Source organism: Fibrobacter sp. UWB12 (assembly GCF_900142485.1).
GTDB lineage: Bacteria > Fibrobacterota > Fibrobacteria > Fibrobacterales > Fibrobacteraceae > Fibrobacter.
The window spans coordinates 173,014-230,684 of sequence record NZ_FRAZ01000003.1; the positions used below are offsets into that span (position 1 = coordinate 173,014).

Consider the following 57,671-nt stretch of genomic DNA (forward strand, 5'->3'; position numbering starts at 1 on the left):
GTGTGATTTTACGCATTATGTCAATCCTTTTACAAAAGAAGGGTTGATTTTTTATATAGTATCAAACTATCTTTTAGGTTGGATGGGTGAAATCTTTTTTTTAAAAGGAATTCATATGAAGACTTTGGTTAAAGCTATGTTTGGCCTTGCTGCATTCGCTGCAGTAACGGCTACTGCTGGACAGTTCCCGTTCCCGCAGAACATGAAGTATCCGCACGGCAAGATTATTGAATATGCCGATACGGATATGATCAAGACTCACTACCAGACTTGGAAGAAGGCCTGGTACGATGCTTCCCAGGGCTGGGTTTTTGCTCCGGAAGGAACTTGCTCTACCGTTTCTGAAGCTATTGCATACGGTATGTTGATTTCCGTCTACATGGACGATCAGGATGTTTTCAAGAAACTTTACAACACATGGACAAGCAATAGCGCTGGTGGCGGCGGCATGAACTGGCGTATCGGCTGCAATGGCGGTTCCGGTACTGCATCTGACGCTGACTTTGACGCTGCTCTCGCTCTCGTGATGGCTTCCAAGCAGTGGAATGATGCTTCTTACCTCTCTGCAGGCAAGTCCCTCATTTCTTGGATTGCTTCCAACGACATCAATGGCGGCAAGATTAAGCCGGGTAACCAGTGGAATGACGGTTTCAACCCGAGCTATGCAACGACTGCCAACTTCCAGCTTTTCCAGGACGTTGCTGGCGGTTCTTGGTCTAGTGTTATCTCTCAGGCTTATACTGACTTGAACGCTTGCCAGGATTCCAAGACTGGTCTTGTGCCGGACTGGTGCGACTGGAACTCCCACAAGCCGATTTTGACATCTGCAGCCGTTTCTAACGATATCGGTTTCTACGATGACGCTGCTCGTACGCCGTGGCGTATGGCTTGGGCTTATTACTGGTACGGCGATACCAAGGCTCAGGCTTTCAACAAGAAGGTTGTTAGCTGGCTTATCCCGGAAACCCGCACTGCTAGTGGCGTGAACTCCGGTTATAAGTACGAAGGTGGTGCTTATCATATCGATAACAGCGATATCCGTCGCTTCGTTTCTTCTACCTTCTCCGGTGGTCTCGGCCTTGCAACGTCTTCTATCGACAGCAAGGAAGCTGAAACCTACCTCGGTACGGTTTACAAGGTTCTCAAGGAAAAGACAAGCTGCGCTACCGCTCAGGGTTGCGGTGAAGGCTCTGTCGCTGGTGAAAAGTACTATCCGGCTACTTTGAACATGCTCTACCTCCTCCTCGTGACGGGTAACATGCCGAACCTCTACAATACGACTGGTTTTACTCCGTTCACTCCGGATCCGTCTAAGGCTCCGTCCATCAGCGAAGGCGAAGGTGAACACTTGACATTCGGTGATACGACTGTTGCTGTCTCTGGTCTCTGGAACTGGGGTGCATACCACGACAAGCTCGGTATCGGCACCAAGATGGTCCCGGATTCTGGCGCATCTCCGCTCTACAGACTTGATGATGGTTCTATCGTTGCTCGCGCTTCTATGGAAATCGGTCCGGAACCGGAATGGACTGAAGCAGCTGCTAAGGCTGGCACGCTCAAGTATCCGTCTGCTGGTATTGCAGTTTCCTTCAAGAAGGACGAATGCAAGAACGATGGTTCCTGCGGTGTCAACTTCAAGACTCTCGGCATCCAGTACATCCGCGTGACGGCTAAGACTTCTGGTCCGATCCGCATGGCTATCCTCAACACCATCACCGACGAAAACGAAAAGAAGAAAGTTGAAAACGCAGGTGCAGGTTCTGAACCGGGTATCTATGTTGACAACTCCGAAGAATTCAAGGCTGTGACCTATGACATGACTCCGTATGAATACGGCTTCAAGGGCTTGGGTGATGGCAAGGAAATCAATATCCTTGACTGGGTTAGCAAGAACAACGCTCCGGAAGGCGGCGAAATCCTCACCTGCATCAAGGGCCTCAAGTGGGAAGTCAAGGATGCTAAGGGCGGCCTCGGTGAACTCACCATCAGTGCTGTCGAATTCCTCGACGCAAGCAAGACCGCTGTTGATCCGGTCAAGCTCACTGGCATCGAAATCAAGCCTGTTAGCCTCTACAAGGTTTCCTTTGCTCCGAGCTTCAGCGTTCGTGCAAATGGCATGAAACTTGAAATCAACGGTGCTAAGGCTGGTAACGTGTTCATGGTCTACAACATGCAGGGCAAGGCAATTGCTGGTGGCATGCTCATGAACAGCAACCTCACGGTTAACGTTCCGAGCGCTGGTTCCTACATCGTTCGCGTTGGTTCTGAAATGAACCGCGTCAACGTGAAGTAATTCACGAACGAAGTTCGAAAACGAAATTGCAAAAAGCCGAGGCGTTCGCCTCGGCTTTTTGTTTTTGTCGCTTTGTCTCTAGAAGTCTGTGTGCTTTGCGCAAATGTCGATTGCTTTATCTAGCAACTTTCCTCGTGATTGTCGGCATTCCGTTTGCTTCTGCTCGAATAAAATAAACACCTTTCGGATATCTTTCTGGAACTGCAAAATCGTTTATCTTCTCAAGTTTATGTCCTTTTATATCAAATAGCGTATACTTGTATGCTTGCTTGTTTTGCGTTGCCTTTATTGCCTTAGGTATTGAAACTTCTCCTGTATTTTTCAATATGAGGCTTTTGGACATGAACTCGATAATGTAGGAACCATCGCTTTCGGGGGTGAGAACTTTTCCGTCTTGCTCGATGATTGTTTTGCTACTGACTCGCGTCGTATCTATCCGTACGCGGAGCGGTACGCTTTTGGGCATGCGTTCGTTTGGAATTTTCCATTTTACGCTGTAGCCGTCATCTGTTTTTGTCATCAAAGCGTTATCAAAAACAAAGTGTGCGCGCTGGTAGGCGCCTACAGTTCCGATTGGTGCTACCCAAAGTTTATTCCTGACGGCACGCTCAAAAAGAGCCTTGATGTCATCAGGGTTGATGGCGTAATTGTCGATTAACCTTTCAGAAACGTCGTGCTGTAAAACAATGAGCCATGTGCCTTCGGTTATCTGGGGTTCTAGCGGGTTGGCGTTTGCGTAGTTGCCAATGAATGCCGCTGTATCCAGCGCGTTTAACATTTCGTTCACGGTGGCGCCTGAACGGGACCATATCTTGGCCGGCATGCTCATCCAGTCAGGTTCTTCGTTCCATTTTGTTCGGGCACCGTCATAGGTGCAATCGCGGTTAATTAAATGCCGCTTTTCGATAATGGTTTTGACATGGTCGTCGTTTTCGCAAAACGGGGTAGCAAACGATATGACTTGAACATCGGCACCGTGTTTTGCAAGCGTCGCTTCGATAGTGTCTGCGAATTTCACGACATCTTCTTCAAGTTCTTCGTCTGTTTCTTGGGGTAAATGCCAGTGCGATATGGTGTGGTTTCCAATTTCATGGCCTGCGATAGCAAGGGCCGCAAACCCGGCTGCATTTTCGTTTAGGCGGTCCTGGAATGCTGTTAAAAAGAATGTCACATGGACATCCGGCATTGCGTCTAGCAAAGGTTTCAAGTTAAGAACTTGGGTTTCGAGAGCGTCGTCGAAAGTAAAACTTACGGCACCAACGTGGCCGTTCCAGGGTACAGTTTTGACAGGGGCTGCAGTACAATAACCTATGAGCCCAAAGGCGAAAACGCATGCTAAAGCGATTTTCGAGGACTTGTTTTTTGTTTTGCAATACATGATATTACCCCACCTAAAAAAAAATTACCTTTTTTCTCAAAAAAAGGTCTGCTTGGCAATACTACAAGTTGTATGGCTTTTCCCCTTAAATTCACAAATTTTGACGATTTCAAGTAAAAAAGCCCCGGAAATTTCCGGGACCTTTGATATAAATCAATATTTGATATTACATCGCTTCGAGCTTTTTGCCCTTGGTTTCGTTCACCAGCTTGGCGACTAACACAAAGCTTATTGCTGCGAAGGTTGTGTAAATCAAGTAGGTCGGGCCGATGCCGATGCCGTCCTTGCCGACGAGAACCGGGAAAGACCAGCTGACCAGGAAGTTTGCACCCCATTGGGCAAGCCCGCATATTGCGATTGCCACGGCACGAATGCGGTTGTTGAACATTTCGCCGAGCATCACCCACATCACCGGACCCCATGTTGCGGCAAAGAATGCCACGTAGAAGTTTGCGGCGAGGAGGGCGAAAATACCACTATTGCCTGTGAGGTTACCGCTAGCGTCGGAACCGAAGAGGAAGCAGCACGCGAGAATGCCAAGCGTAACGGTCATGCCAGCAGAACCGATGAGCAAAAGCGGCTTACGACCAATCTTATCGATAAGGAGAATAGCGGCGATAGTCATGGTCAAGTTGATGGCACTGGAAATCACGCTCGTAAGGAATGCATCGCTTTCACCGAAACCGACACTCTGCCAAAGCATGGAACCATAGTAGAAGATCACGTTAATACCCACGAGCTGCTGGAGAATGGCGATACTGAGACCAGCCCAGACAATCGGAGCGACGCGCTTTTTGCCAGCGACCGTTTCGAGGAGGTCAGAAAGTTTGGCTGGCTTGTGAGTCTTGAAGGAGTCTTCAATTTCCTGAGCCTTTTCCTTGATGCCGACGGATGCAATCATCGAAAGCACTTTCTGAGCTTCTTCCATGCGGCCCTTGCTCACGAGGAAACGCGGGGATTCCGGGAGCTGCCAGGCGGCGACACCGTAAAGGAATGCCGGGATGGCTTCGACCCAGAACATCACCTTCCAGGATTCAATGCCCATAATCAAGTTGCTTGCTGAACCCGAAATGCGGACAATGATGTAGTTCGAAAGCAGCGCCACGAAGATACCGATAACGATGGCGAACTGCTGCATGGAACCTAGACGCCCACGCAAATGCGCCGGTGAAGTTTCGGCAATGTAAATCGGGGCGATAATAGATGCCACACCGATACCGATACCGCCAATCACGCGCCAGGCGATGAAGTCGTAGATGGTGAACGGGAGACCTGAACCGATTGCACTGATAAAGAAAAGGACGGCGGCTGCAAGCATGCAACGCACACGTCCAAATTTATCGGCCAGTCGGCCTGCGAAGTAAGCACCTGCAGCTGCACCTATTAGAGCGAGAGAAACCGCAAGACCAAGCTGCATGTCGTTACAATTGAAATAGCCCTTAAGCGCTACGTTTGCACCGTTAATCACGGACGAGTCAAAACCGAATAGGAACCCTCCGATGGCGGCGGAAAGGGTTATCATGATGACGTGTCCAACGTTGTAGTTGTCTTCTACTGCCATTTTCGTACCTCTGTTTTTGATTTTGTCAAATGGATTAGCCGCTAATATAGATATCAAGGAATTGTAAATTCAAGGTTTACAATAAATCTTGATAGTCCAAAAAGGACTAACGTTTTTCTTACATAAGTCGAAAGTCGAGTGTTGTTGCTCCCGTCCTATCTATAAATAGATATATATAATTTTGTTACAGTGTGCGCGCTTTTTGCAGATTTTGTGAATTTATTTAGGAATATGGGGAGGGGGACGGAGATGGTTTTTGGCTGCTTTGGCGGGGAGGGCGCATTGCCGTGACTTTAGCCATTTTCTATCTTTACGCGCGAAAATTTAATGCCCGCAGCGCTGTGTTGCGGGGCTTGAGGTAAACCATGTTTCGTGAAGTAAAGAAAGAAGAGTCGTTTCCACAAATAGAAGAGCGCGTGCTCGGCTTGTGGGATAAGGATGAATCGTTCAAGAAGTCGCTGGACTCCCGTCCGGAAACCGAACCGTACACATTCTATGATGGCCCTCCGTTTGCAACGGGCCTTCCGCACTACGGTCACTTGCTTGCCGGTACCATCAAGGATATCGTTCCGCGTTACTGGACCATGAAGGGCAAGAAGGTTCCGCGCGGTTTCGGTTGGGACTGCCACGGCCTTCCGATTGAATCCTTGGTGCAGAACGAACTCGGTCTCGCGGGCGTTGCCGAAATCCAGAAGCTCGGTGTCGACAAGTTCAACGAAACCTGCCGCGGCAAGGTGCTCAAGTACACGAGCGAATGGAAGAAGACCGTTCGCCGCATGGGCCGCTGGGTCGACTTCGACAAGGGCTACAAGACCATGGACAAGAACTTCATGGAATCTGTGTGGTGGGTGTTCAAGCAGTGCTTCGACAAGGGCCTTATCTACCAGGGCTACCGCATCCAGCCGTACAGCCCGGCTCTTGCCACTCCGCTTTCGAACTTCGAAACCAACCAGGGCTATAAGGACCGTCAGGATCCGTCCCTCACGTTGATTTTCCCGATTAATTCTAACGAAGCCAAGTTCAAGGACACGAGCATCCTCGTGTGGACGACGACTCCGTGGACTTTGTACTCCAACTTCTGCATCGTTGTCGGTCCGGACATGGACTACAACCTCGTGGAACAGGATGGCAAGAAGTACTGGATTGCCGCAAGCCGTACCGCCGCTTACTTCAAGAACCCGAACATCGTTGATACCTGCAAGGGCTCTGAACTCGTGGGCAAGGACTACGAACCGCTTTCCCGTATCTCCGATGCATTCGTGACGCCGGACCAGCTGTCCCGCCACTACAAGATTTACCCCGCCGACTACGTGAGTACCGAAGACGGTACCGGTGCCGTGCATACCGCTCCTTCCTTCGGTGAAGAAGACTTCCAGAAGGGCGCAGAACTCGACCTCGGCCTTTTCGACCCGCTCGATACCGAAGGCAAGTTCACCGACAAGGTCCCGATGTGGAAGGGCCTGGGCGCAAAGGAAGCCGACAAGGAAATTATCCGCTACTTCAAGGAACAGGGCCGTGTGTTCAAGCAGGACACGATTGTGCATAGCTACCCGCACTGCTGGCGTACCGGCGTTCCTCTGATTTACCGCGCCCTCAAGACGTGGTTCCTCAAGATTGATGCGCCTGTGACGAGCAAGGACGGCGTGACCAAGACCCTGAAGGAATGGATGGTCGAAAACAACCAGACCGTGAACTGGGTGCCGGACCACATCAAGAACGGACGCTTCGGCAAGTGGCTTGAAGGCGCCCGCGACTGGAACCTTTCCCGTAACCGTTTCTGGGGTACGCCGATTCCGGTGTGGCTCTCTGATGACGGCGACATGATTGCCGTGGGTTCTATCGAAGAACTTGAACAGCTCACTGGCGTGAAGCTCGATGACTTGCACAAGCACTTTGTGGACAAGCTTACCATCGAAAAGAATGGCAAGGTTTATCGCCGTACGCCGGAAGTTTTCGACTGCTGGTTTGAATCCGGCTCCATGCCGTATGCCAGCCGCCATTATCCGTTCGAAAACAAGGAACTCGTGGAACGCAGCTTCCCGGCAGACTTCATCGCCGAAGGCCTCGACCAGACTCGTGGTTGGTTCTACACGCTGACCGTGCTTTCTAACGCTTTGTTCCAGAAGCCGGCATTTAAGAACGTTATTGTGAACGGTATTATCTTGGCCGAAGATGGTTCCAAGATGAGTAAGTCCAAGCGCAACTACCCGGACCCGAACGACCTCATCGAACGCACGGGTGCTGACGCTATTCGCTTGTTCATGATCAACTCCGCTGCTTTGAAGGCTGAAGACCTCCGCTTTAGCGAAGAAGGCGTGAAGGGCATCGTGAAGCAGGTGATGTTGCCGCTCTGGAACGCTGTTGCATTCTTTGTCTCGAACCACAACGCCGACGCCGCTAAGGGTCAGCTCACGTGGAAGCCGGGTCAGGAAGTCAAGAGCGACAATGAACTTGACCGCTGGATGCTTGCAACATTGCAGGATCTCGCTGCCAAGGTCGAAGTGGAAATGAAGGCTTACCGCCTGTACAACGTGGTGCCCGCCGTGATTGCCGCGGTCGATGACCTCACGAACTGGTACGTGCGCCGCAGCCGTCGCCGTTTCTGGAAGTCTGAAAACGATGGCGACAAGAACGCCGCCTACGCTACCATGTACAAGGTGCTCGTAGACTTCTCCAAGATTCTCGCTCCGTTCCTCCCGCTCCTCGCCGAAGAAATCTACCAGATTCTCGTTCGCGAAGTCGATGCTAACGCTCCGGTGAGCGTGCACCTCTGCGAATTCCCGAGCGCTGACAAGTCCCTCATGGACGAAAAGCTCGTGGAACGCATCGCCATGGTGCGTGGCATGGTTGAAATGGGCCGCGTGATTCGTGCTACGAACAACGTAAAGAACCGTATGCCGATTGCCAGCATGACGGTGGTTGCTCACGGCACCGAAGAAAAGAATGTTGCTGAAACGATGAAGGACTTGATTCTCGAAGAACTCAACGTTCGCGAAATGAAGTTCCTCGAAGACGAAACCAAGCTCGTGCAGCTCTCCGCCAAACCGAACTTCCTCGCTATCAAGGCGAAGGGCCCGGATTACGCGAAGAACATGAAGGTGATTTCTGCCAAGCTGAATTCGCTGAGCGTCGATGAAATCAAGGCTCTGCAGAATGGAGAGACGATTAAGTTCGACTTCGGTGAAGTCGGTGCCGACTGCTTGATGCTCAACCGCATCGTGGCCGACGGCATGGCCGTGGAAGCCAACCAGCACTTCACCGTGGCTCTGGACCTGAAGATTACGGACGAACTCCGCCGCGCCTGCGTGGCCCGCGAACTCGTGAACCGCATCCAGAACCGCCGTAAGGACCAGAACTTTGCAATCTCTGACCGTATCAGCATTGAACTTTATTCTGAAAGCGAAGTGCTGAAGCAGGCTGTGAAGGAAAACGAATCTTACATCAAGGGCGAGACGCAGGCTGACGCTATCGTGTGGAAGGATTCTGCTGCTGGCTTGCAGGAATCTGATGCAGATGGCGAAAAGGTCTTCGTTGAAGCTGTGAGATAAGTACATCGCAGGTGACAACCTCGCAAGGCGAGAGCAGCGGCCACGCTTGCGTGGACATTGCCGAGCCGAAGAGGCTGGGCACGAAGTGCCAAACGCAAGCAGTCGCCATCAAGTGGGCTGCCGCTGCCGATGGCTTCGAAGCTAATGATGCTGACGGCGAAGCGTTTAGCTTCACGACGGTAAAAGCCTAGCAAGGCGAGAGTCGCGACCGTGCTTGCACGGGCATGACCGAGCCGTTGGGGCTTGGATGCGAAGCATCAACGCGTAATTGACAGGATTGTCATTCCCGACTTGATCGGGAATCTCCCTGCAAACCCAAAATACTTTATCCCCGGAAAAAATTCCGGGGATTATTTTTTAGAAGATGTTATACATGATTATTTCTTTAGACAGAAATCCTTGCCACATCTTTCTACAGAAAAATACTCTTCTTTGGATCCATAAGAAATTATACAGGCCCCTTCCTCCGTCAATCTTAGATTGGCCTTTTCTATTTTGCATTTACCAGAAATTTTCGGTTCAAAAGAAATAAAAACATCTTTAAACGCTATCGATGAATCAGTACCACATACATAAGTATCAATCCTGTGCTGCACCATTTTGTACGGACATAAAGAATTTTCACACCTTCCGGCAGAAAAAGATGTGTCTATAATGTTTTTTTGTTAGCTTTTTATTAGGACAATCAAATTCTTTCCAAAAACCATTTTCTGCGCAAGCTATAGATGAAATAAGCAAAACAAGCGCTATAAACCTATTCATATGCAGCATCCTCTGTAACTTCAATCATAGAAAATATTTTATATATTCACAATCATGAAATTTGTTAGGAATCTGGTTTTCGTTTTTGTTTTGCTCTTGCCGGGTGTATCCATGGCAGAAGATGGTGCTGTGCCTCCACCTGAGAAAAAAGTGGACTATTTACCGAGACCTCTTGGCTTTGAAATTGGTGGTGGAAGCATGGTCGTGGCTGGGGTGGAATGGTGGTCTATGGCAAGCTTCATCTATGTACAGAAACGCCCTGAGAATGTAAAGGGTATGTGGGCGCCGGATGATGCGCTAGTGTGGTTTGTTCGTACTAGATATGTATATGATTTCAAGGACCATGAACATGGTGTTTTGCTGTATCCAAATATTGAGTATTTGCACTCCCTGTTCGGCATTGCTGTTGGCCCGCAGGTGGGGTGGTTTTCTTCGTCGGGATTCGACTATGGTGCAGCCGTTCGTTTGGACTTGATGCTTATATTGAATATTGAAGTTGGTTATTTTTTCGAAAAAAAGAATCCTTATGTGAGTTTCCTGTTTTCGTGTTCCATTCCGAAAATTGGAATATTTGACCCTTAGTGTATAATTTGGGAATTGTTCCTAAGATCCTATTCGTTTTTGTATTACACTTTCTTGTTTATGTATTTTACATAAAATGTAAATAGTCTTATGCTATTTTACAGATTTTGTAAATAATGCTGTCTCTGTAAAATCGTTGAAATTCCTTAAAAATGCCGATTTTAGCGTAAAATCGCCATTTTTAACAATTTCTGTAAAATTGGCACGGTCTTTGCATATTGGGGGCGATAAATTAACCGCCTTCAATGGATTGTGCTTATGAATTTTTCAAAATGGACCGGGTTAGGTAACGATTTCGTTCTCCTGGAACCGGGTGAGTCGCTGGATTTTGGCAGCGGATTTGAACAGCGTATCATTAAACTTTGCGACCGCCGTTTTGGCATTGGTGCTGATGGTGTGGTCCTTGTGACTCCTATGGATGGCGAGGGTTGCCTCGTGCTTAATGGTGTCGGTGGTGCGGGTCCTGCGTCAAAGGCTGTTGCAAACGGTGTCGATTTTGAAATGCGTATTTTCAATGCCGATGGCTCGGAAGCGGCGATGTGCGGGAACGCCACGCGTTGTGTTGCGAAGTTTATCCGTAGTCGCGGTCTTGCAAAGTCCGAAGATACGAAGGTTTTCAATTTGCACACAAAGAGCGGGCTTGTGCGCCCGACGCTTTTGGACGATGGTCGCGTGTGTGTTGACATGGGACATCCGAGGACGTTCCTTGGTTCGATTAAGCTTACGGCAGACTGCTATGATTTTACCGCGGAGACGGTTTCTATGGGAAATCCGCACGCGGTCATTTTTGTTGATGATATCGAAAAGATTCAACTTGAAAAATGGGGAAGTATTCTTGAAGTCGATAAGCAGTTCCCTGACCGTTGCAATATTGAATTTGCACAGGTGATTTCGCCCACGCAAATCCGCATGCGGGTTTGGGAACGAGGGTGCGGCGTGACGATGGCTTGTGGTACTGGCAGCTGCGCCACCCTCGTTGCGGCCCAGCGCACGGGCCGCGTGGGCGTCGAAGCAGATGTTGTTCTTGATGGTGGCGTTTTGCACATCAAGCATGAAGAAGATGGACCTGTGCTGATGACTGGCCCTGCGGAAGAAGTCTTTAAGGGAGAATTCAGCATTTAGCAATGAGCCGGGCGTTGCGGGCTGGCGATTGAAGCCCGCTAGAAAGGGTAGCGGATGCCGATCCGGCGGAAGCGAGGGGAAGGCTTTCCCCACCCTGGATCCTTCGACTTCGCTCAGGATGACATCCCTAAAAATTAACACCTAATACCTAAAAAAATTATGAACGAATCTTACATTAACTCCTACTACGATCGCCTTCCTGGCAGCTACCTCTTCTCGACCATTGCCCAGAAAATCAAGGAATATCAGGGCTCGCATGCAAATGCGGATATCATCCGTCTTGGCATTGGCGATGTGACGACTCCGCTTATTCCCGAGGTCATCAAGGCCATGCATGCCGCTGTTGACGAAATGGCGGTGAAGGGTACTTTCCGCGGTTATGGTCCGGAACAGGGTTATGATTTTGTGCGCGAGGCAATTGTTCGTGGCGAATATACGGCACGTGGCATCGAGATGGACCCGAACGATATTTTTGTGAGCGATGGTTCCAAGTGCGATGTGGCGAACATTCAGGAACTTTTTTCAGAAAATGTAAAGATTGCAATTCCTGATCCTGTTTACCCGGTTTATTTGGACTCGAATGTGATGGCTGGACGTACGGGCGTGCTCCAGGCGGATGGCCATTTCTCGGAAGTAACTTACCTTGCTTCGACGGCCGAAAACAGTTTCCAGCCGGACTTGCCGAAAAATCCGGTGCAGTTGATTTACCTTTGCAGCCCGAACAACCCGACGGGTACGGTGCTCACTCGCGAAACGCTCCAGAAGTTTGTCAACTATGCAAACGAAAACGGAGCGCTGATTTTGTTTGATGGCGCCTACAACTGCTACATTCAGGACGAAACGCTCCCGCATTCGATTTTTGAAATTCCGGGTGCTCGTACTTGCGCGATTGAATTCCGTAGCTTCAGCAAGACGGCAGGCTTTACGGGCGTGCGTTGCGCTTATACGGTCATTCCGCACGAACTTTCGAAGCTCCATGCGATGTGGAATCGTCGCCAGTGCACCAAGTTCAATGGTGTGAGCTATGTGACTCAGCGTGCTGCCGAAGCGATTTATTCTCCGGTGGGTTGGCAACAGACGAAGGAAGTGATTGCGGGCTACATGCGCACGGCTGGTGTGATTCGTCAGGAATTGACTGCGGCCGGCTACACGGTGTTCGGCGGTGAGCATGCTCCGTACATTTGGTGGAAGATTCCGGATGGCGAAAAATCGTTCGACTTCTTTGACCGCCTGCTTGCAACTTGCGAAGTCGTGGGTACGCCGGGAAGTGGTTTTGGCCCGTGTGGCGAAGGTTACTTCCGCTTGACTGCTTTTGGCGATTACGAACGCACCTGCGAAGCGCTGAGAAGAATCAGAGAACTGTTGTAAAATAGGTCTTAAAAATTCTAGTAACTGATAACTATTAACTAGTAACTGCGCCGAAGGCGCAAATACGAATTACTATCTTATGACCATGCCCACTTCTATAGGTCCAGAAATTTCGGTAATCCAAAAGATTAGCGTTGCGATTATTCACGAGCGTGATGTTGAAAAGTTGCTCGAGAATGTGCTTGGCATTTTGGAATCTGAACTTGGAATGCTGCGCGGTACGTTTGCGCTGCTCTTTGGCGATACCCTGAAAATTGAGGCTTCGCGCGGACTTGATGAATCTGAAAAACAGCGTGGCTCTTATCGAATGGGTGAAGGTATTACGGGACATGTCGCAGAACGCGGCTTGAGCCATGTAATTCCGGACTTACGCAAGGATTCCAGATTCTTGAACCGTACGGGGAGCCGCCATTACGAATCTCAGGTGGCGTTTATCTGTGTGCCGCTGATTCATGATGGACAAGTTATCGGAACGCTTTCGATTGACCGTCCGGTAGATGGTTCGACCAACTTGGATCGCGATGTGGCGTTGCTCGAAATTATTGCAAATATTACGGGCGATGCTGCAAACGAATGTATTGAACTTCACGGTGAACGTGAGGCGATGCTCGAAGAAAACCGCAAGTTGCGCGATATGCTTTCGAACAATCCCGGCGAACTTGTGGGTAATTGCCGTGAAATGCGCCAGGTGTACGAACAAGTGCGTCAGGTGGCTCCGAGTGATGCAACGGTGTTGATTCGAGGCGGTAGCGGTACGGGTAAGGAAATGATTGCCCGCGCTATCGTGAACTTGTCCGGTCGAAAGGACAAGCCGTTTATTACGCTCAACTGCGCTGCGCTCCCGGAAAACCTTGTCGAGAGCGAACTTTTCGGACATGAAAAGGGCGCGTTTACGGGCGCATTGAATCGCCGTATTGGCCGTGCTGAAGCTGCAGATGGGGGAACGCTGTTCCTCGATGAAATTGGCGATTTGACCATGCAAACTCAGGTCAAGTTGTTGCGCTTTTTGCAGGAACGTACTTTTAGCCGTGTCGGTAGCAATGAAGAACTCCATTCTGATGTGCGCTTCTTGGCGGCAACGAGCCGTAATCTTGAAGAGCTTATCTCTCAGGGCAAGTTCCGCGAAGACCTTTTCTACCGTTTGAACATTTTCCCGATCACGATGCCTGATTTGGCGAAGCGCAAATCTGATATTATTTTGCTTGCAGAACACTTTATTGAAAAGATGAATCTGCGTTACGGCAAGAAGGTACAGCGCCTTTCGACAACGGCAATCAATTTGCTTATGAGCTATCATTGGCCGGGCAACGTTCGTGAACTTGAAAACTGCATTGAACGTGCTGTGCTTACGGCTACCGATGATTGCGTCCATAGCTATAACTTGCCGCCTTCACTGCAGACAAGTTTGAGCGTCGGTACGATTGGCGCTCCGAACGATAAGATTGCACCGCTTGAAGTGATGATGGAAAATTATGAACGTGAAATCATTACTGAAGCAATCAAGCGTAATGATGGTAATATCTCGGCAGCTGGGCGCGATTTGGGCGTTTCTCCGCGTATGATGAATTACCGCATGAATAAGCTCGGGATTAAATCTGGGCGCTAATAAAAAATTCAAAAACTCTGTTGACTATAAGGCTGTGCATTTCACGATGCACGGCTTTTTTTGTGTGTAATAGGGTAGGGTGGTGATTGTTTCGTGTGGTGATGGCCGTGTTTTTTTTCGTTGGCTATACAAAAAATCCGTCGGCTTTTGACCGACGGACTGCATTTATGAGGTTCGAAATGTTAATGGGTTGGACTTTTCATTAGTAGATGAAATGGCATTGAGGCCGTGCACCTTTGACGCACGGCCAATGCTTTTCATTAATAAATGAAAAGCATTTCACGATATTTCGGAAGCGGCCACTTTTCGTCCGGGACAATTTTTTCGAGAGAGTCCACAACCAAGCGGAGGTCGAGCATGCCGTTCAAGATATCTTCGTGCTTGGAAGCGAGAGCCTTTTCCATCACTTCGATTGCAGCGAGGAGCTTCTTGATGCCTTCGCCAAGTGGCTTGGCGTAAGAATCGAGAGCCGGGAAGCCCTGGTTCAGAGCCATTTCGTTTGCTTTGAGGGCAGCGGAGTAAGCTTCGATGGCCTGCGGGAGAATGATGTCCTTGGCCATGTCGCGAGCGATTTCACCTTCGATGTGAATCTTCTTGTGGTAGTCTTCCATGTTGACTTCGTAGCGGGAATCAAGTTCGCGCTTGTTGAACACGCCGTACTTTTCGAAGAGGGCGACGTTTTCTTTCTTGTTGAGTGCCTGGAGAGCTTCCATAGTGGTGCGGGTGTTCGGGAGGCCGCGCTTTGCAGCTTCTTCGACCCATTCGTCCGTGTAACCGTTGCCGTTGAAGATAACGCGCTTGTGTTCCTTGACAATCTTCTGCAAGAGGTTCTGGAGTTCTTCGTGGAACTTTTCTGCAGGAACGTTGGCGAGCTTGTCTGCGATGATGTCGAATGCTTCGGCAACGATCGTGTTGAGGATGACGTTCGGTTCAGAGCAGCTCTGGCTAGAACCCGGTGCACGGAATTCGAACTTGTTGCCAGTGAATGCGAACGGAGAAGTACGGTTACGGTCCGTAGCGTCGCGCGGGAGCGGCGGGAGAGTATCGGAACCGAGCTTAAGAGCTCCAGCCTGCTTGCTGGATTTCGGATCGCCCTTTTCGAGCTGGTCGACGACGTCAGCAAGCTGGTCGCCGAGGTACATGGAGATAATTGCCGGAGGAGCTTCGTTTGCGCCAAGGCGGTGGTCGTTACCAGCACTTGCGACAGCCATACGGAGCAGGTCAGCGTGGGTGTCGACGGCGTAAATCACAGCGCAGAGCGTGGTGAGGAAGATGGCGTTCTGGTGCGGGTCCTTGCCCGGGTTCAAGAGGTTGGTCTTACCATAGTTCACAGACCAGTTGTTGTGCTTACCAGAACCGTTGATGCCTGCAAACGGCTTTTCGTGGAGGAGGCAGACGAGTCCGTGGCGGTCAGCGACCTGGCGGAGGACTTCCATAATCTGCATGTTGTGGTCGCAAGCGAGGTTCACTTCTTCGAACATCGGAGCAAGTTCGAACTGAGCCGGAGCGACTTCGTTGTGGCGGGTCTTTGCCGGAATGCCGAGCTTCCAGAGTTCCTTTTCCACATCGTTCATGAAGTTCAAAATGCGAGACGGAATGCTACCGAAGTAGTGGTCTTCCATCTGCTGGTGCTTTGCCGGAGCTGCACCGAACAAGGTGCGGCCAGCCTGGTAAAGGTCCGGGCGCTGGAGGTAGAAACGCTTGTCGACGAGGAAGTATTCCTGTTCGGCACCGAGCGTGACGGTGACCTTCTGCGGAGCGACGCCGAAGAGGCCCATGAGACGATCAGCGGATTTCTGCAAAGCCTGAATGGAGCGGAGGAGCGGAGTCTTCTTGTCGAGTGCTTCACCAGTATAGCTACAGAATGCAGTCGGGATGCAAAGGGTTGCGCCGTTGCCGTGACGCTTGATGAAAGCCGGGGAAGTCGGGTCCCAAGCGGTGTAACCACGAGCTTCAAACGTAGAGCGAAGGCCGCCGCTCGGGAAGGAAGATGCGTCCGGTTCGCCGACGATCAAGTTCTTGCCGCTGAACGCGAGGATGGCTTTGCCATCTTCGGGTTCAAGGAAGGAGTCGTGCTTTTCTGCAGTAGAACCAGTAAGAGGCTGGAACCAGTGAGTGAAGTGAGTGGCACCGCGATCGATGGCCCACTTTTTCATAGCGTGTGCAACTTCGCCAGCGATGCTCGGGTCGAGCGGTGCGCCACCATCAATAGTAGCGAAGAGCTTTTTGCAAATGTCTTTCGGAAGGTAGGTACGCATCGCTTCGGCGTTGAAAACGTCTTCACCGTAAAAGTCGATGTTTGCAGGTGCTGCCGGCATTACGCCCGTTGCGTTTTCACTTGCGATTTCCTTGATAGCTTTTAATCTGTATTCGTTGCTCATGGCAATCTCCTTAAGTTTTTTTTCGCAGCCTTATAAGCGAAAAGTGTGCCAATTCGGAAATTTGCTTGTAAAACCGCGAAATTTGCACGAAAACGAAAAATGAAAATTTGATGAGCTTTTATTTCGTGTTTTGAAAATTACAGATTATGAAAAATTATAGGTGAAATTACAAAATGTGTAAACAACGTATTTGTGGAAGGTTATCCCTGTCTTGATTCGATAAGTTTGCTACGCAAATATTGTCAATTATGAGGGCGAATTTAGCAAAAATGACGAAATAGTAGAGAAAAGAGTCGTTTTACATTTTGTGTCGCAACGCTGTTCCTTGAATTTTGGCCATTTATTTGATACCCTTCAGGCGTGAATTCCTCTATTCTCTAAAATCTTATATATATTACAAAGTGATTTCGTCGGTGTCGGCGGAAAAAGAAGTGAGAAAAGCGAGGTTTTCTATGACTCAACCTATCAACGGTAAATTTGAAATGCCGTCTCTTCCTTATGCTGCAAGTGATTTGGCTCCGGTTTTGAGTGCCGAAACGATCGAGTTCCATTACGGCAAGCATTTGCAAACTTACGTGAATAACTTGAATGCGGCTCTTCTGGGGAGCGCTTTCGAGGGCAAGTCTTTGGAAGAAATTGTAAAGGCTGCTGATGGGGGCGTTTTTAATAACGCGGGCCAGATTCTGAACCACGCGATGTATTTCTTGCAGTTCACAGCACCCAAGGAAGGGAACGTGCCGACGGGGAAAATTGCGGATGCGATTGCCCGTGATTTTGGCTCGTTCGAAAAATTCCAGGAAGAATTCCAGGCGAAGGGTGCGGGACTTTTCGGCTCCGGTTGGGTTTGGCTTTCTGCTGATGTTTCGGGCAAGCTCGTGATTACGCAAGAAGGCAATGCACAGAATCCGATTACAAAGGGGCTCACGCCGCTTCTGACGTTTGACGTGTGGGAACACGCTTATTATATAGACTATCGCAATCGCCGTCCGGATTACTTGAAGTCTCTGTGGAACATTGTCAATTGGGACGTTGTGAACGCGCGTCTTGGATAACGTTTAAACTGATTACAAAATCGGCCGGGATGTCCCGGCCGTTTTATGTATTTAAATGTTCGGGGCTTTGTCTTTCAGCTTTTGCATAAGCGGGATGAGCCCGCCCCCGATTGTGTTACCGATTGTGATGGCGAAAAGCGCTTTGAACATTGTCAAAGAGAAGTCGCTTGCAAGCGAGAAATAGAACATGTCTGCAATGCAGTGCTCGAATCCGCTCAAGATAAAGACCATGACAGGGAGGAACACGGTGAAGACTTTTCCGACCTGGTTTTCAATGGTTTTGTAACCGTCCGCGGCGATGAACATGAGCATGCCGCAAAAGATGCCGAGCACTACAAGGCTTAAGGGGCTGTCACTATCTTTAATAATGCAAAGTGCGTTTGCTTTGGCTTGGAGGGCCTCACCGTAGCGGGTGGCGGCCATCATTTTTGCAAACAGGAATGTTCCGACGAAGTTGCCGAGCCAGACGATGGCGAGGAAGCCCCAGTAATTGGGTCTCTTGTTGACAAAGTATCCGACTTTGCCTGTAAAAAGGTTGAATCCAAAATTCAGGATGGTAAAAAGTCCAAGACCGAAAAGGAACGATCCCAAGATCTTGTTGTCGCAGGAGAGGAAGGCTGTACCGCCGAGGCCAATGCAAAGGCCGGAATAGACGGATTTGATAAAATTAATCATGGGGCCAAATTTAGTAAAAGGTGGGACTAAATGCATCCGCAAGGATGCCAATTTGAAAAAAGGTGAAAATTGCCGTAAAGCGTTGCAAAAATAATGCCAATGCAAGGATTTGTACAGAGGCCTACGTCGTGTAGGTGTTCGGCGGGTCTGTTTGGAGCTTGAAATCTATCAATAATTACACTAATTGTAAAACTTGAATATTTATTTTCAGAAATTGTAATAGCTAATTTGACTGATTTCTCGATTTTGATTCGAGTTTTACATTTTTAACCGCTTTTTCACTAATTGATACGCGCTTTACAGGTTATGCTTGTGCTGAGTTCCTTTTTGGCACAGTTTTTGCATAATGTGGTCGCAAAAAATTAGAAAAGGAATTTTATGAAAGCTCAAGCACTTTACGACCCGATTAACGAACACGACGCCTGCGGTGTCGGCTTGGTCGCTAATATAAATAATGTTGCCTCGCACCAGATTGTGTTGCAGGGTATTACCGTATTGAAGAGACTCATGCACCGCGGTGCTGCAGGTGGAGACCCGGAAACTGGTGATGGTGCGGGTCTTTTGCTTTCTATGCCGCACAAGTTCTTCCGTAAGTTGTACCCGGAACTTCCGGCGCGTTACGGTGTGGCAATGTTCTTTGTCGAAAACACGCTTGAAGCGGATGCCTTTGACGCTAAGATTCGTGAAGTTGCCGAAGCTGAAGGCGTGAAGGTTCTCCAGTTCCGCGAAGTGCCGGTGAACCCGGCCAAGATCGGTCGCACGGCTCGCGAAACGTTGCCGCATATCCGCCAGGTGTTCTTTGACGGTTCTGCTTTTGAGACGGACCAGGCTTTTGATATTAAGCTTTATGTGGTTCGCCGCCTGATTGAAAAGGCTTGCAACGGATTGTATGTTTGCAGCTGCAGCCGCCGTAGCATTGTTTATAAGGGTCTTTTGCTTGCAAGCCAGATCGAAGGCTTCTACAAGGACTTGAACGACCTCGATTTTGAATCCCCGATTGCGCTTGTTCACCAGCGTTATTCTACCAACACGTTCCCGACTTGGCCGCTTGCCCATCCGTTCCGTTATTTGGCTCACAACGGTGAAATCAATACGCTTCGCGGTAACCTCAACAGCTTGCGCGCTCGTGAACCGCACTTGAAGAGCGAAATTATCGGCGACGATATCAAGAAACTTTTGCCGCTCGTTCCGGGTGGACAGAGCGACTCTGCTAGCCTCGATAACATGTTTGAGCTCCTGGTCGCTGCGGGCCGTAGCCTTCCGCATGCGATGATGATGCTCATGCCGCAGGCTTGGGGCCAAAAGCATTACCTCGGCCGCGATGTGCGTGGCTTCTTTGAATATGAATCCATGTTGATGGAACCGTGGGATGGCCCGGCCGCTGTCGCTTTCTCTGACGGTGTCAACGCTGGTGCAATCCTTGACCGTAACGGTCTTCGTCCGGCACGTTACACTTTATGTAAAGACGGTCTTTTCGTGATGGCTTCTGAAACGGGCGTGCTTGATTTGCGCGATGATGAAGTCGAAGAAAAGGGCCGCCTCAAACCAGGTGAAATTATTTACTTGGATTTGGAAAACCACAGAATTTTGAAGAACGCCGAAATGAAGGCTCAGGTGGCTCGTAGCAAGCCTTACCGCCGCTGGGTTGCCGAAAATAAGATGAGCGTTCGTGGCCTCTTTAGCGAAATCAATCCGTCTGATGTTCCTGATGATATTCTGGTGCAGCAAAAGCGTTTTGGTTATTCTGCCGAAGACTTGTCTATTATTTTGAAGCCGATGGCAAAGACCGGTGCAGAACCGATCGGTTCTATGGGTAACGATGCTGCTTTGGCCGTTCTTTCGGACAAGCCGCAGCCGCTGTTCAACTACTTTAAGCAGTTGTTCGCCCAGGTGACGAACCCTCCGATTGACCCGATCCGTGAAGAGCTCGTGATGAGCCTTACGACTTACATCGGTAACCACGGTAACATTCTCGAAGAAACTCCGGAACAGGCTCACCTTATCAAGATTCCGCGCCCGATTGTGACCGAAGACGAAATCCGTCGCTTTGAAAATATCGGTGACAAGAGCTTTAAGGCTAAGGTGCTCAAGATGCAGTTCCCGCTCGGTGGTAACGGTGAAGTCTTGGAAGCTGCTTTGCAGAACCTTGCTGGCGATGCCGTGCGTGCCGTGAACGACGATTTCGATATCATCGTGCTTTCGGATAAGAACATCGATTGGGGCTATGTGCCTATACCGAGTTTGCTTGCAACAGCATGTGTAAACCGTGCCTTGGTCGAAGCTGGTGTTCGTCCGGAAATCGGTTTGATTGTGCAGTCCGGTGAAGTCCGCGAAGTGATGCACTTTGCCTTGTTGCTCGGTTACGGTGCAACGGTGATTAACCCGTATCTTGCTTTTGAAAGCCTTACCCACATGTGCCATTGCGGTGACCTAGATGTCGATCCGGTGACGGCTGCTGCAAACTACGTAAAGGCTGTGGACAAGGGTCTTTTGAAGATCATGTCAAAGATGGGTATTTCTACCCTTCGTAGCTACCGCAGTGCCCAGATTTTCGAAGCTGTCGGCTTGAATCATGAACTTGTCGAAAAGTTCTTGCCGGGTACGGCAAGCCGCATCGAAGGTATTGGCCTCGAAGAAATTGCCCATGAAGTTGGCGATCGCCAGAACATTGCCTTTGCCGATGCAAGCAAGGTTCTCCAGTCCGGTGGTCAGTACGCATTCCGCAAGGAAGGTGAAAAGCACTTGTGGACTCCGCAGTCGCTTGCTACATTCCGTCAGGCAGTGCAGGGCGGTGACTATGAAAAGTTCAAGGCTTACAGCAAGCTGATTAACGACCAGTCCGAACGTCAGGCAACCTTGCGCGGACTCTTCAAGTTCAAACAGACGACTCCGATTGATATTTCTGAAGTCGAAAGCCGCGAATCGATTATCAAGCATTTTGTGGCCGGTGCAATGAGCCTTGGTTCTTTGAGTCCGGAAGCCCACGAAACGATTGCTATCGCCATGAACCGTATCGGTGCCATGAGCAACTGCGGTGAAGGTGGTGAAGATCCGGATCGCAATACTCCTGCTGCTAACGGTGATATCCGTAGCTCTGCTATTCGCCAGATTGCTTCGGGCCGCTTTGGCGTGACGATTGACTACTTGCGCCATGCTAAGGATTTGCAGATCAAGATGGCTCAGGGTGCAAAGCCGGGTGAAGGCGGTCAGTTGCCGGCTCACAAGGTGAACGAATTTGTGGCTCGCATCCGTCACTCGATTCCGAATGTGTCTTTGATTTCTCCTCCGCCGCACCACGATATTTACTCGATCGAAGACTTGGCACAGCTCATTTACGACTTGCGAAACTCGAACCCGAAGGCTCGTGTTTCCGTGAAGCTTGTGTCCGAAGTGGGTGTGGGTACGATTGCCGCGGGTGTTGCTAAGGCTCATGCCGATGTGGTGCTCATCTCGGGCCACGATGGCGGTACGGGTGCTTCTCCGCTGACTTCTATCAAGCATGCCGGCCTTCCGTGGGAACTCGGTATTGCCGAAGCGGAACAGACTCTTGTTCTCAATGACTTGCGCGGTCGCATCAAGCTCCAGGTCGATGGTCAGCTCAAGACGGGCCGTGACGTTGTGGTGGCAGCCCTCCTCGGTGCCGAAGAATTCGGATTTGCAACAAACTTGCTCGTTAGCCTTGGCTGCGTGATGGACCGCAAGTGCCATACGAACCAGTGCCCGATGGGTATTGCAACTCAGGATCCGGAATACCGCAAGCGCTTTGCCGGTAAGCCGGAATACGTTGAAAACTTCCTCTACTTTATTGCAGACGAAGTCCGCGAAATCCTTGCAAACCTTGGTCTCAAGAGCCTCGATGAAGCCTGCGGCCGTAGCGACTTGCTGGAACGCGATGAAGCCATTGCATTCTACAAGGCTCACAACCTCGACTTCTCGAAGATTTTCCAGACTGTCGAAGGCGGCATCAAGTCTTTTGACAAGAACTATGTGAAGGAAGAATTGGTCAACTTCGACCGTCGCGAACTCTTGCCGTTTGTGCAGGATACGCTCAAGAGTGGTGCCAATGTAGAACTCTGCACTGTTGTTCACAACACCGATCGTACGGTGGGTACGGAACTTTCTGGCGAAGTGGATGAACACTTTGGCGTGAAGGGACTCCCCGAAGATACGATCAAGATTCATTTGCAGGGTGTCGCAGGCCAGAGCTTCGGTGCTTTCCTTGCTCCGGGTATTACGCTTGACCTCGAAGGCGAAGCCAATGACTTTATGGGTAAGGGCCTTTCTGGTGGTAAGATTATTGTGCGCCCGCCAAGCAATGCAAGCTTCAAGGCCGAAGACAACGTCATTGCCGGTAACGTTATCGGTTACGGTGGTACTTCTGGTAAGATCTTCATTAACGGTCTCGCTGGTGAACGCTTTGGTATCCGTAACTCCGGTATGCTCCTTGTCTCGGAAGGCGTGGGTGACCATGGTTGCGAATACATGACGGGTGGCCGCGTGGTTGTACTTGGTCGTGTAGGCGTGAACTTTGCAGCCGGTATGACGGGTGGCTTTGCTTACGTGTACGACGAAACGGGTCACTTCGACTTGAGCTGCAACGTGGATTCTGTGGACCTTGAAAGTGTGCTCCCGGGTACTGATAGCGAAAAGGAACTTCTCGATATCATCAGCCAGCATGTTCAGGCAACGGGTAGTGAAAAGGGCAAGCGCATTCTTGAAAATTGGAATAGCGAACGTCCGAAGTTCGTAAAGATTTTCCCGGTGGATTATAGAAACGCTCTCTTGAAGAAGGGACAAAAGGCATAAACGGTGTCGAAGGACCCAAGCTTGAGGTTTATATGCAAGAAGTAAAACGCATACAAGATGTCTACCGCCCTGTCGAAGAGCGTGTGAAGGACAATAAGGAAGTTGAACGTAGACTGACTTCTGTTGAAATTGTTGGTCAGGCCGGTCGTTGCCACACATGCGGAATTCCGTTCTGCCATGGTGCTGGTTGTCCTCTCGGCAACTTGATTCCCGAATTTAACGCAGCGGTTTCTTTGGGAAATGCTGAACGCGCTTACGATATCATTAGCAAGACGGCGTTCTTCCCGGAATTTACGGGTCGCGTTTGTCCGGCTCTTTGCGAATCGGCTTGTACCGGGAACGTGCATAATGATCCGGTGATGGTGCGCCAAATTGAAAAGTTCATCATCGAAACGGCTTTTGAAGAAGGCTGGGTAAAGCTCCCTTCTGCAGAACCGATCGGAAAGAGCGCCGCTGTGATTGGCTCTGGTCCTGCTGGGTTGTTTGCTGCCGAAGCACTCCGCCGTAAGGGCTTTGCCGTGACGGTTTACGAAAAGCGTGAAAAGGCCGGTGGTCTTTTGCGCTATGGTATCCCGAACTGGAAACTCGACAAGTCCGTGATTGATCGCCGTGTGGCTTTGCTTGAAGCGGCTGGAATCAAGTTTGTCTACAATACTGAAATCGGGAAGGATATTGCTGCGGAATACATTCACAAGAATTTTGACGAAGTGTTCCTCGCCATCGGTACGCCGAATGCTCGTGACTTGAAAATTCCTGGCCGCGATGCCGAAGGCATTTTCCTTGCTCTCGATTTTTTGCATGGTGCCGAAAAACCGGGCGAAACGAATCCTGAAAAGTTCTCTGCCAAGGGCCGCAAGGTTCTCGTGATTGGCGGTGGCGATACGGGTAACGACTGCGTGGGTAAAGCAATCCGTGAAGGTTGCGAAAGCGTTTTGCAAGTGGAATTCATGCCGAAGCCGCCTGAGGAACGTTCTCCGTCTACGCCGTGGCCGGATTGGCCGTACATGCTGCGCACGAGCTATGCCCAGCACGAAGGTGGCGAACGCCGCTGGAATGTGTCGTCCAAGCAGTTCATCGTGAAGGGTGGTCGCGTGGCCGGTGTCGAAGCTGTTCGCGTCGAATGGGAAATGTCCCCGCAGGGTCGCCCGCTCAAGCCGAACGAAGTTCCGAATTCTACCGAAGTCATCGATACGGATTTGGTGGTGCTCGCTATGGGCTTTACCGGAGTCCCCGCCGAAGGTATCGTGAACGATTTGGGCCTCACGCTTACGCCGCGTACAGCAATTATTCCGGATCCTTCTCGCCATATTTATGCGGTGGGTGACTGCGCTAATGGTGCATCCCTTGTGGTGCGTGCCATGGCCGATGCGAAAGCGAAAGTGGCTACAATCAAGTAACGTTCATCTCGAATACTGCTCGCGAAATCATGTTTGGATTTTATCGTTTTGCGGCTGTATCTCCTATCCTAAAAGTAGCCGATACAGCCTTCAATACTGAAGAAATCATCAAGAGCGCAAAAGCTGCCGTCTCCAATGGGGCGGCTTTTGTCGTTTTTCCTGAACTTTGTATTACCGGATACACTTGCAGCGATTTGTTCCATCAGGAATTGTTGTTGCAGAACAGCACCCGTGCGCTGTTGAAAATTGCGGAATCTTTTGAGGATTCTAATGCTGTTATCGCGGTCGGCTTGCCTCTACGTTTGTTTGGGAGGTTGTATAACTGTGCTGCTTTTGTGCAGCGCGGGCGGGTTGTGGCGATTACGCCGAAAATCCATTTGCCGAACCAACGAGAATTCTATGAAAAACGCCATTTTTCGAGTGGCCGCGACTTGTTGCGCGGAGCGTGTGGCGCTTCGGCAGGGAATGTCGTGGGTGCCGTGACGTGTGCGATAGAAGGCATGGGCGAAGTTCCGATAACGAATTTCTTCATGGTGAAGGGTCGCGGAACTTCTAGCGCGGTTGATGCCTGCACGGGCGACGACAGCGCGGGCGTTGCGAATGATGACGGCTCCGAAGTTCGCGTTGGCGTTGAACTTTGCGAGGACTTGTGGACGCCTGTACCGCCGAGTGGTGAACTTGCACTTGCCGGTGCAAATGTAATTGTAAACTTGTCTGCAAGTGATGCGCTTGTAGGCAAACGCGATTACCGCCGTAATTTGGTGATGAACCAGTCGGCGCGTTGCATGGCGGCGTATGTCTATGCTTCTGCCGGAGTGCATGAATCGACGACAGACATGGTCTTTAGCGGCCATTTGATGGTTGCTGAAAACGGTAGCATGGTTGCTGAAAGCAAACCGTTCTCTCGCGAAACGGAAATCATCTATGCCGATATCGACGTGGAACGCTTGAATATGCAGCGGCTGAGCGAAGGCTCGTTCCAGGATTTTGACAGTCGCAGTTTCTATGCGCGGGCGGCATCTTTCGATGGCCTGCGTGCTTGCGATGTGCTTCAGTATCGATTTGTTTCTCCGATGCCGTTTGTTCCGGGGTCGTCTGAAACGCGAGACCAATCGTGCACGGAGATTTTCAATATCCAATGTGCTGGCCTTGCTAAGCGTCTTGAAGCGTCTCGTTCCAAGCGTGCCGTGATTGGCCTTTCGGGCGGTCTCGATTCGACGCTTGCTTTGCTCGTTGTGGCTGAAACTTTTAAACTGTTAAAACGCCCTGCATTAGAAATTTTGGCACTCACGATGCCTGGCTTTGGAACGACCAATCGCACGAAGAACAATGCCGTTTTGCTTGCGGAACTTTTGGGCGTTGAACTGCGGACTGTAAGCATCAAGGATGCGTGCCTCCAGCATTTCAAGGATATCGGCCATGACCCGCAAAAGCTCGACGTGACTTACGAGAATGTGCAGGCTCGTGAGCGCACGCAGATTCTTATGGATATTGCCAATAGCGTTGGTGGAATTGTAATTGGTACGGGTGACTTGTCCGAAATTGCTCTCGGCTGGAGCACGTACAATGCCGATCACATGTCGATGTATGCGGTCAACTGCGATATTCCCAAGACGCTTGTGCGCCATATCGTACACTGGTATGCGGACAATTCGCTGAAGTTTAGTGCCGATGCTAAAACGGCGATGGAATTGAAGAAGGTCTTGTACGACATTCTCGATACGCCTGTGTCGCCGGAACTTTTGCCTGCCGATAATAACGGACAAATTGCGCAAAAGACCGAAAGCATTTTGGGAGCGTACGAAATCCACGATTTCTTCCTTTATCATTTTGCCAAGTATGGTGCAACTCCCAAGAAACTTTTGTTCCTCGCGAAGTATGCTTTTGCGGGCAAATTTAGCGATGAAGAAATTAAAAAAGCGCTCACGGTTTTTGTTCGTCGATTCTTTACGCAACAGTTCAAACGCAGTTGTATCCCGGATGGACCGAAAGTAGGAACGATTTCACTTTCGCCCCGTGCGGATTGGCGCATGCCAAGCGATGCGTCTTTTGCTGATTGGCTTTAAGAAGTGAATCTTTTCTAAAAATCTTTTTTGCCATAGCATGAAACCCCGGAACTTTCGTTCCGGGGTTGTTTCGTCAACAGAGAATTCTTTTGTGCTTATGCTTCGTTTTAACCGCAACGGGTCTTGTTCGTGTCGATCCCGATGTAGTCCGGGTAATCGTTGTCGAAGCAGGCGGCGCAATAATTTTCGCCTTCGCCTGTACATTCCTTCATGCCTTCGACGCTTAAATAACCGAGACTTTCGACGCCGAGCATTTTGGCAATTTCGTCTGGAGTCATTGAACTTGCGGCAAGTTCACCTTGGCTTGGGAAATCCATGCCGAAGAAGCACGGGTGTGCAACTGGAGGTGATGCGATGCGGATGTGGACTTCGAGCGCGCCTGCGTCACGAAGCATTTTGGACAAAATCTTGAGCGTGGTGCCGCGAACAATTGAATCTTCGACAACGCATACGCGCTTGTTCTTGAGCACGCCCACGATCGGGTTGAATTTGAGTTTTACTTTTTGCTCGCGTACGTTTTGCGTGGGGTCGATGAACGTTCTTCCGACGTAGTGGTTGCGCAAAAGGCCGATTTCAAAACGGATACCGCTTGCCTGCGCGTAGCCGAGTGCTGCGGTTGTGGCACTGTCGGGCACGGAAATCACGATATCTGCATCGACGGGACATTCTTTGGCGAGCTGCTTGCCCATTTTGCGACGGATCTTGTCGCAACTTTGTTCGAATATCTTGGAGTCCGGACGGCTGAAATAGATGTATTCAAAAATGCAGTGAGCGAGTCTGTCTTTTTGCGTGAATCGTTCCGAATGGAGCCCGTTCTGTGAAATTGTCAGAAATTCGCCTGGTTGGATGTCGCGAACGTAATGGGCGCCGAGCAAGTCGAATGCGCAAGTTTCGCTAGCAACGCACCAGGATTTTCCCATACGGGCGATGGAGAGCGGGCGGAATCCGTAGCCATCGCGTGCGACGTACATGGTATCCTTGCTGATAAAGACAAGGCAAAAACTTCCGGTGAATTTTGTAATCGCTTTTTTGATTGCTTCGCCCAAAGTATCTGCGTGGGTACGTGCAATTTCGTGGAGGAGGATTTCGGAGTCAGACGTTGTCTGGAAAATGTGGCCGTCGGCTTCCATTTCTGCGCGGAGCTCGTTGGCGTTGGTGATATTTCCGTTGTGTGCAACGGCGATTTGTCCCCATTTGCAACTCACGAGAATCGGCTGTGCGTTTGCGAGTGTCGATGCGCCCGTGGTACTGTAACGTACGTGGCCTATGCCAGAAAAACCTTGTAATTCGTCGATATTGTGTTCCCGCAAGAGAGTGGAAACAAGTCCCATGGATTTTCGGATTCTTATTTTATCGCCGTCTGTAACAGCAATGCCTGCGCTTTCTTGGCCGCGGTGCTGTAATGCGTAGAGACCCATAGCGACGTTGCGTGCCACGTTATCGCCGTTATAGATGCCGATAACGCCGCATTCTTCATGTAATTCTTCGAGCATAATGCCTCTTATGAATGGATGTTTCCCTTACCTTTTGGTCATAGCCCACCCGGACGGGTGCAAGCGAGGAAACGGACGAATTTTAATAGCAAAAAATGTGCCAAATAGAGATGGATGGCGTTTTTGGACTAGAAAAGGCGTTTCCTGAAAAAGTGCGTTTTATGGTTTACAGAAAACGTAAAACCCCGGAATTTTCATTCCGGGGTGAAGTAGTCAACAGAGATACTTTTTGTAGTTGTTAGTTATTGGTTGTTGGTCGTTAGTTTAAGGCTTGGAAACTTCAGTAAGTTTTTTAACTAATAACTATTGACTAATAACTAAGTGCTAAATTACATGTTGCTGAAGATTTGGAAGCCGCTGTATGCTTCTTGACCGTGTTCAGCTTGGTCGAGGCCGCGCATTTCTTGCTTTTCAGTGACGCGGAGGCCAATCGTCTTCTTGATGACGAAGAAGATCAGACTTGCGGCTGCGAAGCACGGGACAGCGTAGGCGAGGACGCCAACAGCCTGAGTGCCGAGCGTGTAGTCACCAGTGATATCGAAGATACCGACAGCGAGCGTACCCCAGACACCGTTGACGAGGTGGACGGAGAGAGCACCGACCGGGTCATCCAAGTGCAAGCGGTCGAACATGAAGACTGCACCGACTACGAGCACACCTGCGATAGCACCGATAATCCAGGAAGAAAGCGGGGTCACGACGTCAGCACCAGCGGTGATTGCTACGAGACCAGCAAGGCATCCGTTGAGGGCCATGGTGGCGTCCGGCTTCTTGGAAACGATCCAGCTTGTAAGCGTTGCGGTAATGATGCCTGCGACAGCAGCGAGGTTCGTGGTCACGAGAATCCAGCTAGTTGCCTTCGGGTCGCCGTTAAGAGCAGAACCGGCGTTGAATCCCCACCAACCGAACCAGAGCATGAACACACCGACAGTGGCGAGCGGAATGTTGTGAGCCGGAATAGCGTGAACCTTGCCACCAACGTACTTACCGATACGCGGTCCGAGAATCATCACGCCAGCGAGAGCTGCCCAACCACCGACAGAGTGAACGAGGGTAGAACCAGCGAGGTCGTGGAAACCGTGAGCACCGAAGGTGGAGAGCCAGCCGCCGCCCCATGTCCAAGAACCGACGATCGGGTAGACGAGTGCAACATAGACAATGGTGAAAATCAGGAAGGAGTTGAGCTTGACACGTTCAGCAACGGCACCAGAGACAATCGTTGCTGCGGTGGCGGCGAACATTGCCTGGAACAGCCAGTCTGTGAACAGCGTGAAGTGTCCGTTGTAGGCGGCGGTGAAGTTTGCCGGATTTGCCCAGTCGCCAATGCCGAAGCCTGCGAAACCGAGAATTCCGTTGAAAGTGCCCGGGTACATAAGGCCGAAACCTAATGCAGCGTACATCGTAATACCGATAGCCGGCACAGCGATGTTTTTGAATGCCACGTTTGCAGAGCACTTAGCACGTACAAGGCCTGCTTCAACGCATGCGAAACCGAGACCCATGATGAACACCAACATGGCGCTGATCATGATCCAGATGTTTTCCGTCATAAATATTGCGTCACTGACGGTTGCGACATTTGCTACTTCGTTCATTTGTTTAATTCCTTATTTTGAAAATTTTAATTCCTAATTCTGAATTCCTGATTCCGAATTAACCAATTGCCTCCGGCCCAGTTTCGCCGGTGCGGATGCGAACGCACTGTTCAAGTGTCGTAACAAATATCTTGCCATCGCCAATATTACCTGTACGGGCGCCTTCGATAATCGCATCGATGCAAGGCTGTACAAATTCGTCGTTTACGGCGATTTTCAAGCAAATCTTCTTAAGCAAATTCACTTCGGTCACAACGCCACGGAAGCGTTGATTGTAACCTTTCTGCTGGCCGCAGCCCAAGACGTTCGTAACGGACATCTTGTAGATCTTCTTTTCGTATAGGGATTGCTTTACATTATTTAGCCTTTCAGGTTGTATGTAGGCTGTAACTAGCTTCATGATGGTATCCTTTTTTGAGGTTTCTTTTTTGTTCGTCCATTCTAATGCAAAGGTCGTGCCAAAATGTTGGAAATGCCGAAATTCGCTCAAAAAAGCCAAAAGTAAAAGAAAAATCGCGATTCAAAGAATCGCGATTACAAATTTTAGTTTTACAAAAATTGCAGTAAATTCAGAAAATGTAAAAATTGCTATTACTTTGTTTTAGACGCTTTTGTCCCCAATTTTTTCTGGTCGAGAGCCGCTTTCACTAGACCCGTGAACAACGGATGTGGATCGGTGGGACGGCTCTTGAATTCCGGATGGAACTGGCAAGCTTCAAAATAGGGGTGATTTTTGAGTTCCACCATTTCGACGAGCTTTCCGTCGGGCGATGTACCTGCAATCTTGAGACCGGCCTTTTCGAGTTCCTTGCGGAATTCGCTATTGTAATTGAACTCGTAGCGGTGGCGGTGACGTTCGCTGATGCTTGTGCTCTTGTAGAGCTTGGATGCGTTGGAGTCCTTGGAAAGCTTGCACGGGTAAGCGCCCAAGCGCATGGTGCCGCCTTTTTCGGTGACGTTTTTCTGTTCGTCCATCAAGTCGATAACCGGATGGGTTGTCTTTTCGTCGAATTCTGTTGAGTTTGCGTCCTTCCAGCCGAGAACGTTGCGTGCGTATTCGATAACGCAGCATTGCATGCCGAGGCAAATGCCGAGAAGCGGAACTTTATGTTCGCGGGCGTAACGAATGGCAACGCATTTGCCGTTTACGCCACGGCTGCCGAAACCGCCCGGAATCAAAATGCCATCTGCTTTCTTGATGAGGTTCGGATCCTTTTCGAGTTCTTCAGCTTCTATGCATTCCACCTTCACTTTGGCGTTGTTTGCCATGCCGGCGTGCTGCAATGCTTCGTGCACGGACTTGTAAGCGTCGCGGATGGCAATGTATTTGCCCACAAGCGCGATGGTACATTCGTATTTGGGCTTGGTTGCTTTCTTGACGAGGCTATCCCATTCGGAATGGATAATGGGATGAACGCTCAAGTGGAGCTGCTCCAAAACGCGCAAGTCGAGTTCCTGTTTGGAAAGTTCGCGCGGCACTGCGTAAACGGAATCCGTCACGTCCTTTTCTTCAATGACGCATTCGGGTTTCACGTTGCAGAAAAGGGCTAGCTTGTCGAGATGTTCTTGCGGAATGTGCATTTCAGTACGGCACACGAGAATGTCCGGGAAAATACCGATGTTGCGGAGTTCTGCGACGGAGTGCTGTGACGGCTTTGTCTTGAGTTCACCTGCTGCCTTGAGGTACGGCACCAAAGTCAAGTGGACAAAGCAAGTATTTTCGACACCGACTTCAAAACGGAACTGCCTTGCTGCTTCGAGGAACGGGAGCGATTCGATGTCTCCTGCAACACCGCCTATTTCGCACAAAATAATATCGGCACCGCTTTCGGCAGCTGAACGGAATGCATCCTTGATTTCATTCGTGATGTGCGGAATGACCTGCACTGTACCGCCCAGGTAGTGGCCTGCACGTTCCTTAGAAAGTACAGAAGAATAAATGCGGCCCGAAGTGTAGCTCGATGCCTTGGAACATTGTACGCCTGCGAAACGTTCGTAGTGGCCGAGGTCCAAGTCAGTTTCGTAACCGTCATCTGTCACAAAAACTTCGCCATGCTGGTAGGGGCTCATTGTACCCGGATCCACGTTTAAATACGGGTCGAGCTTTTGCATGAACACCTTGTAGCCGCGGCTCTTCAAAAGGAGCGCGAGCGATGCCGAGGTGATTCCCTTGCCGAGTGAGCTTACGACGCCACCCGTGATAAAAATGTACTTAGGCTGCTTTGCCGTATTCTTTGCGGTTGCCTTGGCCATGTTGCTTCTCCTTGGGTAAGTGAGCTTTGCGTTGCTCACCGTGTTCCGACTTTATAGTCGAAATATGTTTAAAGTTTGTACAAAAAGAAAGGCAAAAGCCAGTTGCTTTTGCCAGACGATAAAGATGATAAAGACGATGAAAGACAGTAAAGTAAATCGGATGTTTGATAACCAACTCAGAGAGAGTCGCCTGGTTGCGTTGCGAGATTCCTGCAACGGCTGAGCTCAGGTGGGCTTCGATGGATTCCGATATTTTCATCGGACTTATAATGTAGTAAAAAAGTCACGCGCGGCAAGAAATGACTAGAAATTTTTTGTAACAATTTTTGTACTGTTACATTTTATGTAAAGCGATTTTGCGAAATACAAGAAAATGTAAAACTATGCCGTTTGAAAATGCGTTTTGGGCAATTGTAATGTGCTTGCTGAATTTGTCTGTAACTTCGTCTGAGTTACGTTTTTCAGAAAAACTACTTTGCCGTTCCGTAATATTTTGCGTACCACTCTGCGAATTTTTTTAGGCCATCGCGGAGCGGTGTGGCGGGCTTGAATCCGAAATCAGCTTCCAATGCAGAAGTATCGGCGTAGGTAACAGGCACATCACCGGGCTGCATGGGGACGAGTTCCTTGTGAGCTTCAAAATCGTAATCGGCTGGGAGAACTTTTGCGCGGACGAGTTCTTCTTGGAGAATTGTCACGAAGTCCAGCAAGTTTTCCGGATGGTTGTTACCGATGTTGTAGACCTTGTAAGGCGGGAGCGGGAGACCGTCTTCTCCGTTTTGCTTTTCAGGGGCGTGCTGCATCACGCGAACAATGCCTTCTACGATATCGTCGACATAAGTAAAGTCGCGCTTGCACTTGCCGTAATTGAATATCTGGATTGTTTTACCGGCTTTAAGTTTGTTTGTAAAACCGAAGTAGGCCATGTCCGGGCGGCCGGCAGGGCCGTAAACGGTGAAAAAGCGGAGACCTGTACTCGGAATGTTATAGAGCTTGCTGTAGGCATGGGCCATGAGCTCGTTGCTCTTTTTGGTGGCGGCGTACAGCGATACCGGATTGTCTACCTTGTCGTCTGTGGAGTACGGAATCTTCTTGTTGCTGCCGTACACGCTAGAAGAACTGGCGTACACGAGATGCTCGACTTCGTTATGCCTGCAGGCTTCAAGAATGTTATAGAATCCGATGAGGTTGCTCTGGATGTAGGCATCGGGATTAGTGATGGAATAGCGAACGCCTGCTTGAGCGGCGAGGTTTACGATAACGGCAAAATGATACTTTTCGAAAAGGCTATCAATCATCGCTTTGTCGGCGAGGTTTGCCTTGACGAATGTCCATTTCTTGCCTGTTGTTGCCGCAAGGTCATCGATTTCCTTGAGGCGTTCATGCTTGATATTTACGTCGTAGTAATCGGTAATGGAATCAAGTCCTACGAGTTCGGAACAGGAGTAATCGTTCAGCAATTTTTTGCAAAGATTGCATCCGATGAATCCTGCGGCTCCTGTGACAAGGATAGCCTTTCCATTAAGAACAACATTTTTATCAAGCATTATATATTCCTTTTCCAACTAATCCTAACAATTATATTATAGCACCTGCGTTCCGTTCAGGATAACGCATGTGGCTTAGCAGCCGATGGCGCTGTATTCAAATCCAGCGTCGGCGAGTTCCTTCGCATCGTAGATGTTTCTGCCATCGATGATGAGCGCGTTCTTCATCGACTTCTTCATCACGCCAAAGCTCGGCATGCGGAACTGCTTCCATTCAGTTACAAGCAAGAGCGCTTCGGCATCGAGCAATGCTTCGTACATGTCGTTGCAATACACGATTTGGTTTGCAATTGCTGCGGCATCGCTTCGTGCAGCCATTCTGCGCTTACATTCGTTCATGGCGACTGGGTCAAATACGCGGATGGTGGCGCCTGCTTTTACAAGCTTGTCGATGAGTACGAGTGCGGTTGCTTCGCGCATGTCATCCGTTTCGGGCTTGAAGGCGAGTCCCCACATGGCAATCGTCTTGCCCTTGAGATTTGCTTCACCGCCAAAACGTTTAGCGAGTTTGTTGAAAAGCACCGTTTTCTGGTATTCGTTCACTTCTTCGACAGCCTTCAAAACGCCCATCTTGTAGCCGTTCTTTTCGGCCGTCTTGATGAGGGCCTTCACGTCCTTCGGGAAGCAGCTTCCACCGTAGCCGCAGCCCGGGTAGAGGAACTTCGAGCCGATGCGGGTATCGCTTCCGATGCCCTTCCTCACCATGTTCACGTCGGCGCCTACGAGTTCGCATAAGTTTGCGATGTCGTTCATGAAGCTGATTCGGGTCGCGAGCATGGAGTTTGCTGCGTACTTGATCATTTCAGCACTCGGAATGTCCGTGAAAATCACGCGGAAATTGTTGAGCATCATCGGACGGTAAAGGCGGGTCATGAGTTCCTTGGCCTGTTCGCTTTCAACGCCTACGACAACGCGGTCGGGCTTCATGAAGTCCGTGATGGCGGAGCCTTCCTTCAAGAATTCTGGGTTGCTAGCCACGTCGAACGGAACGTTCACGCCGCGCTTGTCAAGCTCTTCCTGGATGGCGGCCTTGACCTTCTTTGCCGTACCGACCGGGACTGTTGACTTCGTCACGAGAACGGTGTACTTCTTGATGTTTTGACCGAACGTGCGTGCCACAGCGAGAACGTACTGCAAGTCGGCGGAACCGTCTTCGTCGGGGGGCGTACCCACGGCGCTAAAGACCATTTCTACATCGTCAAGGATGCTTGCAAGGTCGGTCGTGAAACTAAGGCGGCCTTCGCGCTGGTTGCGAAGTACCATCTCGTCGAGACCCGGTTCGTATATAGGAATTTCACCTTTTTGGAGAGATTCGATTTTTGCTTGATTTACATCGACGCAAGTGACATTGACACCCATTTCAGCAAAGCATGTACCGCTGACAAGCCCTACATATCCCGTTCCAACAATTGCAATATTCATAAAGAAATCCTTGATGATATTTCTGTATTTAACAATCGAAGTGAAATGTAATAAAATTGTAATGCGGTGTAGCCTCAAAATTTGCGACGAAGGTATCGTTGTGTGTTTGCGTTTTTTCACAATTGGGTACAGCTGTGTCCAGTTTTTGCCGTATTCAAAGGGCGTTTTTTGTTTTTCACGATATATTTATAGTGTTGAATAATGGAAAGGAGTGTCCTATGTCGGTCAAATTTGGCTTGAAACAGTTTATCCCTCTCGCGGCGACGGTACTTTCGCTCGCTACGGCTGCGACCGCCGCGACCGCTTACATCAACCAAGTCGGTTATCGTACTTCGGATCCGAAGGAATTTGCCTTGACCGAAGGAAGTGGCGATATCGAAATTGTAGATGCCGCTGGTCAGACCGTCCTCAAGGTCACTCCGAAGGCCGCTTCTTATTGGAATCCGGGTGCAGTGAATGTGCAGCTGGTAGATATTTCCGAATTGAAAACACCGGGTGTCTATAGCATTAAGCAGGGCGGCCAAGTTCTTCGTTCAGACTTGAAGGTTGCAGACAAAGTTTTTGAAGATGTCGCCAAGGCTTCGCTCAAGTGGTACTATTACCAGCGTGCCTCCATGGCTTTGGAGGAAACGTATGCCGGCCAGTGGAAACGCGATGCAGGCCACACGAATGCGACCGTGAATCTCCATAAATCTACGGGTGCTTCGGGTACGATCGAATCGAGTAAGGGCTGGTACGATGCTGGTGACTATGGTCGCTATATCGTGAACTCGGGCATTACTACATACACGCTCCTTTCACTTTACGAACACTTCCCGGATTATTTCAAGACCTTCAAATGGAATATCCCGGCCGAAGGAACTCTCCCGGATTTGCTTGCCGAAATCAAGTACAATCTTGACTGGATGCTCACCATGCAGGCCGCTGACGGTATGGTTTACCACAAGCTTTCAACACTCCAGTTCCCGGGCGATGTGATGCCGGCCAAGGATACCGATAAACTTTATGTTATCGGTAAAGGTACTGCTGCAACGCTTGATTTTGCTGGTGTAATGGCTGCTGCATATCGTGTGTATAAACCGTTTGATGCTACATACGCAACAACTTGCCTTGAAGCCGCCAAGAAAGCTTATGCCTGGGCACTCCAGAATCCGAATGTTGCATTCTACAATCCGGTCGATGTTGCAACAGGTTCTTATAGCGATGGCGAATTCTCCGATGAAAAGGCTTTTGCCGGTATGGAATTGTTCCTTTCTACGGGAGATGCTTCGTACAAGCCGACTATCGATGCTAACAAGACAAGCATTGTTCCGGCATGGCCCGAAATGTACGGCCTTGCTGTTTATGGTGCCGCAACTCACCCGACCGAAGCTGGTGTCGATGCCGAAACCGCTAAGTCGATGCTTTTGAGCTATGCAAATGAATTTGCCTTTGCCGCTTCGAGTGGCTTTGGCGTTGTAATGTCGAACGAAGACTTTGTTTGGGGCTCCAACGCTGTGGCAGGTAACCAAGGCGTGTTCCTCCTTTATGCCTACTACCTTACTGGCGAACAGAAGTATTACGAAGCTGCTAAAAAAGTCGTTGACTATTTGCTCGGCAAGAATCCGCTTGACATGTCTTTCTTGACAGGCTTTGGAACAAAGTCTCCGAAACTTCCGCATCATCGTCCGAGTACTGCGGATAAAATAACGGAACCGATTCCGGGTATGCTCGTAGGTGGCCCGCAGCCGGGTGGTGAAGATATTGGCTCCAAGTCTTGGGAATGTAAGGATTACACGACTGGTGTTCCTGCAACATCTTATATCGATGACCGTTGCAGCTATGCGACAAACGAAGTTGCTATCAACTGGAATGCTCCTTTTGCCTACATTGCTGGCGCCCTTGAAGCATTGAATGCTGGCTTTGCTCCGTCTTTTGCGGTTCCTGGTGTTGCAAAGGGTGGTACATCGTCCATCAAGCCGGTTGTATCGAGGCATCGTGTGTCTGTTGATAATGCTCCGCGTCTCCGTTTTGATGATCAGAAGGTGTTCATCGAAAAGAGCGGCAAGCGCTTTGACCTCAAGGGTCATCGTTTCTAAAGAATTCTCCTAACCGAACCTCAAAAAATCCATATTCATAGAATGCAAAGCGACGCCCCTTTCTCCGGGGGCGCCGTTTTTTTTGTGTGTGACCGCAAAACACTTGCTACACTTTTCTCTAAAATGATGCTTGCGCGGGTAGAAAAAATGCTTGGATGGCTCTATATTATATGGGTAATACTAGCACTTTTTTAAGTGAGGATGTTTGTGAAAAATCATGCGATAAAGTCCGTTGCGCTTGCTGCGCTTGTTGTGGTTCCGGCTTTTGCTGCGACCGCTTACATCAACCAAATCGGTTACCGTCCAGGCGACTTCAAGGAACTTGCCCTTGTCGAAGCTAACGGCAATGTGGATTTTGTTAATGCGGCTGGCCAAGTAGTGCTTTCTGTCACGCCGAAGGCTGCATCTTACTGGAATGCGAGCGGTCAGAACGTCCAACTTGTCGATTTCTCCAAGCTCGCCGAAGCGGGCAAGTACAGCATCAAGGTGAACGGTAATGTGCTCCGTTCCGATCTCGTTGTGAAATCGCAAACCTACGAAGAAATAGTCAAGGCCTCCATCAAGTGGTTCTACTACCAGCGTGCCTCCATGGCTCTCGAAGAACAGTACGCAGGCAAGTGGGCTCGTGCCGCTGGTCACACGAACGCAACAGCAAAACTTCACAATTCTACCGGTGCCTCGGGTACAATCCAGTCGAGCAAGGGCTGGTACGATGCTGGTGACTATGGTCGCTATATCGTGAACTCGGGCATCACGACTTACACGCTTCTCTCTCTCTACGAACACTTCCCGCAGTATTTCAAGACGCTCAAGTGGAATATCCCGGCCGAAGGCTCCTTGCCGGATTTGCTTGCCGAAATCAAGTACAATCTCGATTGGATGCTCACCATGCAGGCTTCTGATGGCGGCGTTTATCACAAGCTCACGTCTCTCGGTTTCCCGGGTGATGTAATGCCTGCTCAGGATAACTCCGAACTTTATGTTATCGGTAAGAGCACTGCTGGTACATTTGATTTTGCGGCAGTCATGGCTATGGCTTCCCGCATTTACAAGCCGTTCGATGCTACTTACGCTTCCAAGTGTCTCGAAGCTGCCAAGAAAGCTTATGCTTGGGGTCAGCAGAACCCGAGCCGTAACTATCTCGCCAATCCGTCGGACGTTTCGACGGGCGCCTACGAAAATGACAATCCGAATGATGAAAAGGTTCTCGCAGGTACGGAACTCTACATCACGACCGGCGATGCTTCTTACAAGCAGTCTGGCTCCTCGGAATACGTTTCGTATTGGGGTGATGTCATGGGCCTTGCCACTTACGAAAAAGCAACTCATCAAACTCAGTTTGGTGGCGATGCCAGCGAAGCAAAACAGAAAATTTTGGGTACTGCCGATAAGTTTGTCAACCGCGCCGAATCGGGTTTTGGCGTCGTGATGGACAAGGATGACTTTGTATGGGGATCCAATGCCGTTGCTTCCAATCAGGGTGTTTGGCTGTTGCATGCCTATTACCTCACGGGCAATCAAAAGTATTACAAGGCTGCCGTTAAAGTTCTCGATTACCTGCTGGGCAAGAATCCGCTCGACATGTCTTTCGTAACCGGTTACGGCACCAAGTCTCCGAAAATGCCTCACCACCGCCCAAGTACTTCAGATAACGTAGAAGAACCGATTCCTGGAATGCTCGTGGGTGGCCCGCAGCCGGGCGGCGAAGATGTTGGTTCTAAGGCCGAATGGAAATGCGACGATTATCGCACGGGTCAGGCTGCTACCGCTTACACCGATCAGCGTTGCAGCTATGCGACGAATGAAGTAGCCATTAACTGGAATGCTCCGCTTGCTTATCTCGCTGGCGCTATCGAAGCCATCAATGCAGGCCATGCTCCTGAATTTGCTGCCGCAGGCGTTGCAAAACAGGATGTACCGGCTTCTAGCTCTTCTACGGTTTCTTCTTCTTCGAGTGCTCCGCAGAGTTCGTCTTCGGCAGTTGTGTCTAGTTCTTCCGAAACCGCCGTGAGCTCTTCTTCTGTTCCGAGCGTTTCCTCAAGCTCTTCTGCAAATGTAGAATCCTCCAGCTCGCAGGGGACGATTGCAATTCGCGTGCCTGTTGAATCTAATGTCGTTCGCTCTCAGCAACCGCGTTTCCGTTTCGATGGTCACTCTCTCTTCGTCGAAAAGAACGGCAAACGCTTTGACTTGAAGGGACAACACATTAAGTAAACAAATTCTCATATTCATAGAATGCAAAACGACGCCCCTATTTGTTGGGGCGCCGTTTTTCTATTAAAAGCAAAATTTCTAAATTGTCAACATGATGTCGAGTATTTTGAACAATTTGTTGATGTTTGTCTTGGGGCTGTTGGCCCTGAGCTTCCTTGTGACCATTCATGAACTGGGTCATTTTATTGTCGCCAAGTGGAACAAGGTTAGGGTGAACACCTTCTCGGTGGGCTTTGGCAAAAAGCTTTTCCGCTACAAAAAAGGCGAAACGGAATACTGCATCTCTGCAATTCCTTTTGGCGGTTATGTGGCGATGGCCGGCGAAAATCCCGATAGCATCGAAGGCAATCAACCCTCGCAAGATGATTTTTTGGGCAAGTCCGTAGGGGCGCGTGCCGCAATTGCATTTGCGGGACCGTTTGTGAATATCGCTTTTGCGTTTGTTCTATTGATTATCCTTTATATGGTCGGTGTTCAGGAACCCGACAACAAGAGCCTTATCATTGGATTTGTGGCGAAGAATTCTTCTGCCGAAATTGCTGGCATCCAGCCGGGCGATACAATCACTGCAATCAATGGCAAGGAAACGCAAGGGTGGGATGATTTTCGCGAACAAATTGGTGTAAGCCTTGGCGCAAATGTCATGCTCGAAGTGCATCGTGGTGGTGAACCGCTTGCAATCAAGGTTGTTCCGCAAGAACTTGTAATCCCGGCTATGGATTCTACATCCGATCCTATCAAGATGGGCATTGGCGATATCGGAGTCTATCCTCGCAATCGCGTTATCGTGCGTTTGCCGCCCAAGGAAGGCTCTGCTGCTGAAAAAGCTGGAATTTTGCGCGGTGATACTATTTTCGAAATCAACGGCGAACACATTTCTCGCTACGAAGATGTTGTCCGCTTGATTGATGGCTCCAAAGGAGCCGAAGTCAGTGTGACGCTCATGCGCGGTGGCGAAAAAGTCAACGTGAAAATGACTCCTGCCTACAACGAAGAATTCAAACGCTACATTGTCGGAATCCAGATGGGTTATGTGATGTTCAGCGAAACGCACCTTGTGCGCCGCGGACCGATTGAAGCGTTTGAAAAGACCTGCGCTACAAGCTGGAAAATGACGACGAGTATTTTCCGATACTTCAAACGCTTGTTCCAAGGACAAGTTAAAGTCGATGCGTTCTCGGGCCCGGTCTCCATTGTCGCCGTGATGGGAAACGTGTGGATGAGTGGTTTCCAGGATTTCTTGATGCTCCTCGCATTAATCAGCATTAACTTGGGTGTAATGAACTTGCTTCCGCTTGCAATTACGGACGGTGGCCTGCTCATGTTCCTTGGAATTGAAAAAGTGCGCGGAAAACCGCTGAGCTTAAAAACTCAATCTGTTATTCAAAATGTTGCCGCAGCATTCTTCATCAGTTTCTTCGTGTTCATCACGATTCTGGACTTCGGCAAAATCTCGCTCTTCTTGAAATAAGAAAAATAGCGGCCTCGGCCGCCTTTTTTTATCTCTCGTGCATGTACGCGTATGCGAAATTCATCGGTGGCGTACTGATGCAAATGTATTCGAAAATATCAGGCCCCATATTCTTGAGTCCGTGAATTTCCTTTTCCGAAAAACGGACTACATCGCCAGCTTCAAACGGCACTTCCTTGTCGTCTGCCAACAAGAGAACGCCGCGACCAGCAATAGCTACCCAGATCTGTTCCGACGTGTAGTGCTTGTGACGAGGCTGCTCTGCACCCGGCATCACAGAAACTTTCGTGACCGAAACCTTTTCTGACCTGCTGTTGTCGGGCGTGAGCAACTGTGCCGATTCCACACCGGGATTGCACAAGACTCTAATGTCGTAATTTTTGATCAGTTCCATTTCGTATGCAAAGATAGCTCTTTATTGCGCGTGGAACATCAAGCTAGTCGGCTAATCTCCGATATTTTGTTGATTTTAAGCTTCCATTCCGAGAACCGCACGGGCGAGCTGGTCCGCACAGGAGGTAGGCTTTCCGCCACACGTGTTCCCAAGTAATTTGGCTGCAATGTCTTCGGCCTTCATGCCATCGCAAAGCTTTTCGACCTGTCATCCTCGCATATGCGAGGAACCATTGTTTCTTGAATGGCATTGGGGAGGAACGCCATTATTTTTTGCGTAGTGAACCAACTACAACTCGAACTTTACGCCGGCTACAAATCCGCCCGCCTGACCAACGCCGAGCTCAAAAAAGAAAGAAATGTCGTCTCCAAATTCAAATCCGACTAAGGATGCTTGCCATAAAGCTTCCACTTCAAACTTGTCGCTGTTGAAACCGAATGTGGGACCGATTGCCAATAGCGAATAAAAACGAAAATCCATTTTGTTAATCCAATTCAATTTAGCCTTAGGCATGAGTGTTATGGAGTGATAGTTATAACCAGAACCGGTGTATGAATAAGTCAGTATCCCGCCGATTTCCAATTTTTCCCATAGCTGATATCCGTATGCCACATTGAACGAACTCAATGTCAAAAGATTAACGTCGTCCTTTTCGTTTTCCGCACCGAAAGAATCTGCAATGGCGTTCCCTGCAACGATGCTTCCTCCGGTCAGGTTGAAAACTCCGTAGCTGAAACTCACATTATGATCGACTCGTTCACCGGCGAATAAAGCAGAAACGGTAAACAGGATGCAGAGTAGAAATTGTTTGCACATACGATATGTCCTTTGTGTCAAATATAGAAAGTCTTGCCATGGACCGTGGTAACATGGCTATTGCCTTTTTTTTAGATTGTAGAAACAAACTATATGACGGTGGATTAGGTATGAACATTCTGATACTTTCGGGAAGTCCGCGTAAGGGCGGCAATACAGATTTGCTGGTGGAATCGTTTGTGAAGGGCGCTTCTCCAAAGCACCAAGTTGAGGTCGTTTCTGTTCACGATTACAAGGTCAATCCTTGCATCGGGTGCAATTCGTGCTTTGCCCGCGAAGACCACAAATGCTGCCAGAAAGACGACATGCAAATCGTTTACGAAAAAATGTCCAAGGCCGAGATGCTCGTTATCGCCTCGCCGGTGTATTTCTACGGCTTGAGTGCGCAACTCAAAGCGGTCATCGACCGCTTCCACAATCCGATTCGCGATACATTTCACATCCACAAGATGGCGTTGCTCTTGGTCGGTGCCGCGTCGCTCCCGGAACTGTTCGACAGCATTCTCACGCAGTATAAACTTTGTCTAAACTTTTTCAAACTAGAAGATATGGGCCAAGTGCTTGTGCGTGGCGCAAAGGACAAAGGCGATATCAGAAACAGTGATGCGCTCCAGAAAGCCTTTGAATTAGGACAAAGTCTATGATGGCGTGCGAAAGTTGAAACTAAATAAGCCCCGACTCGCTAGAGCCGGGGCAATTTCTTTTCGCGTTTCAGTAGGCGACGCAGCCGCGATTATTACCTAACCACTGTTTACTAACTAAGCCTGCTTGTAGCTTTCGAGCGATTCCACGCGGAGGCTCTTCACGAAGTTGTAGTGCTTTGCAACTTCAGCTTCGGCGAGGTTCAAGTACACCTTCATGCTCTTGTCGAACAGTTCCGGTGCCTTGGTGGCGTCGCGGAGGAGCAACTGGGTCATCACGCAGTTGGCGGCGAGTTCGTACAAGTGACGGCTGCAGAGGTCGGTGAATTCGTTGTTTTCAACGGACTTCACGTATTCAATAGCTTCGTTGTACTTTTCGTCCATAGCCTTGGCGCGGGCCTTGAGGCTTTCGTATTCCGGGCGAACGTCCATGGCTTCGAGTTCTTCGAGCATGAGGCCGTAGCTGCCGGTGGTGATGTGCGGGAGTGCTGCAACCGTCTGGAGCTGCGTCGTACCTTCGTAAATGGAGGTGATACGAGCATCGCGGTAGAGGCGCTGGCATGCGTATTCAAGCATGTAGCCCGAACCGCCGTGAACCTGGATACAGTCGTAGCTGTTCTGGTTTGCGTATTCGGAGTTCATGCCCTTGGCGAGCGGCGTGCAAGCGGAAGCGAGCTTCTGGTAAAGCTTGAGTTCCTTCTTTTCGTCGTCGGTGAGCTTGCGGGTGCGTTCGATGTCTTCGAGGCACTTGTAGATATCGACGTAACGAGCTGTCTGGTACAAGAGGGCGCGGCCTGCATCGAGGCGAGCCTTGATGTTCGAGATCATTTCGTAGACGGCCGGGAAGTTCACGATTGCCTGACCGAACTGCTTACGGTCCTTGGCGTAGGCGAGAGCTTCGTTGTATGCCATCTGGCTGATGCCCACGGACTGAGCGGCAATGCCGAGGCGGGCGCCGTTCATGAGGGCCATCACGTACTTGATGAGACCGAACTTGCGGCGGCCGCAGAGTTCAGCCTTGGCGTTCTTGTAGACAAGTTCGCAAGTCGGGCTTCCGTGAATACCGAGCTTGTTTTCGATGCGGCGAACGTCAACGCCACCGTCGCGCTTGTCGTAAATGAACATGGAAAGACCACGACCATCGTGTGTGCCTTCTTCGGATCGGGCGAGCACCAGGTGAATGTCGGAGTCGCCGTTCGTGATGAAGCGCTTCACGCCGTTCAAGTACCAGCACTTGTCAGCTTCGCTGTAGGTGGCCTTGAGCATCACGCGCTGCAAGTCAGAACCTGCATCCGGTTCGGTCAAGTCCATGGACATCGTTTCGCCGGCGCAGATGCGCGGGATGAAACGGGAACGCTGGTCTTCGTCGCCGAATTCATAGAGCGTTTCAATGCAGTCCTGGAGGGACCAGATGTTCTCGAAACCGGCGTCTGCAGAGGCGATCATTTCGTTGATGGCCGTGTAGGCGGTAATCGGGAAGTTGAGGCCGCCAAAGCGGCGCGGCATCGTGACACCGTTGAGGCCAGCCTTGCGGGTGGCTTCGAGGTTTTCGTAGGTCTTGGATGCGTAGCGGACGCGGCCGTTTTCGCAGTGCGGGCCTTCGGCATCCACGTCTTCGGAGTTCGGGAAGACCGTGTTTGCGGTGATGTCGCCAGCGACTTCGAGCACGCGGTTGTAGTTGTCCATAGCGTCGGCAAAATCTTCCGGCGCATAGTCGAAATTGTCCTTGTCAGCAAAGCCGTTTTCCTTGAGCTCGACAATGCGCTGCATCAAGGGGCTGCTTTCGAGGTTGAATTTAATCTCGGGGTGATCTGTGTAGAAATTTGCCATAGCGCTTACTTGTTGTTTGCCTTGTAATACTTGATCATCTTCGGGAGAACTTCTTCGACGGTGCCGTTGATCACGTAATCAGCGATAGCGTTGATCGGAGCTTCGGGGTCGGAGTTCACGGAGATGATGATACCTGAATCCTGCATGCCAGCGAGGTGCTGGATTTGGCCGGAAATACCGAAAGCGATATAGACCTTCGGGCGGACCGTTACGCCAGTCTGACCGATCTGACGGTCATGATCGACGAAACCTGCGTCCACAGCGGCGCGGCTAGCACCGACTTCAGCGTGGAGTTCCTTGGCAAGTTCGAACAGCATGTCGAAGTTTTCCTTGGAGCCCATGCCGTAACCACCGGCGACCACAATCGGAGCGCCCTTGAGGTTGTGCTTGGCCTTTTCCACATGGCGTTCGAGCACCTTGACCACGTATTCCGTTTCCGGAACGTACTTGGCCACGTCGTGCTTGATGACTTCGCCCTTGTAGTTCGGGTCCACGATTTCCTTCTTCATCACGCCTTCGCGGACTGTTGCCATCTGCGGGCGGTGTTCCGGGTTCACAATCGTTGCGACGATGTTACCACCGAATGCCGGACGGATCTGGCAGAGCTGGTTTTCGTAGAACTTCTTCACGCCACCGATGCTCATTTCGAAGCTGTCGATTTCGAGTTCAGTACAGTCAGCGGTAAGGCCGCTGTGCATGGCGCTAGAGATGCGCGGGCCTAAGTCACGGCCAATCACCGTTGCACCGAGCAAGCAAATCTGCGGCTGTTCTTCCTTGAAGAGGTTCACCACGAGAGAGGCGTGCGGGTTGGTGGTGTAGGGGAACAGGCCTTCGGCATCGAACACATGAACCTTGTCCACACCGTAAGGGAAAACCTGTTTTTCAATGCCATCAAGGCCCTTGCCAGCGCAAATGCACTCGAGCTGAACGCCGAGAGTGTTGGCCAACTTGCGACCCTTGGAAAGCAGTTCAAGGGAAACGTCAACGACGGTGGTTCCCTCAATTTCGCAATATACAAATACGTTATTCATAGGTTAGCCAATAATCTTCCCGTCTAAAAGTTCCTTGATAAGTCCTTCAATGTCGGCGTCGCTTGCGGAGAGCGTGCGGCTTTCCTTGGCCTTGAACACGATGTTCTTGACGGCCTTCACGTTCGTCGGCGAGCCTGCCTTACCGATCTGGGCCGGGTCGGCGTTAATGTCGGCTGCACCCCACTGCGGGATGTCGAGGTAGGGCTTCTTAGCGATGAGAGCTGCGTACTTGTCAGCATCTTCCGGCTTGCGTTCGGCAACTGCAGTAGCGTTCTTGAACTTCATGATGCGCTTTGCATTGCGCGGACGGCACGGAGCTGCACTGCCGTTCACGGTCACGACCAGCGGGAGCGGTGCTTCCACAGTTTCGACACCACCGTCGATGTGGCGGCGGATCACGACCTTGCGTGCCTGTTCGTCGAGCTTCAAGATTTCTTCGGCGTAAGTGACCTGAGTAAGTCCGAGCTTTTCTGCAATCTGCGGACCGACCTGTGCGGTATCGCCGTCGATAGCCTGGCGGCCACCGAGGATAATGTCGTAGTCACCGATCTTCTTCACAGCCTGGGCGAGCGTGTAGCTCGTAGCGAGCGTGTCAGCACCACCGAGCGGGCGGTCCGTCACGACGTAACCGCAGTCAGCACCGCGGTACAAAGCTTCGCGGACGACTTCAGCGGACTTCGGGAGACCCATGGTCAAGACGGAGATGGTGGAACCAGGGAACTGGTCCTTCAAACGAAGGGCTTGCTCCAGGGCGTTCAGGTCTTCGGGGTTGAAGACCGCGGGCAATGCGGCACGATTGATAGTACCCTGCGGCGTCATGGCGTCCGGGCCTACGTTTCGTGTATCAGGTACTTGCTTTGCAAGCACAACGATTTTAAGACTCATATTACTATAGTGTTTTAATTTAACGGTTAATTGAAAATCCTGCTACTCTGCAAAATTTTACAAGCTACAAGATAGATTTATTAAGCCCGCCGGATTTCTGAATATGCTCCGAACGGGCTGAAAATAACTCCATTTTAAGATTTACGTAATATTTCTGTAATAAATGGTTTTTACTTCGCAATTTCCACGTAAATACCTTTGGGCAAGTCGGGCAATTCGCCTAATTCTGTACGTTTTCCGACTGGTTTGCCGAGCGCATTGAAAATCAAATTGCCGGGATTGCCTCGTTTTGAACTGCGGATATTTGAAATCCTCGTTGTCTTTTGCTGTACCGTGACCGTAATTTCAAATGTGATTTGCTTGCTTTCGTAAACGATTGCCTGCTGCACAACAAAAGAATCTCCGGCTTTGACCTTGTTCGGCATGTGTCCAATTCTCGTTGTCATCGTCGAAAGATCAACGTTTGAATAAACTATACTATTCCCATTCGGATTCCAGACAACGATTTTGCCGTCCTTGTCAAACCAGTGTCCGGTCCCTTCGCCGGTGGTGCGGCTATTGAGCGATCCATCGGGCTCTACACCATAAAACTTAATCTTGTCTGCAATTTCACTTTTCTGGAGGCCCAATACTTTTGCAACGTCGTCACCTTTCAAGTCTAGTGTGACGTAAGCATAATTGTCGTCTATCGGAAGCGTTACGTCAAAAGCGATTTTCTCGATTTTTATTTCGACGGCGCTGCTGCTTTCGGGCTTCGGCGCACTTGACGAACTTGATGCAATCCCCTGAGAACTCGATGATTCTTGAGCGGGGCAGTTCCCGCCGATGCAGAACGTGAGCGTTTCTCCGGGCGTTCCGATGTCCGTAATCTTGAGTCCTGTTTTTGCTCCGCTATACCAAGTGATGGCGGGGTAGGTTTCGTCCGAAAATTCTGGGTAAGTCCCGCTTTTGAAGAATGCATCTGCGGTACTACCGGGATTTGGCCATTGGTCTTTGTCACCGTTGAGGGACGGTTCTGTGTGATTGGCTCGGACGATTCTCAACCCGAGTTTATCCGAAGCGGAGTTGCCTTCGATTGAAAAATCGTAATGTTGCATCAAGAGCCCGCTGCCTTTGAGCACCTTGTTGCGACCCGTGTTACGCACGTAAGACCATACTAAACCTTCCTTGTCCGGCCTTGCGGGGTTCTTGTAGCGGTAGCAGACTTCGCCGGGCTTTGTGGTCTCAAGGCTTACATCATTGGTGGTCACGTCTACGAACGGAATCCAGCCCTGGTCTGCACGGAAAAAGTCGTTAATCGCAACCGGATTTAAGTCATGTGCGCGGTTACCCATAGTGCAGTAATCCCCGTACCAATAAAGGTCTGGCCAACCGAAAATCATGTGACCGCTTTCGTGTACAAAAACGTAAATGGAAAATTTGCCCGGCATGTCCGTCATTTGGTGATGTGTGAGCTTTACGCCATCACGTCTTTCGTTGGACCATCCAGAATGTGGCCAAAGTCCTTGTCCCCAAGTTTCTCCGGCTCCAGCATAGACGATGTTGATGGCTTCTGTGGTGCCGTCCTTGTCGTTGTCGTAACGTGAAAAATCGACTAGCGGATCGAAATAGTTGAAGACTTCTTTCATCAGCGAATCCGATCCCGTATATCCTTGCAAATTTTCGTACCAAGATTTGGGGTGCTTGGCGCGGTACCAACCGAAAACTTCGTTAGTGAGGTCCAGTTGTCCGTTGGATACTTCCAAATAGTAATCGCGAACGGAACCGTTGCAACCATCTCTGTTGAATCCTTCCTTGTTCAGCCATTCTTCAACGTCGGCTACCGAGACGGGCGCCTTCTGGTCTGAAAAATCGACGAGGAGCGTGAGGCTGTAAATTTTGCCCTTTGGGGCTGCATAATGGCTCTTGTTTTGTGTGACAGGCGTTCGTGCCAAGAGAAAACTTGGCTTGCCTGCGCTTTGGTTGTTGAATGTCGGTCGAGCCTCTTCGGGCCATTCCTGGACGCGTTTCCCTTGATAAACGATGTCGGCAAAAAGCATCGTTGGGAGCAATAATAGCCCCATTAATAAGCCGAATGCAATTTTGGTTTTCATAAAACATCCCTTTCCCTTTAATCCATTTTTAGAAATACATTAATTTGCGGCAAGAAGGCGTTTCGTATGAAAAAAGCAAGGACTATTCATTTTACCCATAGCCTATTTTTATTACATTTCCTCTGAAACACTAATAACTAATGACTAATAACTAGTGACTAGATTATGAAATTCAAACGCATTCTTCTCAAGCTCAGTGGCGAAGCCCTCGCAGGCGAAAAGGGCCACGGCATCGACAACCAGATTCTTTCTGACATGGCCTCCGAAATTGCTTCTATCGTCAAACAGGGCGTGCAAGTGGCTCTCGTGATTGGCGGCGGCAACCTCGTTCGCGGCATTTCTGCCTCTGCCGGCGGCATGAACCGCGCCCAGGGCGATGCTATGGGCATGCTCGGCACTGTGATGAACGGCCTTGCCATGCAAGACGCTCTCGACAAGCAGGGTATCGACTCTGTGGTGATGTCCGCTATCCGCATGGAACCGGTTTGCGAATTCTTCGACCGCCGCAAGGCTCTCAAGCTTTTATCCGCTGGCTCTGTGGTCATCTTCTCTGCCGGTACGGGCAATCCGTTCTTTACGACGGACAGCTGCGCTGCTCTCCGCGCTATCGAAAGCGAATGTGATGTGATTATGAAGGCTACCAAGGTCGACGGCATCTACACTGCAGACCCGGTCAAGGATCCGACGGCGACTCGTTTCGATGACATTTCCTACAAGGAAGTTATTTCTCGCGGCCTCAAGGTTATGGATACCGCAGCAGTCGCTCTTTGCATGGAAAACAACATGCCTATCTTCGTTTTCAAGATGGAAAAGGGCAACCTCACGCGCGCTGCTATCGAAGGTGACCTCGGCACGCTCGTGCATTGCTAATTAAAACCCTCGCGAATAATAATCGCGAGGTGGCCTTTTATAAAGGAATAAGTCCTCGCAAAAGCGAGGACCTTTTCATATGGCGTTATTCCAAAGCCATCTTCGCGGCTTCGGTCGCGTGGATGATTGTTGTGTCGTAAGTGGGGAGGACGCTATCTTTTGCGCTGATGAGCATACCGATTTCGGTGCAGCCGAGAATCACACCTTCGGCGCCGCGTTTTTTCATTTCTGCAATGATTCTCTGGTATTCCTTGCGGGATGCATCAAGAATTTTGCCGAGGCAGAGTTCGTTAAAAATGACATCGTTTACGAGCTCGATGTCTTGCGCATCGGGCATCATGACTTCGAGGCCTGCAGCTGTGAGGCGGTCTTTGATGAAGTCTTGCGTCATTGTGAATTTGGTGCCGAGGAGGGCGACTTTCTTGATGTTGTCGCGCTTGATGCTGTTGGCGGTTGCATCGGCAATGTGTAAAATCGGGATGTGAATTTCTTTTTCGATTTGCGGGACGAGCTTGTGCATAGTGTTGGTGGCGATGACGATAAAATCGGCACCGGCGCCTTCGAGACGCTTTGCTGCATCCGAAAGAATCCTGGCGTTTCCGTCCCAGTTTCCACTGGACATGTTTGCTTCGAGTTCGGCAAAGTCCACATTGTACATCATGATTTTTGCACTATGAAATCCGCCGAGTGCTTTTGCGATTTCTTTGTTCAAAATTTCGTAATAGGTGATGGTGCTTTCCCAGCTCATTCCACCGATAAGTCCGATAGTCTTCATATTTTTTTTCACTATTTTGATGTTAAGTTGTTTAACGCCTGATCGTTGTGGCTGGTGATCATGCTGAGCGTTTCGCAGTGCTCCACTTCGTTGCAATCGCCGCAGGTGGCAAAGCCTTTGTTTTGTGCGCATTTGCGGATAGGGCAGAGCGATTGACAAAATGGCGTTTTGGGCCCTTCGATGCGGCAACCGGTGCAGTTGATCATTTGCGGAGTGATTTCCACTTTGTTGAGTTCCGACCATTCCTTTGCGACTTTTGCGCGAAGCGTATTGTCGTTGTTGATTGTGGCAAGGCGGGCTTCGCACTTTTCGCAGTCGAGTCCGCAGCAAGCGATAAAGTTATTCATAGTAAATTTCTCTTTTGAGTTCTCGTCTTGAGTTGTCATCCCGGATTTATTCCGGGATCACCTTTGTTGTGCTAAATACGGTTTATCATTAAGCGGTCGGGTACAGCCCCATTCCTGCGCCATTCGCTCAAAATTCTTTTTGACGATGCGCTTGAAAATGAGGTTGAAAAGTAGGACTCCTATTTTTGGATTCTTTTCGGGGCCTGTGAATTTCTGAGCTTCTGGAGTTGAGAAACTCCCGTTGCGGGCAAACGACAGTCCCATGGCTGTGTAAGAGGCGAGCATTTTGTCGGTCATCTTTTTGATGTAGCTGTTTTCGCGGTTGCGGAGCAAGAAACTGCCGCCTTTCACGAGAACGCCGCCGCAAGAGCAACCGAGCTGAGCCGGGAGCGTTTTCAAGAATTTTTCGCCAAGTCGCAACTGATGCCCTTCGTCAAATCCGCTGTGAAGAATGAACGAGAGCTTTGCAGGTTGCTTGCGTTCCGTGGGGAGTGTGCTTAAAAATTCAAGCAACAGACTCGGCAGACATTCCACAAAGAGCGGCAAGGCAATGATGATGTTGTCATTCGTCATGAACGCTTCACGGGCTTCGTTCCATTCGGCATGGTTCGATAGCGAATAAAGCTTGTGCGTGATTCCTGCTTCTTCGAGTCCTTCAGCAAAAGCTTGGATGATCTTATTCGTGTTGCTGTTCTTTTTGACGCGCGGGCTTCCGTTAATTATGATGACGTGTTCGGGAGTCGTGGCAGTTTCCAAAGCGACATTTTCGACTGGAGTCGCGGCGGTCTTGGACGGCATTTCTATCCCATTCTTGTCTAAACTAATTACACCGAGCGAACACCCTGCCATATTCCTAGCAACTCGCGTGCTCCATTCTTCAAGTAGTTCTCGGTTACCGTAGCCCTTGTAAATGACGCCGAAATTTAGCGGGTGATAACGCAGCTGGTGACGCTCCCAACCATCGCGAAATTCAATGTACATATTTAGCATCGGGACAACACGGTCTAAGACTCGCTTGCCGCGGTAGTCAACAAAACCAAATTTTGTATCTGCTACAACCCAGAAGTTTTCTGCTGTGACCAATTTTTTGAGGATGATTTCGTAATCGTCCTTGATGGCGCAAACGCCTGGTGTTTTCAGCCAGCAGTTGTTGCAGCCCATGCAATGCATAATTTTCAAATCAGCAGTGTTGATGATTTCTATCTCTTCATTTTTGTCCGCAAATAGTGCTTTAATCTGTTCCGAACAATCGCACGATTCCAATGTATTCAAAATTAAAGTCATTTTTGATAATCCTTTTTATCTGTAACACCTAAGGTCTTGAAAATGTCACTTTTTAGTGTGTAAATTTTTTCCCAACCCAGTGTGCGATTCTTAAGTTTACCATCATTGCAATAATTCCCAGCACGCTCAGTTGAATCAGCTTGTTTCCGCCAACGTCTTCGCAAATCCTACTTATTCCGAAATACGCATAAGGCAACATCAAAATAGATGTCACGAGTCCGGGAACGTACCCCCTTACTATAACGCCCTGCGCAATATGAATAACAAAGTGTACCGAGAAGGCCATAAATAACGCAATCCATAATTCTGTTGCATACGCGCCACCGATAAGAGTGTACGCTGTCGCAAAAAGCAAAAGAATCAATTCCTCCAGTACAGCCATTGTGAAAGCTTTTGTTGAAAGGCTGGACAAGTGAGAGATGACACGCTTCGCTTTTGGAAATTTTTGGATTAAAAAATCTTTATGCGTCAGCATCCATTTGTGTTGAACGATAATCTCTTCGCCATCGTGAACGATGAACGCTAGAGGGAACGATATAATCCAAAATAAATCCATAATGATAGCTGTTGTTTTTATCGAATTTCGTCGATTGCTTTTTGCAGGTTCGCGAGGAACTTCCCGGCGTGAGCCCCGTCCATTTGCGTGTGGTGGAACTGGAACGAAACCGGCAATTCATAGCGGAAAAACTTTCGTCTGTAACGCCCCCAAATCATAAAGGGGTTGTTGAAAATGCCGGAATTCATTCCGACTGCACCGTCGATTTCTGTATCGATAATAGCCGAAGTGCCAATGACCATGCTGTTTTCGGACAAGTCCCAATCCTGGCAACTTTCTGCCACGATTTTCGTGTACTTGAGGTAGTCTCGGTTGAATGTCGCCAAATCTTCGGAATACGGGATGTCGCAAGAGCTGACTTCGCCTTCGTCGTTTTTCACGATTGTATTCACCGCAATCGAATCGTATTGCATGAGCTTTCCGTTTACCGGGAGCATGTAAAACTCCTTAACGCTTGCCGCAGCCTTGCCGATGCAGTAATCCATAAGCATATTGAATTTCAAACCGCGTTTCTTGCTCACCTTCACGAGTCTTGTGACGTTCAACGATTTGAAAAATGTTACCATCGGATTTGGAGCTTGCATCCAAAATTCAAACGCTTTTGCTCTGGTTGTGCTTTTAGGATCGATTTCTTTTGCCATTTTTTCTGCCTTAAATATGTTCACCGATGACTTTATCCGTTTCGACAGAGTTTCATCACTTTCACGGGGCGGTCGGAACCTACCGCAAGGCTTGTGCATAACGTTTCTTTTCCGGTATCAATGAATCCGCATTTTTCCATCACACGGCCCGATGACGGATTGTCGAGAAAATAGTCGCCCCACAGAGTGGTAAAGCCTTTCACGTTAATACAATAGTCAATAACCAACTTCATCGCTTCAGTACAAATCCCCTTTCCCCAATAGGGGCGGGCTATCCAGTAACCCACTTCGCATTCGGTTTCTGCGATTTTCAAGTTCGAAGTGGACGCTGGTAAATAGCCGACGCAACCGATGGGCTCTCCCGTCTCTTTCCAGATGACAGCCCACATTCCTTCTCCGCTGAAAATTGTGCGGATGATTTGCAAACTTTCTGCATAACTTTTGTGCGGTGGCCATCCTGCACGAGGCCCTATCTCGGGGTCGCTTGCGTATTTGAACAAAGCTTCGGCATCGCCTTCGTTCCAAGGGCGCAGTAAAATTCTATTAGTTTCCATCATTTCTTGTAAATTTCGACAAAGTGTTTAACGTGCTTTTCAATGAGTTTTAATGCATCTTTTTTGCTGTTGGGCTGGCGGTCGACTTTTGAAACGAGAACTGTTACAGGGGCGATGAGTTCCATGGCTAGCAAGGCGGGGTTATCTTTTTGGAATAGCCCCTTGTTCATCAGATTTCCTATAATCTTCTGGTACATTTTTTGAATGCCGTCCATTTGGTGACGTGTTGTAATTTCGGCGAGACGCTCACTGCGGAACTGCTCCTGCACTAAAAAAATGCGCATTTTTCGGATGATGGGGTCGTTTATTGTAAAACGTATTCTTTCTGTGGTTGAGCGTAAAAATTCATCGATGCTTTCGGGCAACTTGCCGATTTTTTTATCAGAACCGAAGTTTTCTTCGTAACGAGCTTCGGCGATGTCAATCAGCGAGTTCAGAATGTCTTCTTTCCCTTTGAAATGCTTATAAAGTGACGGCGCCTTGATGCCCACGTCTTGGGCAATCTGTTCCATGCTCGTTCCGTTGTAGCCGTTCTTGGCAAACATGGTGAGCGCCGTTTCTAAAATTTTTTCTTTTGTAGACATGATTCTAAAATTTAGCTAATGAATGTTAGCTAAAATAGCTAATAAATATTAGCCTGTCAATTTCACATTTGAAGAGTTATTGCTCAATTTGGACTATCTGTCTTATTCACATGAGTCTTTTTTTTATATAATAGGTTATATGAGTAAAAAGTTTGTATATGCATTGGGGATAGTCTTGGCCGCTGTTCAAGCGTTCGGTGCCGTTTACTACGTGACCACCGATGGCAGCGACAACAATGCCGGTACAAAAGCAAAACCCTTTGCCTCGCTCAACAAGGCGAACAAGGTGGTGCACGCGGGCGATACCGTGTGGGTGCGCGGCGGCATCTACGACCTGCACGATACGATTTTTTTCGAGCGTTACAGGATGACTGCGGCAATCGTCCTCACGGCAAGCGGCGAGAGCGACGACAACCGCATCCATTACTTGGCCTATCCGGGCGAGCGCCCGATTTTTGATGGCGCGAACCTCCCCGTGGCCGCAGGCACGGACCATAGCGACGGCACGCCCGAGGGAGCGATGTATACCTCGCCGATTGTGATTTCGGCAAAGTATTTGCACCTGAAGGGTTTTGAGGTGCGGAACACGCCCATGAAGCACAATTCGAATTCTGGAGTTTTCCTTTACGCGAGCAAGCACATCTTCTTGGAGCAGATTGACAGCCACCATAATGCGGGCCCCGGATTCTTCGCGAACGACGGCGCACCGGATGGCGGCGGACACATCTTCTTGAACTGCGATGCCCACGACAACTACGACCCCTTGGGCTGGCAGGGCGACGGCGAAAATGCCGACGGCTTTGGTGCGCACTACCAGAATCCCGGCGAGGGCGATACCACGAAGTTCATCGGGTGCCGCGCCTGGTGGAACAGCGACGACGGTTTCGACTTCATCAACCAGGAATTCCCCGTGGTGCTGGAGAACTGCTATGCGATGGGGAACGGCTACAGCGACTATGGACTTGGAAACCCGAAGAACGGCAACGGTCACGGCATCAAGATGGGCGAAAGCACCCTCGGTGGTGGGCGGCATACCATCAGGTTTTGCGCCGCCTGGAAAAATAAGGCGACGGGCTTTTACGCGAACTACACCGGCGTGGGCAGCAAGTGGCTCAACAACACGTCGTACATGAACAAGGACCGCGAATTTGCCATGGCATCGACGCTCTTCGATTCCGAAGGGAACCGCATTGCCGAAGTCGTTCCGCTCACGGGCGACAAAGCGCATGTGCTCAAGAATAACATTGCCTTTCCGAACAAACTATCGCAAATCGGAACTTGTTGGGAGAAAATATCGAGTCAGAACATCGACCATTATGTGGATTGCCCGGCTGGCGAAAATAACTCTTGGAATTTGAATCTCGATTTGACGGAAGATGACTTTGTGAGTCTTGACGACCCGAGCATGACCGTGACTGGCAAGGACCTCTCGACGATTCCGGGAATGCTTGGCCCGCGCAAGGCCGATGGAAGCTTGCCCGACGTGGACTTTTTAAGACTCAAGAAGGGGAGCCGCGCTATCGATAAGGGCGAAAATGTTGGATTCCCGTTTGTGGGGAAAGCCCCTGATCTGGGCGCATTTGAATACGGACTTTCGAGCAGTGCTGTTGCGGCGTCGAGCAGTTCTGCAAATGTTTCGTCTAGTAGTTCAGTCTCGGCTTCTATCGTAATGCGTCCAGGCTATTTTGCGAAAGTTTTTGGCATGGCTGCAGTATTTGATTTGCAAGGCCGTTACTTGGGAAGTTTGCCGGCGGATTTGTGTCGTGAAAAATCCATAGCCGATATATTGCGTACAAAGTTTAAAGCTCCGGGTGTGTACTTGGTGCGGTATGGCCGTTTTCTGAAAAGGGTAAGCGTGAAATAGAGCCTTCTATGACGTTCAGAATTCCTTATTTATGCCAAGAAATGTAAAAACTAGCCTCTGTCCATAACCCCGCTTCATAATTTTTACCTATATTTCGAACGTATAACTAACGCTAGGAGTCCTTCGGTTACGCCGCAGGTCTTTCTAGTTTTAAAACTATTAACTAGTAACTAAGAACTAGGAACAAAAAAGATGTCTGAATATTCTGAAAAGATGGACAAGGCCATTGAGGCTACTGAACGTGAATTTTCCAAGATCCGTGCTGGTCAGGCTAGCCCGGCTATCCTCAATGGTGTGCGCATCGACTATTATGGCACCCCGACTCCGATTTCCCAGGTGGCAAAGATTTCCGTGCCGGAACCGCGTATGCTTCTCGTGACTCCGTGGGAAAAGCAACTCGTCGATACAATCGACAAGGCTATCCTCGCTGCAAACATCGGCCTTACCCCGATGAAGGACGGCAACTGCATTCGCGTAACGCTTCCGATTCTCACGACTGAACGCCGCAAGGAACTCGCAAAGATTGCTCGCAAGCATGCTGAAGATGGCCGCGTGGCTATCCGCAACATCCGTCGCGATGCTAACGACGCTCTCAAGAAGAACAAGGAAATCTCCGAGGACGAAGTCAAGAAGCAACAGGACGAAATCCAGAAGGCTACCGACAAGGCTATCGCCGAAATTGACCGTTTGCTCGCCGAAAAGGAAGCAGACATCCTCAAGGTGTAGTCCGGGGTTTGCGTGGCAAATCAGCTTAGACATGTCGCTATCATCATGGACGGCAATGGGCGTTGGGCTCGTAGCCGTGGCTTGGAACGTTTCCTCGGTCACCGCAAGGGGACCGAGTCCACTATTGATGCAGTCGAGGTGGGCGTAAATCTCAAGCTCGAACACATGACCTTGTATGTTTTCAGTTCCGAAAACTGGGGCAGACCTTCCAAGGAAGTGGATTACTTGATGAACCTTCTCATCGAAATGGTAGTGAAGGAAATCCCCGACCTTATGGCGAAGAACGTGAAACTTACGGTTATCGGTAATATGAACCGCATTCCCGAAAAGCCGCGTGCAAGTCTCCAGTCCGCAATTGATATTACGGCGAACAATACGGGCATGCAGTTGAACCTCGCCATTTCTTATGGCGGCAGGCAAGAAATTGTGGAAGCAACGAAGTCTATCGCCGCACAAGTTGCAGCGGGCACGCTCCAAGTTGATGATATTGACGAAACTTTATTTGCAAAGAATCTTTATTTGAAGGGTGCTCCCGATCCGGATCTTGTTATCCGCACCGGTGGAGAATTCCGCCTTTCGAACTACTTGCTTTGGCAGGCCGCGTACAGCGAGTTCTATGTGACGGACACGCTATGGCCCGATTTTACCAAAGAAGAATTCATGAAGGCTGTTGAATTTTTCAATACCCGAGAAAGACGTTTTGGGAAGGTGTTGCATGAGTAATCTTGCGCAGCGATTAATCACAGCATTTATCGCGATTCCGATTGTTTTTGTTTGCTTGTGGTTTAACGATTTTAGTCGCATTGGCCTTATGAGCTTTTTGAGTGCTGTGGGTTCCTGGGAATGGGCTCGCATGGCATCTAAGATGTTCAAGGGTCCCGATATGCGCTATCTCTCTTTTGCATCGTCGCTAGCATTGACGCTTGCATGGGCGCTTTCGAAGGGTGGCTACTTTGGGCTCCCGGCAGTGCCTTACGTGCTAGGCATGACGTTCCTTGCGGTCTTTGCAATTTACATCGGCGTTGCCTTTGCGAAGGTGGAGATTGATCACTTGTTCCCGTGGCTTGTGATGCAATTCGGCGCTCCGCTGTACGTAGGACTTTGGGGTGG

The 57,671-nt window shown here is 49.7% G+C and carries 44 protein-coding genes and 1 pseudogene (1 of these 45 running past the window's edge); 20 read left to right on the top strand and 25 right to left on the bottom strand.

The window, feature by feature from the left end; all coding sequences use genetic code 11:
* Positions 1–115 precede the first annotated feature (115 nt).
* The gene (locus tag BUA34_RS05590; RefSeq protein ID WP_074209158.1) at positions 116–2,293 is read left to right on the top strand and encodes a glycosyl hydrolase family 8; all 2,178 of its coding nucleotides are present in this window, start codon (positions 116–118) and stop codon (positions 2,291–2,293) included.
* A gap of 115 nt (positions 2,294–2,408) precedes the next feature.
* On the opposite strand, the gene BUA34_RS05595 is transcribed toward BUA34_RS05590, so the two are convergent.
* Both BUA34_RS05595 and BUA34_RS05600 read right to left on the bottom strand, forming a co-directional pair.
* A complete protein-coding gene (locus BUA34_RS05595) occupies positions 2,409–3,671 on the bottom strand; it encodes a polysaccharide deacetylase family protein (protein WP_072827754.1) in 1,263 nt (420 codons plus the stop codon).
* A 166-nt stretch (positions 3,672–3,837) separates the two neighbouring features.
* Entirely contained in the window at positions 3,838–5,232 is a 1,395-nt protein-coding gene (locus BUA34_RS05600) for a sugar porter family MFS transporter (protein ID WP_072827755.1), read from the bottom strand.
* 365 nt (positions 5,233–5,597) lie between these two features.
* Between BUA34_RS05600 and ileS the strand changes: the two genes are divergently transcribed.
* The 6 genes from ileS (at position 5,598) to BUA34_RS05625 (ending at position 14,220) form a co-directional block, all read left to right on the top strand.
* A complete protein-coding gene (gene ileS, locus BUA34_RS05605; protein ID WP_072827756.1) occupies positions 5,598–8,780 on the top strand; it encodes an isoleucine--tRNA ligase in 3,183 nt (1,060 codons plus the stop codon).
* 11 nt (positions 8,781–8,791) lie between these two features.
* Positions 8,792–8,971, top strand: a complete 180-nt coding sequence (locus BUA34_RS15705; protein ID WP_139255882.1) for a hypothetical protein — start codon at positions 8,792–8,794, stop codon at positions 8,969–8,971.
* Positions 8,972–9,653: 682 nt separating this feature from the next.
* Complete coding sequence (locus tag BUA34_RS05610) at positions 9,654–10,124, top strand: hypothetical protein (protein ID WP_139255883.1); 471 nt, start codon at positions 9,654–9,656, stop codon at positions 10,122–10,124.
* Positions 10,125–10,382: 258 nt separating this feature from the next.
* Positions 10,383–11,246 carry a diaminopimelate epimerase gene (gene dapF, locus BUA34_RS05615; protein ID WP_072827758.1) on the top strand — a complete coding sequence of 288 codons (864 nt, stop codon included), beginning with the start codon at positions 10,383–10,385 and terminating at the stop codon, positions 11,244–11,246.
* Positions 11,247–11,405: 159 nt separating this feature from the next.
* A complete protein-coding gene (locus BUA34_RS05620) occupies positions 11,406–12,614 on the top strand; it encodes an LL-diaminopimelate aminotransferase (RefSeq protein ID WP_072827759.1) in 1,209 nt (402 codons plus the stop codon).
* Positions 12,615–12,699: 85 nt separating this feature from the next.
* Positions 12,700–14,220 carry a sigma-54-dependent Fis family transcriptional regulator gene (locus BUA34_RS05625; RefSeq protein ID WP_254794342.1) on the top strand — a complete coding sequence of 507 codons (1,521 nt, stop codon included), beginning with the start codon at positions 12,700–12,702 and terminating at the stop codon, positions 14,218–14,220.
* A 260-nt stretch (positions 14,221–14,480) separates the two neighbouring features.
* On the opposite strand, the gene BUA34_RS05630 is transcribed toward BUA34_RS05625, so the two are convergent.
* Positions 14,481–16,601 carry a glutamine synthetase III family protein gene (locus tag BUA34_RS05630; RefSeq protein WP_072827761.1) on the bottom strand — a complete coding sequence of 707 codons (2,121 nt, stop codon included), beginning with the start codon at positions 16,599–16,601 and terminating at the stop codon, positions 14,481–14,483.
* 452 nt (positions 16,602–17,053) lie between these two features.
* Between BUA34_RS05630 and BUA34_RS05635 the strand changes: the two genes are divergently transcribed.
* Positions 17,054–17,653, top strand: a complete 600-nt coding sequence (locus BUA34_RS05635; protein ID WP_072827762.1) for a superoxide dismutase — start codon at positions 17,054–17,056, stop codon at positions 17,651–17,653.
* Positions 17,654–17,704: 51 nt separating this feature from the next.
* Here BUA34_RS05635 and BUA34_RS05640 read toward each other — a convergent pair whose 3' ends face one another.
* On the bottom strand, positions 17,705–18,328 hold the full coding sequence (locus BUA34_RS05640; RefSeq protein ID WP_072827763.1) for a formate/nitrite transporter family protein: 624 nt from the start codon (positions 18,326–18,328) through the stop codon (positions 17,705–17,707).
* 378 nt (positions 18,329–18,706) lie between these two features.
* Between BUA34_RS05640 and gltB the strand changes: the two genes are divergently transcribed.
* The 3 genes from gltB to BUA34_RS05655 are packed head-to-tail and all read left to right on the top strand — an operon-like array spanning position 18,707 to position 26,597.
* Positions 18,707–23,134, top strand: a complete 4,428-nt coding sequence (gltB, locus tag BUA34_RS05645) for a glutamate synthase large subunit (RefSeq protein ID WP_072827764.1) — start codon at positions 18,707–18,709, stop codon at positions 23,132–23,134.
* A 32-nt stretch (positions 23,135–23,166) separates the two neighbouring features.
* On the top strand, positions 23,167–24,531 hold the full coding sequence (locus BUA34_RS05650; protein WP_072827765.1) for a glutamate synthase subunit beta: 1,365 nt from the start codon (positions 23,167–23,169) through the stop codon (positions 24,529–24,531).
* Between the two features lie 29 nt (positions 24,532–24,560).
* A complete protein-coding gene (locus BUA34_RS05655) occupies positions 24,561–26,597 on the top strand; it encodes an NAD(+) synthase (protein WP_072827766.1) in 2,037 nt (678 codons plus the stop codon).
* 107 nt (positions 26,598–26,704) lie between these two features.
* On the opposite strand, the gene purF is transcribed toward BUA34_RS05655, so the two are convergent.
* The 7 genes from purF to BUA34_RS05685 form a co-directional block, all read right to left on the bottom strand.
* Positions 26,705–28,090, bottom strand: a complete 1,386-nt coding sequence (gene purF, locus BUA34_RS05660; protein ID WP_072827767.1) for an amidophosphoribosyltransferase — start codon at positions 28,088–28,090, stop codon at positions 26,705–26,707.
* A gap of 329 nt (positions 28,091–28,419) precedes the next feature.
* Positions 28,420–29,685, bottom strand: coding sequence for an ammonium transporter (locus tag BUA34_RS05665; protein WP_072827768.1), 1,266 nt, complete (start codon positions 29,683–29,685; stop codon positions 28,420–28,422).
* 58 nt (positions 29,686–29,743) lie between these two features.
* Positions 29,744–30,085: a P-II family nitrogen regulator gene (locus tag BUA34_RS05670; RefSeq protein ID WP_072828002.1), complete on the bottom strand. Its 342-nt coding sequence runs from the start codon at positions 30,083–30,085 to the stop codon at positions 29,744–29,746.
* 191 nt (positions 30,086–30,276) lie between these two features.
* Positions 30,277–31,938 (bottom strand): CTP synthase, encoded by a 1,662-nt coding sequence (locus tag BUA34_RS05675; RefSeq protein ID WP_072827769.1) that lies wholly within the window; start codon positions 31,936–31,938, stop codon positions 30,277–30,279.
* Positions 31,898–32,197 carry a hypothetical protein gene (locus BUA34_RS15710; RefSeq protein ID WP_139255884.1) on the bottom strand — a complete coding sequence of 100 codons (300 nt, stop codon included), beginning with the start codon at positions 32,195–32,197 and terminating at the stop codon, positions 31,898–31,900. Before BUA34_RS15710 ends, BUA34_RS05675 begins: the two co-directional genes overlap by 41 nt.
* 211 nt (positions 32,198–32,408) lie before the next feature.
* The gene (locus BUA34_RS05680) at positions 32,409–33,485 is read right to left on the bottom strand and encodes an NAD-dependent epimerase/dehydratase family protein (protein ID WP_072827770.1); all 1,077 of its coding nucleotides are present in this window, start codon (positions 33,483–33,485) and stop codon (positions 32,409–32,411) included.
* 75 nt (positions 33,486–33,560) lie between these two features.
* Entirely contained in the window at positions 33,561–34,907 is a 1,347-nt protein-coding gene (locus BUA34_RS05685) for a UDP-glucose dehydrogenase family protein (RefSeq protein WP_072827771.1), read from the bottom strand.
* 218 nt (positions 34,908–35,125) lie between these two features.
* On the opposite strand from BUA34_RS05685, the gene BUA34_RS05690 reads away from it, so the two are divergent.
* The 3 genes from BUA34_RS05690 to rseP all read left to right on the top strand — a co-directional run bounded on the left by BUA34_RS05690 (position 35,126) and on the right by rseP (position 40,670).
* Positions 35,126–36,985 (top strand): glycoside hydrolase family 9 protein, encoded by a 1,860-nt coding sequence (locus BUA34_RS05690; RefSeq protein WP_072827772.1) that lies wholly within the window; start codon positions 35,126–35,128, stop codon positions 36,983–36,985.
* A 201-nt stretch (positions 36,986–37,186) separates the two neighbouring features.
* Positions 37,187–39,199: a glycoside hydrolase family 9 protein gene (locus BUA34_RS05695; RefSeq protein WP_072827773.1), complete on the top strand. Its 2,013-nt coding sequence runs from the start codon at positions 37,187–37,189 to the stop codon at positions 39,197–39,199.
* A gap of 106 nt (positions 39,200–39,305) precedes the next feature.
* A complete protein-coding gene (gene rseP / locus BUA34_RS05700) occupies positions 39,306–40,670 on the top strand; it encodes an RIP metalloprotease RseP (RefSeq protein WP_254794343.1) in 1,365 nt (454 codons plus the stop codon).
* A 28-nt stretch (positions 40,671–40,698) separates the two neighbouring features.
* Here rseP and BUA34_RS05705 read toward each other — a convergent pair whose 3' ends face one another.
* The 3 genes and pseudogenes from BUA34_RS05705 to BUA34_RS05715 all read right to left on the bottom strand — a co-directional run bounded on the left by BUA34_RS05705 (position 40,699) and on the right by BUA34_RS05715 (position 41,880).
* A complete protein-coding gene (locus BUA34_RS05705) occupies positions 40,699–41,064 on the bottom strand; it encodes a cupin domain-containing protein (RefSeq protein WP_072827775.1) in 366 nt (121 codons plus the stop codon).
* Between the two features lie 75 nt (positions 41,065–41,139).
* Positions 41,140–41,256: pseudogene (locus BUA34_RS05710) on the bottom strand (TSCPD domain-containing protein); the annotation flags it as partial.
* Between the two features lie 96 nt (positions 41,257–41,352).
* On the bottom strand, positions 41,353–41,880 hold the full coding sequence (locus tag BUA34_RS05715) for a hypothetical protein (RefSeq protein ID WP_072827776.1): 528 nt from the start codon (positions 41,878–41,880) through the stop codon (positions 41,353–41,355).
* A 110-nt stretch (positions 41,881–41,990) separates the two neighbouring features.
* Here BUA34_RS05715 and BUA34_RS05720 point away from each other — a divergent pair, with 110 nt between their 5' ends.
* Positions 41,991–42,524, top strand: coding sequence for a flavodoxin family protein (locus BUA34_RS05720; RefSeq protein WP_072828003.1), 534 nt, complete (start codon positions 41,991–41,993; stop codon positions 42,522–42,524).
* A 114-nt stretch (positions 42,525–42,638) separates the two neighbouring features.
* On the opposite strand, the gene BUA34_RS05725 is transcribed toward BUA34_RS05720, so the two are convergent.
* The 4 genes from BUA34_RS05725 to BUA34_RS05740 form a co-directional block, all read right to left on the bottom strand.
* Complete coding sequence (locus BUA34_RS05725; protein ID WP_014545690.1) at positions 42,639–44,351, bottom strand: acyl-CoA dehydrogenase family protein; 1,713 nt, start codon at positions 44,349–44,351, stop codon at positions 42,639–42,641.
* A gap of 5 nt (positions 44,352–44,356) precedes the next feature.
* Positions 44,357–45,382 (bottom strand): electron transfer flavoprotein subunit alpha/FixB family protein, encoded by a 1,026-nt coding sequence (locus BUA34_RS05730; protein WP_072827777.1) that lies wholly within the window; start codon positions 45,380–45,382, stop codon positions 44,357–44,359.
* A 3-nt stretch (positions 45,383–45,385) separates the two neighbouring features.
* On the bottom strand, positions 45,386–46,267 hold the full coding sequence (locus BUA34_RS05735) for an electron transfer flavoprotein subunit beta/FixA family protein (RefSeq protein ID WP_072827778.1): 882 nt from the start codon (positions 46,265–46,267) through the stop codon (positions 45,386–45,388).
* A gap of 170 nt (positions 46,268–46,437) precedes the next feature.
* Positions 46,438–48,360 carry a M6 family metalloprotease domain-containing protein gene (locus BUA34_RS05740; protein ID WP_072827779.1) on the bottom strand — a complete coding sequence of 641 codons (1,923 nt, stop codon included), beginning with the start codon at positions 48,358–48,360 and terminating at the stop codon, positions 46,438–46,440.
* Between the two features lie 165 nt (positions 48,361–48,525).
* On the opposite strand from BUA34_RS05740, the gene pyrH reads away from it, so the two are divergent.
* Positions 48,526–49,230 carry a UMP kinase gene (gene pyrH / locus BUA34_RS05745; protein ID WP_072827780.1) on the top strand — a complete coding sequence of 235 codons (705 nt, stop codon included), beginning with the start codon at positions 48,526–48,528 and terminating at the stop codon, positions 49,228–49,230.
* An 85-nt stretch (positions 49,231–49,315) separates the two neighbouring features.
* Here pyrH and BUA34_RS05750 read toward each other — a convergent pair whose 3' ends face one another.
* From BUA34_RS05750 to BUA34_RS05780, 7 genes are read right to left on the bottom strand one after another with little or no spacing between them, the layout of a single operon-like run.
* Complete coding sequence (locus BUA34_RS05750) at positions 49,316–50,005, bottom strand: aspartate/glutamate racemase family protein (protein WP_072827781.1); 690 nt, start codon at positions 50,003–50,005, stop codon at positions 49,316–49,318.
* A gap of 11 nt (positions 50,006–50,016) precedes the next feature.
* Positions 50,017–50,352: a DUF3795 domain-containing protein gene (locus BUA34_RS05755; RefSeq protein ID WP_072827782.1), complete on the bottom strand. Its 336-nt coding sequence runs from the start codon at positions 50,350–50,352 to the stop codon at positions 50,017–50,019.
* Positions 50,353–50,409: 57 nt separating this feature from the next.
* Positions 50,410–51,636: an NAD(P)H-dependent oxidoreductase gene (locus tag BUA34_RS05760; RefSeq protein WP_072827783.1), complete on the bottom strand. Its 1,227-nt coding sequence runs from the start codon at positions 51,634–51,636 to the stop codon at positions 50,410–50,412.
* Between the two features lie 52 nt (positions 51,637–51,688).
* Positions 51,689–52,192 carry an HXXEE domain-containing protein gene (locus tag BUA34_RS05765; RefSeq protein ID WP_072827784.1) on the bottom strand — a complete coding sequence of 168 codons (504 nt, stop codon included), beginning with the start codon at positions 52,190–52,192 and terminating at the stop codon, positions 51,689–51,691.
* 17 nt (positions 52,193–52,209) lie between these two features.
* Entirely contained in the window at positions 52,210–52,833 is a 624-nt protein-coding gene (locus BUA34_RS05770) for a CatA-like O-acetyltransferase, family 2 (RefSeq protein ID WP_072827785.1), read from the bottom strand.
* 32 nt (positions 52,834–52,865) lie between these two features.
* Positions 52,866–53,390, bottom strand: coding sequence for a GNAT family N-acetyltransferase (locus BUA34_RS05775; RefSeq protein WP_254794344.1), 525 nt, complete (start codon positions 53,388–53,390; stop codon positions 52,866–52,868).
* Positions 53,387–53,971, bottom strand: coding sequence for a TetR/AcrR family transcriptional regulator (locus BUA34_RS05780; RefSeq protein WP_072827787.1), 585 nt, complete (start codon positions 53,969–53,971; stop codon positions 53,387–53,389). The genes BUA34_RS05775 and BUA34_RS05780 overlap by 4 nt, the downstream gene beginning before the upstream one ends.
* Before the next feature lie 139 nt (positions 53,972–54,110).
* Between BUA34_RS05780 and BUA34_RS05785 the strand changes: the two genes are divergently transcribed.
* The 4 genes from BUA34_RS05785 to BUA34_RS05800 form a co-directional block, all read left to right on the top strand.
* On the top strand, positions 54,111–55,835 hold the full coding sequence (locus BUA34_RS05785) for a right-handed parallel beta-helix repeat-containing protein (protein ID WP_072827788.1): 1,725 nt from the start codon (positions 54,111–54,113) through the stop codon (positions 55,833–55,835).
* A 192-nt stretch (positions 55,836–56,027) separates the two neighbouring features.
* Positions 56,028–56,561, top strand: coding sequence for a ribosome recycling factor (gene frr, locus BUA34_RS05790; protein ID WP_014546512.1), 534 nt, complete (start codon positions 56,028–56,030; stop codon positions 56,559–56,561).
* A gap of 12 nt (positions 56,562–56,573) precedes the next feature.
* The gene (locus tag BUA34_RS05795) at positions 56,574–57,284 is read left to right on the top strand and encodes an isoprenyl transferase (protein ID WP_072827789.1); all 711 of its coding nucleotides are present in this window, start codon (positions 56,574–56,576) and stop codon (positions 57,282–57,284) included.
* Positions 57,277–57,671: the 5' portion of a phosphatidate cytidylyltransferase gene (locus BUA34_RS05800; RefSeq protein ID WP_072827790.1), read on the top strand. 487 nt of this gene lie beyond the right edge of the window; 395 of the gene's 882 nt are visible here — the first part of the coding sequence; the start codon lies at positions 57,277–57,279; its stop codon lies off the right edge, out of view. The genes BUA34_RS05795 and BUA34_RS05800 overlap by 8 nt, the downstream gene beginning before the upstream one ends.

Excerpts from the sequence above, each read along its gene's own strand:
- BUA34_RS05590 (WP_074209158.1), top strand. The coding sequence starts at position 116 with ATGAAGACTTTGGTTAAAGCTATGTTTGGCCTTGCTGCATTCGCTGCA.
- BUA34_RS05595 (WP_072827754.1), bottom strand. The coding sequence starts at position 3,671 with ATGTATTGCAAAACAAAAAACAAGTCCTCGAAAATCGCTTTAGCATGC.
- BUA34_RS05600 (WP_072827755.1), bottom strand. The coding sequence starts at position 5,232 with ATGGCAGTAGAAGACAACTACAACGTTGGACACGTCATCATGATAACC.
- ileS (WP_072827756.1), top strand. The coding sequence starts at position 5,598 with ATGTTTCGTGAAGTAAAGAAAGAAGAGTCGTTTCCACAAATAGAAGAG.
- BUA34_RS05610 (WP_139255883.1), top strand. The coding sequence starts at position 9,654 with ATGGCAGAAGATGGTGCTGTGCCTCCACCTGAGAAAAAAGTGGACTAT.
- dapF (WP_072827758.1), top strand. The coding sequence starts at position 10,383 with ATGAATTTTTCAAAATGGACCGGGTTAGGTAACGATTTCGTTCTCCTG.
- BUA34_RS05620 (WP_072827759.1), top strand. The coding sequence starts at position 11,406 with ATGAACGAATCTTACATTAACTCCTACTACGATCGCCTTCCTGGCAGC.
- BUA34_RS05625 (WP_254794342.1), top strand. The coding sequence starts at position 12,700 with ATGCCCACTTCTATAGGTCCAGAAATTTCGGTAATCCAAAAGATTAGC.
- BUA34_RS05630 (WP_072827761.1), bottom strand. The coding sequence starts at position 16,601 with ATGAGCAACGAATACAGATTAAAAGCTATCAAGGAAATCGCAAGTGAA.
- BUA34_RS05635 (WP_072827762.1), top strand. The coding sequence starts at position 17,054 with ATGACTCAACCTATCAACGGTAAATTTGAAATGCCGTCTCTTCCTTAT.
- BUA34_RS05640 (WP_072827763.1), bottom strand. The coding sequence starts at position 18,328 with ATGATTAATTTTATCAAATCCGTCTATTCCGGCCTTTGCATTGGCCTC.
- gltB (WP_072827764.1), top strand. The coding sequence starts at position 18,707 with ATGAAAGCTCAAGCACTTTACGACCCGATTAACGAACACGACGCCTGC.
- BUA34_RS05650 (WP_072827765.1), top strand. The coding sequence starts at position 23,167 with ATGCAAGAAGTAAAACGCATACAAGATGTCTACCGCCCTGTCGAAGAG.
- BUA34_RS05655 (WP_072827766.1), top strand. The coding sequence starts at position 24,561 with ATGTTTGGATTTTATCGTTTTGCGGCTGTATCTCCTATCCTAAAAGTA.
- purF (WP_072827767.1), bottom strand. The coding sequence starts at position 28,090 with ATGCTCGAAGAATTACATGAAGAATGCGGCGTTATCGGCATCTATAAC.
- BUA34_RS05665 (WP_072827768.1), bottom strand. The coding sequence starts at position 29,685 with ATGAACGAAGTAGCAAATGTCGCAACCGTCAGTGACGCAATATTTATG.
- BUA34_RS05670 (WP_072828002.1), bottom strand. The coding sequence starts at position 30,085 with ATGAAGCTAGTTACAGCCTACATACAACCTGAAAGGCTAAATAATGTA.
- BUA34_RS05675 (WP_072827769.1), bottom strand. The coding sequence starts at position 31,938 with ATGGCCAAGGCAACCGCAAAGAATACGGCAAAGCAGCCTAAGTACATT.
- BUA34_RS15710 (WP_139255884.1), bottom strand. The coding sequence starts at position 32,197 with ATGAAAATATCGGAATCCATCGAAGCCCACCTGAGCTCAGCCGTTGCA.
- BUA34_RS05680 (WP_072827770.1), bottom strand. The coding sequence starts at position 33,485 with ATGCTTGATAAAAATGTTGTTCTTAATGGAAAGGCTATCCTTGTCACA.
- BUA34_RS05685 (WP_072827771.1), bottom strand. The coding sequence starts at position 34,907 with ATGAATATTGCAATTGTTGGAACGGGATATGTAGGGCTTGTCAGCGGT.
- BUA34_RS05690 (WP_072827772.1), top strand. The coding sequence starts at position 35,126 with ATGTCGGTCAAATTTGGCTTGAAACAGTTTATCCCTCTCGCGGCGACG.
- BUA34_RS05695 (WP_072827773.1), top strand. The coding sequence starts at position 37,187 with ATGTTTGTGAAAAATCATGCGATAAAGTCCGTTGCGCTTGCTGCGCTT.
- BUA34_RS05705 (WP_072827775.1), bottom strand. The coding sequence starts at position 41,064 with ATGGAACTGATCAAAAATTACGACATTAGAGTCTTGTGCAATCCCGGT.
- BUA34_RS05715 (WP_072827776.1), bottom strand. The coding sequence starts at position 41,880 with ATGTGCAAACAATTTCTACTCTGCATCCTGTTTACCGTTTCTGCTTTA.
- BUA34_RS05720 (WP_072828003.1), top strand. The coding sequence starts at position 41,991 with ATGAACATTCTGATACTTTCGGGAAGTCCGCGTAAGGGCGGCAATACA.
- BUA34_RS05725 (WP_014545690.1), bottom strand. The coding sequence starts at position 44,351 with ATGGCAAATTTCTACACAGATCACCCCGAGATTAAATTCAACCTCGAA.
- BUA34_RS05730 (WP_072827777.1), bottom strand. The coding sequence starts at position 45,382 with ATGAATAACGTATTTGTATATTGCGAAATTGAGGGAACCACCGTCGTT.
- BUA34_RS05735 (WP_072827778.1), bottom strand. The coding sequence starts at position 46,267 with ATGAGTCTTAAAATCGTTGTGCTTGCAAAGCAAGTACCTGATACACGA.
- BUA34_RS05740 (WP_072827779.1), bottom strand. The coding sequence starts at position 48,360 with ATGAAAACCAAAATTGCATTCGGCTTATTAATGGGGCTATTATTGCTC.
- pyrH (WP_072827780.1), top strand. The coding sequence starts at position 48,526 with ATGAAATTCAAACGCATTCTTCTCAAGCTCAGTGGCGAAGCCCTCGCA.
- BUA34_RS05750 (WP_072827781.1), bottom strand. The coding sequence starts at position 50,005 with ATGAAGACTATCGGACTTATCGGTGGAATGAGCTGGGAAAGCACCATC.
- BUA34_RS05755 (WP_072827782.1), bottom strand. The coding sequence starts at position 50,352 with ATGAATAACTTTATCGCTTGCTGCGGACTCGACTGCGAAAAGTGCGAA.
- BUA34_RS05760 (WP_072827783.1), bottom strand. The coding sequence starts at position 51,636 with ATGACTTTAATTTTGAATACATTGGAATCGTGCGATTGTTCGGAACAG.
- BUA34_RS05765 (WP_072827784.1), bottom strand. The coding sequence starts at position 52,192 with ATGGATTTATTTTGGATTATATCGTTCCCTCTAGCGTTCATCGTTCAC.
- BUA34_RS05770 (WP_072827785.1), bottom strand. The coding sequence starts at position 52,833 with ATGGCAAAAGAAATCGATCCTAAAAGCACAACCAGAGCAAAAGCGTTT.
- BUA34_RS05775 (WP_254794344.1), bottom strand. The coding sequence starts at position 53,390 with ATGATGGAAACTAATAGAATTTTACTGCGCCCTTGGAACGAAGGCGAT.
- BUA34_RS05780 (WP_072827787.1), bottom strand. The coding sequence starts at position 53,971 with ATGTCTACAAAAGAAAAAATTTTAGAAACGGCGCTCACCATGTTTGCC.
- BUA34_RS05785 (WP_072827788.1), top strand. The coding sequence starts at position 54,111 with ATGAGTAAAAAGTTTGTATATGCATTGGGGATAGTCTTGGCCGCTGTT.
- frr (WP_014546512.1), top strand. The coding sequence starts at position 56,028 with ATGTCTGAATATTCTGAAAAGATGGACAAGGCCATTGAGGCTACTGAA.